This is a genomic window from Sphingopyxis sp. DBS4, from assembly GCF_024628865.1.
GTDB lineage: Bacteria > Pseudomonadota > Alphaproteobacteria > Sphingomonadales > Sphingomonadaceae > Sphingopyxis.
In genome coordinates this window covers 1,327,805-1,385,475 of record NZ_CP102384.1, presented here as the reverse complement: position 1 = coordinate 1,385,475, position 57,671 = coordinate 1,327,805, and the positions used below count along the sequence as shown (strand labels likewise).

Sequence of the window (57,671 nt, the reverse complement as noted above, 5' to 3'; positions counted from 1 at the left end):
CAAGATATTCCTGGACAGGCACTAAACCTTGAGCACCCATCTGCGCCGCTTCAGCCATGGAAGAATCGCACAGGACATAGCCGCCGCAATGATGGCGTAGAGCAGCGATGTGACCGACGCCGGCAATCCGATGCGGGCGAGGCCCTGATATGTCACCTCCCATATCGTCGCGCCGCCGGGCAGCTCGCGGACAATGATCGCAATCAGCAAGGTGTGCACGACATAGAGCGTCAGGGCGGCCTGACCGAGGGTTACGGTCCAAAGCGCAATCTTGGTCTCGCCAATGCTGGACCAAATCGATTTAAGCCATGCCCAGACCAGGATCCCGATGCCGCAAGTGACCAGTGCGAAACTGGCGGTCCACAAATTCTTGTTCAGCGGCAACGCAGGCGTCAACGCCAGTCCTGCGACCAGCAGGATCAAGCCAGCCAGCGCCAGCCGCGCGTTAGAAACCTTGTTACCTTTGACCCAGCGCATCACCGCCACGCCAATCAGGCCATTGGCCGCCGCGGGCAGCGTCGATAACACGCCTTCAGGATCCCAGCTTTCTCTCAAGACCCGCCCCGGGATAAGGTTTTGATCGAGCCATCCGCTGATCCCTTCGCCGGGTTCCATGCCGGGCGGCGCGCCGAGCGGGGTGCCCACGTTCAGCAGCATCCACGCGTGGAAAAGGAGCAGCGACACGGCGACAAGCATAGGCAGAAGGGCACTTCGCCTTACGAATATCACCGCGGCGCAAATCAGATAGACGATCGCGATACGCTGCAAGACGCCCGTCCACCGAATGAGATCCGGATCGAGCGTTGGCCTGATCAGCCAGCTCAGGGCGACGCCGATCATGAACAGCAGAACTGCCCTGCGGCCAATTGCGGTCCAGCGGAAAACACGCCCTGGCTTGTCGAGCGCCAGCGGCGCCGACAGCCCGACGATCAGCAGGAATATCGGAAATACCAGGTCGGCAAATGTCAGGCCGTTCCACTCCGCGTGCCGGAGCGGGGCGAAGGCGGCCGCTCCATCCCCCTGGACGTTCACCAATATCATCAACAGCACGTCGATGCCGCGAAAGCTGTCGAGCGATGGATCGCGATCGGTGGCAGCCTTGTTCACAAAAGCACGAACGGCCCGCGCAGTTCGCTCACAAATTCATACCGTTCGCCGCGATAGGCTGAACGGGTGAATTCCACGGGCCGTCCATCGGCTCTTCGCGTGAGCCGCTCGATCCGCAGGATTTCGGTATTTTCCGGAATGGACAACAGGCTGGCTTCGGTTGACCCTGCCAGCGCCGCGCGGATCTTCTGCTTGCCGGTTACCGGCCGGTTGCCGCGCTGGTCGAGCGCTAGATAAAGCGAATTGCCCAAATGTTTGATATCGGACAGCATTTCGGCAGGAACCACCGCATTCTCGATGGCCAACGGTTCGCCTCCCGCCATCCGAACACGGCTCAGCCGCGCCACATCAGCGCCATCCGGCAACTCCAGAATCCGCGCCTCCTCTTCGGTCGCCGAACCGACCACTTTCATGATCCAGATCGTGTCCGTCGCTTCACCGCGGGCTTCGGCATCTTCGCTGAAACTGCTCAGAAACGAGCCTGGAGCCTGAATGCGCGGCGTCACATAGGTTCCGGACCCTTGGCGTCTCGACAGCAACCCTTCTTCGATCAGCAACTCGATCGCCTTGCGCACCGTGACTCGCGACGCGCCCATGATCTTGCAAAGATCACGTTCGGAGGGCAGGGCTTCGCCTGCACCGATCAGGCCATCCTCGATCTGCTGCCGCAAGCGGTGGGCAAGCTTCATGTAGATCGGCGAATTGCTGTGTTCGCTGCTATCCGCCGAGACTAAATTCACGACGCGCTGCCGTTCACGGCTTCGACCGCATCGCGTAATATGCCGCCATGGTCGCGCAGCAGCGCCGCTGCCGCCGCCGGGTCTTTTCCCAAGGCGATCAGCACCGCCGTCTTGATATCATTACCGGCCAGATGCACGGCCTCGATGGCAACAGCCTCGCTGCAATTGCTCAAGGCTCTGACAATGCCGAATGCCCTGTTGAGCAGCTTTTCGTTGGAAATGACCATATCCACCATCAGCCCGCGATACACGCGGCCAAGCCGCAGCATGATTGCAGTGGACAGAAGGTTGAGGATGGCCTTTTGCGCCGTTCCCGCCTTCATTCGCGTTGATCCGGCAATGGCTTCGCTGCCTGTCGCAGCCAATAAATCATGCTGCGCTGCATGAAGCAGTTCGGTTCCTGCGTTGTTGGCGATGGCAATCGTCAGTGCACCCGCTTCCTTGGCGGCGGTCAACGCCGCGATGGTAAAGGGCGTACGGCCACTGGCCGCGACGCCGATCAAGACATCGTCAGCGTTGATAGCCGATTCCCTGATCCTGGACCTGGCATCGTCGGCGTCGTCTTCCGCGCCTTCGGCACTGTCCACCAGCGCGTCGATCCCGCCGGCCATCAAATATAGCAGGCGCTCGGCTGGCCATCCGAAGGTCGGCCCCAGTTCGACGCCATCCTGAACCGCAACCCGTCCCGAGGTTCCGGCGCCCACATAGACTAGTCGGCCGCCCTTCTGCAGCCGCACGGCCGCTGCCTCTGCGGCCGCGGCTATCTGCCGGGTCTGGCTCTTCAACGAGGCAATGGCCGACATTTGCCCTTCGAGCATGGCTTCAACGGCTTCGGTGGTCGGCCAGCTATCGATGTCCGCAAATCGCGGGTTGAGGCTTTCGGTGTTAGGCATGCGCAATACTCGGCGTGGCGGATTTCGGTTGAGAGCCCATCAGGCACACGACCGTCGCGATGGCACTCCCGACGCACAGCTGCCAAGGGAATGCGATTGTTTTCATCGCGGCGGGCAAGCCCAGCGTATCGACAACATATCCCTGAAAAGCGACGATAGTGAGAAAGCCTGCAATCAGCGCGGCGATGACAGAGGTCGACGATCCGCGCTTTGTGAACAAAGCCGTAAAATAAACCCCGAGCAATCCTGAATATGCGAAGGCCATGACTCCCAGCACGAATTCCAATAGCGGCAAACTGCTGTAGCGCTGCCAATAATAGCATAGGATCGACATCGCAAACAGCGACAGCCCCAGCAACACCGTCGTCACGCGCCCAGCAAAGATGAAGTGTTTTTCGCCATAGGCGCCGCGCCGTTCTTTCCACGGCCGGTAGAAATCGTTGATCAGCACCGCGGCCATCGAGATCAGCCCCGAATTTATCGCCGCCGCCGCAATGACGCCCACCGTCACCAGGCCCCGGAGTCCCGGCGGGATCTCGCTTAGTATGAAATGCATAAAGACCGTGATCTTCTCGCCCTGAAACGTCTGAACCACCTCATTTCCAGCGAAGCCCATCAGATCGGGCCGCTCGTAAAATATGTGCAGCAGGGAACCGATGATCAGAAACAGGAGAATGACCGGGATGGAGGCCCAAACCGACGCATAAAGGGCGCGGCTGCCATGTTTGGCGTTGTCGCAGGCGAGCAGGCGCTGCGTTGTGTCCTGGTCGAGACCCGAATTGCCAATATTCAGAAGCACGAGTCCGGTAACAGCAGCAAATATTGAGAAAGGCGCGGTCAAGTTGAAGGACCAGTCAATCACCTGCGTCTTGTCCCCAGACGGCGACATAGTCAGACTATCGACTATTTCCGGTAGCGGGACCGGTATCTTGATCAGCAGAAAGACCAGCACCATGACGGCCGCCCCGACATAGAGAACCACCTGCACCAGATCGCTCCATATAACGGAATTCAGTCCGCCCATGAAGGTGAAGGCGAGGCCGAATATGAGCAGCGTGAACGACGCAATCACGATGTGCTCGGGCTCGACATCGAGAAACATGATCATGGAGACGGCTATGGCCGCCAGATAAAGTCTGGCCCCACTCGCGAAAATCCGCCCCACAAGATACATCGCCCCCGCCGCCCGGCGTGCCCTTATGTCGAAACGCTGCTCGAGCAGTTCATAAACGGTTGTGGCGCCGATCGCATAAAATCTGGGAATGAGCACTTTGGCAACGAACCAAGCGGCGAGCAACGCGCCGATTGTGCTGGTAAGATAGGTGTAGTTGCCCCGAAAACTATTGTCAGGCACGCCAAGGAAGGTGGCGGCCGATTGGACGGTCGACAACACCGACACCGCCACCAGCCAGGTCGGCGCGTGATGGCTGGCGAGGAAATAATCGTCAGCATTCTGCATGTTGCGCCGGGTCGAAAAATAGCCGGCGGCCGCAAGTATGCCGACGTAACCAGCCAATATGCCCCAATCCAGCGCCGTGAACTGCAATGGCGTCATTCGCCAAATCTCCCCATTCTCGGCAGCGTAAATGCCAGCAAGGCGAATGTCATGATGAATGAAGGTTTCGGGGGAGGATCGGGGAAGAGCGAACCGATCGTTCGGTCCTCCCCCGATAGCTTATCTGCGGATGGTCAGCGAAAAGCCGAAGGTTCTGCCCAGCACGTCATAGGTGTCGGGGAATGTATTGAAGGCTCCCGGATTGACCGCAAGGGGCGGTTTTTTGGCAAAAATATTGTCGATGCCGAATGTGAGCGAAAGCCCTTCGATCGGTGGGCGAAGCGCGATGTTCAGATCGAAATAATCGAACGCAGCGATTTTGCCCACGCTGCCCGCCGTGCTGTCTTTGACCGATCCGATCCGTTTCCAGCCGAATTGAACGGTCAGCGGCTCGCTGTCCCAGGTGAAGGTGGCCCTGTGACGGTAATCGGGCACGACCAGCGTCACCAAATCAGATGAGCATGGCGCGCCATAACGGGCTTTGCAATCGACCGGTGTGAGCACCGCATTGCGCTGAATCGTGTAGTCGGTCACGAAGCTGCCTTGGTAGCCAAGGCTCCAATTGTCGCCCGGCAGGCCGAACGGGACATCGAAGTCATATTTGAAATCGACGTCGACACCTTCTTGCTTGATCGACGCTAGATTCCTGTCGTCGACGAACGCGTCCTTGATGAAACCTGTCACCGGATCGCGCGTGACCGCTGCGCATAATGGGTTGTCGGCGCGGGGGTCGGTTACATAACAGCTTGTGATCGCATCGATCGGCTGGATCTGGCCGACGGCATCACGGATGCTGATTTTGTACCAATCAACAGAGAGGCTGAGGCCGGGGATGAAACTCGGCGTGAATATCCCCCCCACGGTATAGGTCTTGCCTCGTTCCGCCGCGATATTCGCATTGCCGCCAAAGAAATAACCACCGGTAAGATTCGCCGGATTGTTCGCGTCATAGGCCGCGCGATACCCCTGCGCGGTACATTGCGTGATGGTCGCGGCACTCGTCGCGCCGACGCACGGATCGCCCGCATAACGCGGGAATAACCGGGGAACGGTACGCAGATTTGCGAAGGGGATCGAAAATACCGGGTTGGCAAACTCGCCGATATTGGCGTCGCGAATGACCGTCTGGCGGGTGGCCCGCAAGCGCAGATCATCGCTCACGGTCCAGTTGATGCCCAGCTTGTTGGTATCATAGCTGCGATCGGGCCCCACGGACTTTGCATACCAGGACTTCCGATAGGCACCTTCGATATTCAGTTGCTGGATCAGTGGAACGTTGGACAGCAACGGTACGACCAGTTCGCCGAACACCTCGTTGACCTTGACGAACGGCGGGATCGGTGGCGCGGATTCGGCGCCCTGATTGAACGACGTCCCCAGATCGGAGCCATAGGCAAAACGCCCGGTTTCTTTGCGGAACTCATAGCCGACGGTAAATCCGACCGGCCCCGCCCAACCGCCGAAAAAATCGCTCGTGTCGCCTGCAATATAGGCCGAAGCGACCTGCTGGGTGCGCTTGCGATCACCAAAGTCGAAATCGCGCAGGACGCTGGTGAAATCGCCGCCAGGGCCGAAAATATCGGTGGTGTTCACGAGACCCGCGAAACTCGCCTTCAGGCCGTCCCCTTTGACCGTGATCGACTCCTTGGACCTGCCATATTGATAATAGGCGTCCCAGCTGATGGCCGGCGTGATCTCGCCGCGCAATCCAATCTGGGCCTGGATATTATCCCGCTCGTTCTCGGCAAATGTCGGTCCCAGTTCGCCCAGCGAACGGCGGACATTGACGTTAGCAAAGCCGTTCACGAACGTGAGTTGCGCACGCGCTTGCGGATCGAGGAAGGGATTGGTCTCGGAAATCTGGACATTGACGCCTGCGGTGCCGGTCGTGGGCGGATTCTGGCCCGAGCGCGTGCCGCCTTGCGTTTCAACCTTTGAATACATGACCCGGCCGTAGGTTTCGACCCCGTCAAACAGCTCATATTTGAAGAAGGCATCGGCGTTGAAACGGCGGAGCGGCTGCGCAAGCAGAAACAGCGGCGTATAATCCGTAGATTGCGGTGTCAGCGTGAAAACGCCATTCGCATCATAGGAAAACGTACGCCCGCTTGCGACGTCGGTAAAATTGCCGCCGATCGGCAACGTGGCCGCGCCCTTTCTCGCAAAACGGCGGTTGCCGGCAAGCAGCGGGTCGCGATCGGTATATTCCACATAACCGACGATGCTGCCGCGATCGCCCAGCTTAATGCCGCCCATCAGATGGCCGCTCTTCTGCGATCCGCCACCGGCGACCGCGCGGTAGTTGATGTTTGCCTGCAGCCCTTCGAAATCGTCGTTGATGATGAAATTGACCACGCCTGCGACCGCATCGGCGCCGTAAACCGCTGCTGCACCGCCGGTAAGTACGTCAACGCGCTTCAGAAGCGGTGCTGGTATCGAATTGACATCGACGGCGTTGCGAAAGCTGAACGGCAGCGCCCGGGTCCCGTTGATCAGGACCAGCGTTCGGTTCTGCCCGAGATTACGCAGATCCAAGGTCTGGGCACCAAAGGCGTCGCTACCGACCGATGTCGAATTTACACCGCCGGCAAGTTGCGGGATCTTGACCGAAATGTCTTCTATGGTGACGGCGCGTTGCAGTTGGATCTGCTCACCCTCCAGCGTACTGATCGGGCTGGTGGACGACAGGCCGGCGCTTTTGATCCTGGATCCGGTAACGATGATCGCACCGTCATCCTCTGCCGCGACTGGCGCATCCTGCGCCAAAGCACTGGCCGGTGTCGTGGCCGCCGCCAGTCCAAGGACCGCGCAGCTGCCATAGAGTATTTTCGAACTTGTCCCTCTCATGCCCAAACCCCTTCCCATTACGGCTCTCGATCGAGTTGGCCACTTGTAATGCACTTGAAGGAAACCTGCAATACCATTTTAATACCAATATTGGCCGGTAGCGGCTTATCGGCGCCGGCAACAGGGGCCGAAACATCGACATCTCGTAGCGCATAGCCTCCTCAAGGCAGGCAAAGTCGCCTCAAGTCTCAATCGCGCAGTTGGTACGTAAGCGTGTCCTGAAGGCCGCAGCTACGCGGCCTGGGCGATCTGCTGCTGCTCGGACCGCCAGTTCCACGGCATGAGCTCGTCCCAGCGGGAGGCGGGCCAGCCTGAGGCGATCTTCTCAATGACGTCGGCGATATAGGCCTGCGGCTCGACCCCGTTGAGCTTGGCGGTCTCGATGACGGAGTAAATGGCGGCGGCGCGTTCGCCGCCAGCCTTCGACCCGGCGAACAGCCAGTTCTTGCGGCCGATGGCAATGGACCGGATCGCGCGCTCGGCGATATTGTTGTCGATCTCCGCGATGCCCTCGCCGATGTAGCGGGTCAGCGCATCCCAGCGCTTGCGGCCATAGGCGAGCGCCCTCGCCATCGCCGACTTGGGCGACAGGCGGCGCAGGGCGTTGTCGATCGCGCCGCGAAGCGCGTCGATCTGTGGCATTGCTTGCTCTTGCCGGTGTCGGCGCCGGACATCGGGCGGCTGACCGCGGACCTCCTCTTCGATCCGGTAAAGCCCGGCGATACGGTCAAGCAGGTCCGTGGTGAGCGGGGTCGGGCTCGTCTGGTGGCACTCGAAGATCTTGCGGCGGAAGTGCGCCCAGCAGGCGACCTCTTGGATGCGGCCCTCCTGGTAGAGCTTGTCATATCCGGCATAGCCGTCTGCCTGGAGAAGGCCGGTGAATGACCCCAGCTCGCTCTGCGGATGGATGCCGCTGCGATCGGGGGTGAACCGATACCAGGCGAGCGCCGGGGTTGCGGCGCCCGATGCGCGACCATCGACGACATAGGCCCAGAGCCGCGCCTGCGCGGTGCGGCCCTTGCCGGGCACGAGCATCGGCACCGGCGTGTCGTCGGTGTGGAGCTTGGCGGCCTTCAGTCCTTCCTCGCGGATGCGGCTCACGATGGGATCGAGCAGATGCGCGGCCTGGCCCGCCCAGCCGGCGAGGGTCGAACGATCGATGTCGATGCCCTGCGCCGCCATCATCTCTGCCTGGCGATAGAGGGGCAGATGGTGATCGAACTTGTTCACGACGACATGGGCGAGCGTCGCAAAGCTGGCCTTGCCGCGGGCGATCGCCTTCGCCGGCGCCGGTGCCTGGACGATCTTGTCGCAGGCGCGGCAGCTATACTTGGGCCGCACGGTGCGGATGACGCGCCACTGGACCGGTGCAATGTCGAGCTGCTCGTCGCTGTCGTCGCCCAGCGGGCGCAGCGCGCCGCCGCAATCGGGGCAGGTGCAGCTGCCGGCCTCGGGCTCGATCCGCCGTTCGGCGCGCGGCAGATGGTCGGGCAATGCGCGCACCGGTGAGGGTCGCTCGGCGGGTGCCCGCTCACTCGTTCGGCTGTCGGCGACCTCGGCTTCGCCTTCAAGCTCTTCGAGGGCAAGCTCGAGCTGCTCGATCTGGAGCGCGAGCTTCTCCGAGGACTGGCCGAAGGTCATGCGGCGAAGCTGCGCGAGCTGGTGGCGGAGGGTGTCGATCAGCGTATCGCGCGCCGCCAAAGCGGCTTCGAGCTCGGCGATCCGGGCGTCCTTGTCGATGCTGGAAGAGGCTGGTTCCGACACGCGGAACATCTAGCAAAAGTGGCTCCGCGATGCCAGTAAAACCCTCACTAATCCGCCACTTTTTACCCTGCGAGCAAGGGCGCCGCGGTGCGTTCGGGACGCCGCCAGTCAATGCCTTCGAGCAGCATCGAAAGCTGCGCCGCGGTGAGGCTGACCTTGCCCGCCTTGGTGATCGGCCAGACGAACCGGCCACGGTCCATGCGCTTCGAGAAGAGGCACAGGCCCTGGCCATCATACCAGAGCAGCTTGACCAGATCGCCGCGCTTGCCGCGGAACGCGAACAGCGCGCCCGAGTGCGGACTCTTCTCCAGCACCTGCTGCACTAGCACCGCGAGGCCGTCGAACCCCTTGCGCATATCGGTGGCGCCGCAGGCCAGATATATCCGTGTCGTCGGCGGTAACGGGATCATCGGGCAAGGACGGACATCACCCGTGCCAGCGCATCGGCATCGACCGCCGCGTCGACGGTGAGCCGCACGCCTGACGGCAGCTCGATCCCGATCTGGCCGCTGCCTGCCGTCGCCGGGGCCGGAACGGACACCTCCACCTCGGCGAACGAGGGTGCCGGCGTGCGCTTCGCTCCCGTCAGATCGCCAGCCAGGGCCTGTCGGCGCCACGTATAGAGCAGCCCGCTGCCGACCGCGTGCCGCTGGCACGTCGCCGAGACCGAGCCGTCGGGCCCGAACGCTTCGCGCAGGATCGCCAGCTTCTGATCTACCGACCAACGGCGACGCCCGCCCACGACCGCAATCCGACCGCTCATACGATCACTCATATGACCGGTCACAAGAGCACTCGCTCCCGACGCTCCGATATCCTCGCTCATCACCGCTCCTCGCAAAGAGCGGCTATCAGCATCCCGCAGCAGCTTCCCGCAAGGCGGCCTTCAGGACACGGTTACGTTGGTACTGACCCGAGGCCAGCACCAATTGATCAGAATAGAAAGTCGGGGATTTCGGCCAAGTGTATGCGGAGGGCTTGATTTTCTAACACCGATCGCTGCCGCTGGGGCGGGACGCCAGTCGTTCGGCCGTTGAACAGGATAGTGGCGCCATGGTTCGTGGGCCAGCCAGCGGTTCGTAGGAGATGAATCTCGCGTCGCTACGCCAGAATCAGCGCTCTATTGCGCCGATTTCTGCGAGCCAATTCTCGACAAGTGGCGGCCACGCTGCAACGACCGGGTGCTCCGATTTCCGCAAACCGAAGGCATGTCCACCCTTGGCGAATAGGTGGACTTCCGTTGGCACGCCTGCGCCGTCCAGAGCACGGGCATAGAGCGTGCTATTGCAGATATCGTCGACCGGATCGTCCCAAGCTTGGAGAAGGAAGGTCGGCGGCGTATTCTTCGTTACCCGTATCCCGGGATCCAGCGTGGCGTCCGAGCGACACAGATGACCGGGATAAAATGCAATGGCGAAGTCGGGACGGCTGCTTATGTTGTCGATCGCATCGATAGGTTTGTAGACCGGTTGGAAAATATTGCTGGTTTGCGCGACAAGATAGCCGCCCGCCGAGAAGCCCATAACACCAATTCTTTTCGGATCGATAGCTAACTCCTTTGCCTTCGCCCGTACCAGCCGGATCGTCCTTTGGGCGTCCTGAAGCGCGCGGAGAACCTTAGGTGTCACGGCACATTTGCATTCGCTATCCCAGTGATGATTGCTTTTAGGGACGCGATATTTGGACAAGATGCAGGTAATACCTTTCGAAGCTATCCAACCACATATCTCCGTGCCTTGCTTGGTGACGACGACGGCCTTGAACCCGCCACCCGGAAACACAATGATCGCGGCACCGGTGTTCCCTCCCTTCGGCGGAAAAATAGTCATCGTCGGCGAGGTAACGTCCCAAGCCGCCTCGGAAGTTCTTCCCTCGAGCGCGTCTGGCGTTTGGGCGATTTCGATCCTTTCGGATCGACGCGGTACGCCTTCCATATCGGGCGCGCCCTGTGGCCAGATCGGGATTTGCTTAAGACCCGCCGGGGGCTGCCAAACGCCGGAGATCCATCGATGATCCTTCTTTTGGTGGTTTGCTGGGGCGCTCGGCTGAGCCGACGCGGTTTGTGGCTTCCTCGTCGCGACGGAACCACCTACCAGACCCAATGTGCCAAAGATGAATGCAAGCAACAACGAGATTTTGCGCACCGCCAATTTCTCCGTCGTAACGAAACGCCGTCCAGTTGCTTGGCCGTATATAGCATGATTGTAACTAGGTGTTTAGTCCCTGCGTGTGATGGTGTGGTTTCAGATCTAAGATATCTGGCTTGGATTTCCAGAGCTCTTCGATGGATTCAAAGGGTGCTTTTAGGCGCAGGGACTTCAACTGCTTTGCGAAGTTATAGGTGACTAGCCAGTCGCGGACATGACGGCGCAGTTCGTTGTTGGACGTGTAATGGAAGGATATGACGGTGGCCACCTTGATGTGCGCACCGTCCGTTCGGTCTGGCCGTTGGTCCACGGATGATGGGGCTTGTGAGCCGGTCCTCAACGCCGTTCTGCTCGCAGGCACGTCCGAAGATATGGCCGATCCCTCCCATCGCACCGCCTTTGTCACGCTGAACGAGCTGCACGCCGTTGTCGGTGACGATCATGTGGATTCTGCAAGGAGCCGTCTTGATCAGCACGCGCAGGAAGGCTGTCGCGGCGAGCGTGGTCACCCGCCGTTAGATGCAGGCAAACACCAGCTTTGAAGTGCGGTCCACCGCCATATAGAGGAAGCCTTTGCTGCCTTCGTAGCGCAATTCCGCGATGTCGATGTGGAAGTAGCCGATCTCAGATTTTTTGAACTCCTTCGGCTTTTCACGATCCGCCTTCGGCAATCGGCTGATCCTGTATCGCTTCGCGTGCTGCGCGACCGGAACTTGCGATCGCTGAAGCTCGCCTCGAACAGCATGTGTGGTTTCGGCCTTGTCGTGTAGAACCTGTCCGATAGTTGGTTCCGCTGTGATGATGATATCTTACACCACCAAACACGGGAAATAAAAATCTAGCGTCAATCTAACTAACTGTTATAAATCCACCTAATTTCAGATCAGGTACTTAGGGTTTAAATAGCGCGAGCGTTCAACGTCCATTGCCGCTTTCCATTTTTTGCGGAGCTCAGAAATTCGCTCTGGTACCCGTTCACCCATCACTTCGGTGACCAGAAGGCGGTCGGTCCGAAAGTAGCGAAAAGCCTGCCGCAGCTCGCACCAGGCCGCCAGAATACGCCCAGCGTCCCGGTAACCGAGGAGAACAGGCCACACCACGCGTTGCGTCGTATGACCATCGTTGCCCCGATAAACGATGCTCAGTTTTCGCCGCGAGCGGATTGCAGCGCGTAACGCATTTGCGCTCGCGGTTTCCGGGCCAACCGCCACCGGGGCCACACTTGTGGTGGGATCGAGCACAAAAGCGCGCAGATGTTCCGGAACAACCGTCTCGATCTTCGCCAGCAGACTTAGGGCAGCAGCGGCCAACTCTGGCTCGCCGCGACTGGCAACCCAGTGGGCGCCAAGGACGAAGGCATCGATCTCGTTTTCGGTCAGCATTAGCGGCGGCATGTCGAAACCCCGTCCGAGCACATATCCGATCCCGGCCTCACCCGTAATCGGAACATTTCGGGCAGCAAGAGCCGCCACATCGCGATAGATCGTGCGTTTCGAGACTTCCAATTCGCGAGCGATAGCCTCGGCCGAAACAGGGCCATGCGCGCGGCGCAGAACCTGTATAATTTCGAATAGGCGAGGCGCGCGTCTCATAGTGGTTACATTGATCGTACCATGCTGACACCATGCTGTCAGCATGGCTGTGTTAGCGCCCAGGATAAGTTTAGCAGGAGATCGCAAATGGGCATTCGCAAGGCATTGATTGCCGCACTCGTCGCTACAGCTGGAATTGCATTACCCGCAGCCGCGCAGCCGCAAGCCGTTGATGCAAAACGCTTCGGAGTTTATGTGCTCGTCGCCGACGTTGATCGATCAGTTGCCTTCTACGAGCTCTTGTTCATGAAAGACCCGCAGGTGCGGACGCCCGCGCTTGTCGGGTTCGACGTTGCGGGTGGATTGTTCGGCATTGTGGATCGTGCCACCTTCGCTCCGGGAACGCCAGCGGGCGGTAGTGTGCGGCCATATATCCGCGTAGTCGACATAAATGCGGCGTTTGCGCACGTTAACACGTTGGCTCCAGGACGGATTGAAGATGGCCGGGTAACCACGGAAGGGCCGTTCAGCTTTTTCAGGTTTACTGACCCGGATGGAAATACACTGGAGTTTTTTTCGCTCACCGTCCCTCGGTAGCAATATGACGGTCAGCAATGGGACGGTCAATTGGTGGGAGCCGCCTCTCGAAATTGATTGATTCTCTAGCGATCTGCGAGTGCCGCTTCGTGAGCGTTGTCACGCATAGCCCTATCTTTCCCGGCCGAGTACCCAAAGAAAATTGCGATCCCGAGCAGGACGACAAAGGATGTCAAAAACTTGGCAAGTTTCCGTTCGACCGAGCGACTTTTTCCAGATTGTTCTGTCATTTGATGCACCTCGACGCGGTCACCTTGTAGCCCGAGAATCGGACGATTTCAAGATTCGTGCAGAGCCGCGCAACGGGCGCCCCTCAGGGAAATTATAGCATGGGGTTTGTCCAGAACGTTCGGGCGCCTGACTAGCCAGAGCTGCGCTCAGGGCATGATCGGTTACACTTATGATACCGCGGGCCGCCGGCTTACGATGAGCTAACCGGGAGGCGTCCTGACAGTCAACTACGACTATGACATCGTCGGCATATGAACAGGATGCGCGAGAATAGCGCGGCCAGCGGCGTCGTGATGCTCGCCGCTTGATGCTTACGATTCGTTCGGCCGCCGCGCGAACGTGTCGATCGGCATCGGCAGGGTACTGAGCTTTGTTATGACGCGGGCCAGTGGCTGCGATCAACCAGCGATCTCAGTCACGCGTCGACGACGCAAAACCTGGCCCAGACGTTCAGTTATAATCCGGTGAGCCACATCGCGAGCATTACGGGCAGCAACGCCGCCTAAGCTTAGGCGGCGCATTATAACGTCGGCCGTAGTTATGTCGCTGACGCTTCAATCGGACTATTGGGCGGCAACGCTTTAATTTGCCGACAGCCGGTTTTGGGCAGTCGTCCCGCGTCTGCTATGACTTGGATCAGGCGCAGACCTGACGTGTTCTCGGAAGCTCAAAGGTTCAAATGGCGACTTCCAGCGAGTTATAGTAAAGGTGTGCCCGAGAAGGCGGGGATGACGGAGGAATTTGGAGATTTCCTGATGCGAATCAATCGCGCAGGATCGCCATCGCGTCGATCGAGGCGGCGGGCGCGCTCGAAATCTGAAGCAGATAGCGGCCCGGTTCGACGTCGAACTCGACCATCTTGCGGATGCCCGAACAGTCCGGGCCGTGGCCGTGCGCGACCGATTTCACGAAAGCCCCGTCGCGGACGAGGTCGATCCACGCCCCCGCGCCGAGCGCGACGACCAGCCGCCCGGGCGTCTTGATCTCGATCGGCACCATGCCGCCATATTTGAAGGGGTCGGGCTTGCGTTCCGGGGGGGAGGCATAGCGCAGACTCTCGAACCTGTGCAGTTCCAGCCTCGTCCGCGCCGCGCCGAGCGACGGCCAACTCGCCTCACGCGGTTCGCCATAGGCATAGATGGTCTTGCTCGCCGCCGCGCGCGACCAGTCGGAAAGCTCGGGCGGGAGCACCGGGTTTGCGGGACAGGCCTGTACCGGTTTGGCCGGCGCGGCGGCAGCGCCCGCATTCGCCTCAAGGGCAAAAAGACCGGCGGCAAGGAATATTCCGAGTTTCATTCCATCACTCCTCCGCGTGGCCCGACCGAGCCTCGGCCCAGCTTAGCATGGCGTCGAGCGCGGGACATAATGCCTGTCCCCATTCGGTCACGCCATATTCGACCTTGGGCGGCACCTGATGGTGCACGATCCGGCGCACGATGCCGTCGCTTTCCATCTGGCGCAACTGCTGGATCAGCATCTTTTGCGATATGCCGGGAATTGCCCGTTCGAGGTCCGAAAAGCGCCTCAGAGGACCACCGAACAGATGAAACAGGATTACCAGCTTCCAGCGCCCTTCCAGCATCCGGAACGCCTGTTCGACACCATCGGCGGCTGTCATCGCCGTATGCCCTATCTTACTCATGGGTAAGTACCTTACTTTTTCGTGCGTTCTTGCGATTTTCACAGTTTAGAAACATCTTGGCGGCGAAGCAATCCAAGGAGCCCCCATGTCCATCGATCTGCCCCGCCCCATCGCTGCCTATTTCGCCGCCGACCGCGCTGACGCGGCCGCGGTCGCCGCATGCTTCACCGGCGAAGCCGTCGTCAAAGACGAAGGGAAAACGCATCGCGGCAAGAGCGAAATCATCGCGTGGAAGGCCGAAACCTCAAGGAAATACAGCTATACCAGCACACCCGTCGCGATGACCGAGGAGAATGGCAAGATCGTGGTTATATGCCATCTCGTGGGCAATTTTCCCGGTGGTGAAGTCGATCTGCGCCATATCTTCGCGATCGAGGATGGCAGGATCGCCTTCCTGCACATCACCATCTAGGTGACCTATTTTCTTCCAAACAGCCACTCGACATCGTCCATCGCGAGCTTGACCAAAGTTAACCCCATAAGAGGGGCCAGCTTTTCCGCCAAACTGAAGTGAGAACGACAGCTTTGGGGTGGGGAGCGGCCCCTTCCTAATTTTCGTCATTCCCGCGAAAGCGGGAACCCAGAGCGTGCGTCGGCTCCAACCCACTCTGGGTTCCCGCTTTCGCGGGAATGACGAGGATGAGAGATGCTGCGTGCGACTTTCAGTCTCTCGTCATCCCGGACTTGATCCGGAATCCATTCACGCGGCGCTGAGAGGAATGGACCCCGGATCAAGTCCGGGGTGACGAGATAAGCTATGGCCGCTCCCGGTCGTTAATAGTCATCAACCATGGCCGTCCGAGCTATCGACGGTAATCGATTATAATATCGATGCCTTAACCCATTCATTTTCGGCCGAACAGCCGCTCAACATCCGCCATTTGTAATTTTACCCACGTCGGACGACCATGGTTACACTGGCCCGAGTGCGGCGTCACCTCCATCTGCCGGAGCAGGGCATTCATCTCGGCGACATTCAGCGTCCGCCCCGCGCGCACCGAGCCGTGGCAGGCCATCGTCGCCGCGACCAGTTCGAGCTTTTCCGAAAGGCCGAGCGCGGCGTCGTAGCCCGCGAGGTCGTCGGCGATGTCGGTGACGAGCTTGTGGCAGTCGATCGCCCCCAGCATCGCCGGGGTCGCGCGCACCATCACCGCGGCGGGACCGAAGCGTTCGAGTTCGACGCCGAGCGCGGCAAGCTGCGGCGCCGCGGCTTCGAGTCGGTCGCACGCGGGCTCGTCGAGTTCGACGACCTCGGGCAGCAGCAGGCCCTGCGACGGCACCGCCTGCCCGCTCATCCCGCGCCGCAATTGTTCGAGCACGAGCCGTTCGTGCGCCGCGTGCTGGTCGACGATGACGAGACCGTCCTCGGCCTCCGCGACGATATAGGTTTTCGCGATCTGGCCACGCGCGATGCCGAGCGGGTGCTCGTCGGCCTCGGGCGGCGCCATTTCGGCGACCTCGGCGCGGCCCGCGAGCGGCGCAGATGCGCTCGCGAAGGGAACGAGCCGGTCATAGACGCGCGCGACCGCCTCGTTCGCCGGTGGCGTGTCGGTGCCGAAAAGATGCACTGCGGGCTCGGTGCGGCGGCCGAAGAGGAAGCCGGTCGCGGGCTCGGGCGGCGGCACCGGCTCCTGCTGCCACGCCGCCAGCGCTGCCTCGGCCGGGCGCTGGACGCTGCGGAAGCCGTGCTCGTCGAGCGCGCGGCGCAAGCCCCCGACGATCATGCCGCGGACAAGCTGCGGGTCGCGGAAGCGCACTTCGGTCTTCGCTGGGTGAACGTTGACGTCGACCTCGCTCGTCGGCACGTCGAGGAACAGCGCGACGACCGGATGGCGGTCGCGCGCGAGCAGGTCGGCATAGGCGCCGCGCAGCGCGCCGACGAGCAGCCGGTCCTTCACCGGGCGGCCGTTGACGAACAGATATTGATGATCGGCGATGCCGCGATTGTAGGTCGGCAGGCTGATCACGCCGCCTAGATGCACCTCGCCGCGGTCGAGATCGACGCCGATGCTGTTCGCGGCCAGCTCGCGCTGGGTCAGCGCCGCGACGCGCGCGAGCCGGTCCTGCCCGCCCTGGACGTCGAGGACACGGCGCCCGTCATGCTCGACGACGAACGCGATGTCGGGCCGCGCCATCGCAAGCCGCCGCACTACGTCGAGGCAGGCGGCATATTCGCTGCGGCCGCTGCGCAGAAACTTACGCCGCGCGGGGACGCGCGCGAACAGATCCTCGACGAGGACGCGGGTGCCCTTCGCCAGTGCCGCCGGCCCCTCCGCCGCAAGCGCGCCATTGTCGACGACACGCTTCCAGCCGTCGCCGCCCGCGACCCTGCTTTCGAGGGTCAGCCGCGCGACGCTGGCAATCGAAGGCAGCGCCTCGCCGCGGAATCCCAGCGTCGTCACATCCTCGATCGCATCGTCGGGGAGTTTCGACGTCGCATGGCGTTCGAGCGCGAGCGCCATGTCGGATGGAGTCATCCCGCAGCCGTCATCTTCGACCTCCAGCCGCGAAATCCCGCCCTCGACGATTCGCACCGAAATGCGAGTCGCGCGCGCGTCGATGGCGTTTTCAACCAGTTCTTTCAGCGCTGCGGCGGGTCTTTCGACCACTTCACCGGCTGCGATCCGATTTACGAGCGTTTCCGGCAGGCGACGTATTGACATGGGGCCTCTCGTAGCGCAGTCGGACGCAAATCGCGACCCACCCGCACAGCCCTGATCATTTTGTCCAGCCACCCCAAAAGGACGAGCCGGAATCTCCCCCTGATTGTAGCTGTCGCCGGCCCCGGGGCGCGCGGGTGAAATCACGACAGGGGCGTGTCCGTCAGGGACGCGGCTTCGATGACAGGAAGCAGTATCGATGTCCTTCTTTTCTCGCTGGCTTAAATTCAACTCCCAAGACATGGCAATCGACCTCGGCACCGCGAACACGGTCGTCTATGTGCGCGGCAAGGGCATCGTCCTCAACGAGCCTTCGGTGGTCGCGGTCGAGACGCTGAACGGCATCAAACGCGTGAAGGCGGTCGGCGACGACGCAAAGCTGATGATGGGCAAGACCCCCGACAGCATCGAGGCGATCCGCCCGCTGCGCGACGGCGTCATCGCCGACATCGACGTCGCCGAGCAGATGATCAAGCATTTCATCACCAAGGTCCATGGCGGCAAGCCCAACGCGTTCCGCAGCCCCGAAATCGTGATCTGCGTCCCCTCGGGCTCGACCAGCGTCGAACGCCGCGCGATCCGCGACGCTGCCTCGAACGCGGGCGCGAGCGAAGTGTGGCTGATCGAGGAACCGATGGCGGCCGCGATCGGCGCCGACATGCCGGTCACCGAACCGATCGGATCGATGGTCGTCGACATCGGCGGCGGCACGACCGAAGTCGCGGTGCTGTCGCTCCGCGGCCTCGCCTACACCACTTCGGTCCGCGCGGGCGGCGACAAGATGGACGAAGCGATCGTCTCCTATGTCCGCCGACACCATAATCTGCTGATCGGCGAAGCGACCGCCGAGCGGATCAAGAAGGATTTCGGGATCGCGCGCATCCCCGCCGACGGCGTCGGGCTGACGATCCACATCAAGGGCCGCGACCTCGTCAACGGGGTGCCCAAGGAAATCTCGATCAACCAGGCGCAGATCGCAGAGGCCTTGTCCGAACCGATCGGTACGATCGTCGAGGGCGTGCGCATCGCGCTCGAGAACACGGCGCCCGAACTCGCCGCCGACATCGTCGACCAGGGTATCGTCCTGACCGGCGGCGGCGCGCTGATCGCCGAGCTTGACGAACTGCTGCGCGACGCGACCGGCCTGCCGGTCACGGTGGCCGAGGATCCGCTGACCTGCGTCGCGATCGGCACCGGCCGCGCGATGGAGGATCCGGCCTTCCGCGGCGTGCTGCAGCAAGCCTGATCGTCTAGGCTCGCATCATGGTCCGCCCGGCACATCGGCGTCCGGGGCAATCCCGAAAGGCCCAGTACAGCCTGTTCGCTGCCTATGTCATTGCGGTGACGGGGGCGGTGGCGGGTTTGCTGCTGGCTGTGCTGTCGGTCGTCGATCCCGTGGGCTTTGCCCAGCTTCGCATCGCGAGCCAGGAAGTGACCGCGCCGATCGCGCGCGCCAGCCGTGCGGCGATCGGCTCGATCTCGGGGATCGACGACGCCGTGTCGGCCTATGTCCAGGCGGGGTCGCAGAACCGGCGGCTGCGCAAGGAGCTGGCCGCGACGCGCCGCCAGCTTGTCGCGACCAGTTCGCTCCAGGAGGAAAATCGCCAATTGAAGGCGCTGCTCCAATTGCAGCAGACCGACAAGGCGGCGATCGCCAACGGCTATCTCCTCACCTCGACCTCGACGAGCAGCAGGCGCATCGCGCTGCTCAGCATCGGTCGCAACGTCGGCATCGCGGCAGGGCAGCCGGTGCGCGGCGCCGACGGGCTCATCGGACGCGTGCTGAGTTCGGGCCCCTCGGTGTCGCAGGTGCTGCTGCTTACCGACGTCGACAATATCGTTCCCGTCCGCCGCGCGCGCGACGGACTGCCCGCGCTCGCCTATGGCCGCGGCAACGGCGATCTCGACATCCGCACGCTCAATATCGCGAACAATCCGTTCAAGCCCGGCGACATTCTGGTCACCTCGGGAACCGGCGGTCTTTATCCGCCGAACATCCCGGTCGCGATCGTCGCGCGCCGCCAGGATGACGGCGCGCTCGCTCGCCCGCTCGCCGACCCCGCGAAAGTCGATGCCGTGTCGGTGCTGCGCGCCTATACCCCCGACAATATCGAGGCGCAGGCGGTCCCCGCGCCCGCGCCCGCCCCCGCTCCTCCGTCCGCGAAAGCGCCATGAACCCGCGCGGACCGCGCCTCGGCGAACCGGCGTCGCTGTGGCGGATGCGGATCGTGCCGATCGCGACCGTGCTGTTCGCCTCGGCGCTGCCGCTGATGCTGCCGCTCGTCGCCAGTTCGCCGGTGCTGCCGCCGCTCGGACTGCTGTTCTTTTTGAGCTGGCAGCTGCTGCGCACCGAGATGTGGCCGGTGTGGATCGGCCTGCCGCTCGGCCTGTGGGACGATCTGTTCAGCGGCGCGCCGATCGGCACCGCGATCGGGCTGTGGACGATCGCGAGCATCGTGATCGCTTATATCTCGCAGCGCATCTATTGGCGCGGCTTTCTGCACGACTGGGCGATCGGCGCCTTGCTCGTCGCGGTCATTCAGTCAATCGCCGCGCTGATCACCCACCCCCACGCTGCGCCGGGGCATGTCCTCGGGCTCGTGGTGCCCCAAATCATCGTTTCGGTCCTGCTCATGCCGCTGTTTCTTCGTCTGACCGGCAAGTTTGACAATTTCCGTCTCAGGCGCAGATAAATCCCGCTCATGTTCGGCAAGAAAAGCCCGCCCATCACCGAAGCCTGGAGAGGCATCACCTTCACCCGCCGCGCGATCGTCGTCGGCGGCGCGCAGGCGGCGCTGTTCGGCACGCTCGCGGCGCGGATGGCCTATATTTCGATCATCGACAATGAGCGCTATGTTCTTGAATCGGAAAGCAATCGCGTCAATCTAACGCTCATCCCGCCGCGGCGCGGCTGGATCGTCGACCGGCAGGGCAAGGCGCTGGCGAACAATCGCGTCTCCTTGCGCGTCGACATCATTCCCGATCGCCTGCACAACAAGGATCTGGTACTCGGACAGCTCAAGACGCTGCTCCGCCTCGATGGCGACACGATGGAGCGGATCGAGCGCGACCTGAAAGCCGCGTCGGGATTTCAGCCGGTGGCGGTCGCGGAAGACGTCACGGAGCAGGATTATGCCTCGGTGCTTGTCCATCTGCCCGAACTGCCGGGCATCGCGCCGCAGCGCGGCTTTGCGCGCAACTATCCGACCGGCGCCGCGGTCGGCCATCTGATCGGATATGTCGGGGCGCCGACCGCAGAGGAATATGAGAAGGTCAAGGATCCGCTCTACATCACGCCCGGCTACAAGACGGGCAAGGACGGGCTCGAAAAATATTTTCAGGACATGCTGCGCGGCAAGCCCGGCGCCAAGCGCGTCGAGGTCACCGCGCGCGGCAAGGTAGTGCGCGAGCTCAGCACCCAGCCCGACACGCAGGGCAAGACCGTCCACCTGACGATCGACGCCGACCTGCAGGACTATGCCGCGCGGCGCCTGGGCCCCGAATCGGGCGCAGCGGTCGTCATCGACACGCTGACCGGCGATATCCTCGCCTTCGTCTCGATGCCCAGCTTCGATCCGAACAGCTTTTCGGACGGCATCAGCAATTCGGAATATAGCTGGCTGCGCGCCGACGATCACCAGCCGCTGATCAACAAGGCGACGCGCGGCCTCTATCCGCCCGGTTCGACGCTGAAGCCGATGGCCGCGATCGCCGCCATCGAGCATGGCATCGATCCCAGCGAGCGCCACACGTGCATCGGCGGCTACCGCCTCGGCAACCGTTTCTTCCGCTGCCTCGGCACGCACGGCAGCCTCGATATGCCGCACGCGATCATGAAAAGCTGCAACAGCTATTTCTACTGGGTCGCGGATCGGCTCGGTTATGATGCGATCGCCCCGACGGCGCGCCTGATGGGCCTCGGCGAGGAATTCCAGCTCGCGGGCAGCAACCAGCGCTTCGGCACCATCCCCGACAGCGCGTGGAAGATGAAGAAATACGGCCAGCCCTGGTCGGCGTCGGATTCGCTGAACGCGGTGATCGGTCAGGGCTATGTCAGCGTGAACCCGCTTCAGCTCGCGGTGATGGCGTCGCGCATCGCCTCGGGGCGCCGCCTCTATCCCCGCCTCGTCAACCGGCAGTTCAAGAACGACCCCCTGCCCTTCTCCGCCGAAGCGCTCGGGACCGCGCGCCTGGGCATGGACCTCGTCGTCAACGGGCCGGGCGGCACCGCCGGGCGCAGCCGCCTGCCGCTCGACGGAATCACCATGGCCGGCAAGACCGGCACCGCGCAGGTACGCGGGCTCAACACCGGCAATGGCAAGGGCGGGACGTGGAAGTTTCGCGACCACGGCCTGTTCATCGGCTTCGCGCCGGTCGGCGATCCGCGCTATGCGATATCGGTCATCATCGAGCATGGCATGGGCGGCAGCCGCGCCGCAGCCCCCGTCGCCAAGGACATTCTCACCTTTCTCTACGACCGCGAAAAGGCGATGGAAGCGCTCGATGCGTTCGAGACCGGCTGGGGCGGCACGATCAAGGAGCGCATGGATCGCAATTATGCGGCCTGGAAGGCCGGTATCGCCGCGCCCGATCCGGGGCTCGCGCAATGATCCCCGTCCCGCCCGCCATCCAGCGCATTCCGTGGAAGCTGATCGCGCTGCTCGGCTCGATCATCACTTTCGACCTGCTCGTCCTTTATTCGGCGGCGGGCGGAAACTGGTCGCCCTGGGCGTGGCAACAGGGGGTGCGTTTCCTCGTTTTCCTCGGCATCATGCTCGGCATCAGCCGGATGCCCCTCCGGATCTTCGAGGATTTCTCCTATCTGGGCTATCTTGGTGTCCTGCTGCTACTCCTCGCAGTGGAGCTTTTGGGCTTCGTCGGCGGCGGCAGCCAGCGGTGGCTCAACCTCGGCTTCATGAACCTTCAACCCTCGGAACTGATGAAGGTCGCGATCGTCCTCGCGCTTGCGCGCTTCTATGCCCAATTGCCACCGGGCAACACGCGCACCTTCACCGCGCTCTGGCCCGCGCTGGTCGCCATCGGGCTCCCCGCCGCGCTCGTCATGCTGCAGCCCGACCTCGGCACCGCGCTCGCGATCAGCATCGGCGGCGTGGTCGTGATGTTCGTCGCCGGGCTGCCTTTCTGGTGGTTCGGCAGCGCCGCCGGCGCGGGCGCCGCGGCGCTTCCGGTGCTTTTCTCGATGCTTCACGATTATCAGCAGAAGCGAATCCTGATCTTCCTCGACCCCGAGAGCGATCCCCTCGGCGCAGGCTATCATATCAGCCAATCGAAGATCGCGATCGGATCGGGCGGAATCGGCGGCAAGGGCTTCCTCAACGGGTCGCAGAGCCATCTCGACTATCTGCCCGAGGGGCATACCGACTTCATCTTCGCGACGATGGCCGAGGAATGGGGGCTGATCGGCGGGATCGGCCTGCTCTTCGCCTTTTTCCTGCTGATCCGCTGGGGCACGCGCGTCGCGCTGCGCGCCCGCACGCGCTTCGGCCAATTGACCGCCGCCGGCCTGACGATGACGATCTTCTTCTATATCGCGATCAACCTGTCGATGGTGATGGGCCTGGCGCCGGTCGTCGGCATTCCGCTGCCGCTCTTTTCCTATGGCGGATCGTCGATGCTGACGATCATGACCTGCATCGGCATCATCCTGGCGGTCGAGAACGACAGCAAGACGGGCAGCCGCCGCTTTCACTGAGGCGCGGCTCAGCTCTCGACGGTGAAATACGCCTCCAGCGCCGTTTCCGAACTGCCGCCGACGAACAGCGAGAAGCCGCCCGGTTCGACCACGGGCGCAAGACCGACATCGAGCAACGCGAAATCGGCGGCCGCGAGCGTGAAGCGGACTTGTTTGCGCTCACCGGGTGCGAGCGCGATGCGGGCGAAACGCTTGAGCGCCTTGACCGGGCGGGTCGTACTCGCGACCTCGTCGTGCAGATAAAGCTGGACCACCTCCTCGACCGCGAACCGGCCTTCGTTCGCGATCCGGAAGGCGACATCAAGCGCGGCGCCGGGCGCGACCCGTTCGGACGACAGGGTCAACGCCTCGTAACGGACAGGCGCATATGTCAGGCCGTGGCCGAAGGGATAGAGCGGGGTCCAGGGGGCGTCGACATATTTGGCGCTGTTGCGTTCGGTCTCGCTCGGCGGACGGCCGGTGCTGCGGTGGTCGTAGTGGATCGGAATCTGCCCGACGTGGCGCGGGAAGCTGATCGGCAGGCGGCCCGACGGGCTGACGTCGCCGAACAGCAGATCGGCGAGCGCGGGCCCCGCCTCGACCCCCGGATGCCAGGCCCAGAGGATCGCCGGCGCGCGGTCGGCGAGCGCGCCGATCGTCAGCGGGCGGCCCGCGAAAATCACCGTCGCCACCGGCTTGCCGAGCGCCAGGACCGCGTCGGCGAGCGCCTGCTGTTCGAGGTCGGTTTCGACGGCACGACGACCTGGACCGAGAAAGGGGTGATGCCAAAGGCGGAGGCTGACGCCTATTGGGCGAATAATTTCGGCTTCGGCATCATCCGCCAGGCGCTGAACGACGGTTTCCGGATCGAGCGGGCGCCCGACACCAACGTCGAGGGCCACCCGGTGCGGATGATCCGGATCATCGACCCGAACGGGACCCGGACGCTGTTCGGCATCGATCGCGACAGCCATTATATCCGCTACATGGGCTTCGCGACGCCGCGCGGGTTCCACGTGCGCACCTATGACGATTTCGTCATGCTCGACAATCCGCGCTGGTTGCAGGCGCGCGAGGTGTCCCTTTATTATGATGGTGTAAAAGCGAACACCGTCTATTGGAAGACTGTCTCCGTCAATGCGCCGATCGACGGCCAGATATTCAAAGCGCCGAAATCAGGACTCGCGCCATAATGGCGGCGGCGGTCGCAAGGGCGACCTGTCACGCTTTGTTGGGGAAGCCGTCAATCAGGAAGTGCTCTGCAAAACCGCCCGCGATATCCAGGCGTGCATGCGGGCGTTGAACCGGGCGATATCGAGAAATTGATCGACGGCGAACTCGAAGCCATGCGCGCATCGCTCTGGACCGACGACCGGCCGCGAACGAAGTGCGCGTCAACCGCGATACGAACACCCTACTCAGCAGGCGCCGTGGCAGAGACGCCCGCGACCTAGCGAGGTTGGATGGTACCGCAGCGAGTCCGTCGCACAATGCACAACTGCCCGATGGAGGATAGATGTGAAAAAATATCGGCGAGGACCATTGCCATCAGCGAATTGGCATGATAGCGGGCCGCTCTCTTCGCAGCACAAGGCTCCCCGGAGCCGCTGAGGAGACTGCCTGAAAACGGCAGTGGACGCATAGCTCAGTTGGTAGAGCAGCTGACTCTTAATCAGCGGGTCCTAGGTTCGAGCCCTAGTGCGTCCACCATTTTTTAGAGACTTAGGATAACACCCCGCTGTCCTTCCAGCAACGGAAGGACGGTACAGCCAGTGTTAGAGCGAGAGACCGCCGTCCACCACGAGCGTATGGCCGGTTACGTAGGATGCGAGCGGGGACGCGAGGAAGATCGCGGCGCCGGCCATATCCTCGGGCGTCCCCATTCGCCGCTGCGGGATCGCCGCCAGGCGGCCTGCCAGGCGATCGGGATGCTGCGTCGTGGCCTTGGTCAATTTCGTATCGACGAGCCCCGGCGCCAGGCCGTTGACGCGAATGCCGTCCGCGGCGAACGCTTGGCCGAGCGTCTTGGTCAAGCTGATCGCGCCCGCCTTGGACGCGGCATAAGCGGGGTTGCCGATATTTCCCCGCAAACCCGAAATCGAACTGACCACGACGATCGAACCACGGGTCTCGGATAGCTGGCCGCGAAATTTGCGCGCGCAATGCATCAGACTATCAAGGTTGACCGCCATGACCCGGTCCCACCCCTCGCGCTCGAACTCGCCGCGCTTGTAGACGACGACGCCCTGGCACAGCACAAGCACGTCGAGCCGGTCGAAGGGCGTCGCGGCGGCGTCGATCGCCGCCGGATCGCCGACATCGACGCAATCATAGCCGAGCCCGGCCAGATCGGAGCCGTCGGCAGGATCATAGTCGGACGCCGCAGCGCGGGTTCCCCACACATGCACCGCCCCGCCACGTTGACGAAAGCCGTGCGCAATGCCGTTTCCGATGCCGCTCGATCCGCCGACGACGAGAATGGTCTTTCCGGAAAAATCGGTATCGGCGATCATAGTTCCTCCCCGGTGGCCGCCTTTGCCTGATCGGCGGGACGAGCCCCGTCTGTCAAGCGAGCGTAAAACGGATGGGTAGGCGCTTGAGCCCGCCGACGTTGGTCGATGCGAGCCAGGCCGGGTCGCCCGCCAGCTCGACGGAGGCAACGCGGCGCAGCAATTCTTCGTAGAAGATGCGGATTTCCATCCGTGCCATATGCATGCCCAGGCACAGATGCGGGCCGTAGCCGAAGGCGATGTGCCGGTTCGCCGGGCGATCGATCCGGAACGCGAAAGGATCGTCGAATATCTCCTCGTCGCGATTGGCGCTGGGGTAACACATCATCAGGCTGTCACCGGCGCGAACGGCCTTGCCGCGCAGTTCATGATCGCGGGTCGCGGTGCGAAAGAAATGGCGGACGGGAGACACCCAGCGCACCATTTCGTCGACGGCGCCGGGCAGAAGCGAAAGATCGGCCCTTAGCTGTGCCTGCGCATCGGGGTTCTCGATCAAGGCCAGCAGGCCGCCCGCTGTGGTGGAACTGGTCGTATCGTGCCCGGCCGTCGCCACGAGAATATAATAGGAGACGCTTTCATGGTCCGCCATCGGCCGGCCGTCGATCTCTGCATGCGCGAACAATGTGGCGAGATCGTCCGAAGGATTGCGGCGGCGCTCGGCGGTCAGGTCGCGGAAATAGTCGGAGAAGACCTTCACCGTATCGGCCAGGCTCGCGGTCATCGTCCGCGCCGCCTGCACGTCGGGATCGTCCGACCCGAAGATTTCCTGCGTCAGTTGCAGGATCAACGGCTCGTCGCATCGCGGCACGCCGAGGATGCGCATGATGACCCGCACCGGAAAATAGGGCACGACGTCGGCGGCGAAATCGCAGGCTCCACCGCGGTCGGCCATATCATCGATCACCTCGGCCGCGAGCTGGCGGATATCGGCTTCGAGCGCCTTGATCCGCCCCGGCATAAACCACGCCTGCGTGAGCTTGCGATATTGCGCATGATCGGGCGCATCCATGAAGACGAGGCTACGCAGAAGCGCGGGATTGCCGCCGGTCGCCGCGCGGGCGCGCTCCTCATAGGCGAGGGTGCGCAGGAAAGTGCGCGGCGCATTCAGAAAGAGATCGGGCTGCCGTTCGACCTCCTGGATATCGGCGAATTTGGTGACCGCCCAGAAGGGGCGATAATCGGGATGTTCGACGCGGTGCACGGGATCGTCGCGGCGCAGCGCGGTGAACAATGTGTCCATCGCATCGGGATCGGCGTAGGTATGGGGGGACAGGATTGCATCGCCGGGGGTCGGCATCAGGCGACCCCCTCGAGAATATCGACGGTTCCGGCCGCTCCGTCGACGCACACCAGCATGCCGTCCTTGATCCGGTCGGTTGCGCCGTCGACCGACGCGACGCATGGAATTCCCAGCTCGCGCGAGACGATGCTGGCGTGGCTATTGAACAACCCGAACTCGGTCACCACCGCGCCGGCGACGAGGAACAGCGGCGTCCAACTGGGGTTGGTGTTCGTGGTGACGAGAATCTCGTCGGGTTCGAGCGCGCCGGGGTCGGAAGGGTCGAGGATGATCCGCGCCCGCCCCGTGACCTGGCCCGGCGAACAGGCGACACCCGTCAGCCGATCGCCATCGGCGGCGGCCGCGATGTCACGCACGCTTCGCTGCGGCCATTCGGCGATCGGCGGGCATTCGCCGTTGACGAAGAAGGGCGGCTCGATCTGATCCAGGGCGTGATAATCGGCCAGCCGCCGGCGCAGCGTGTCGGTGAAGGCGGCGGGGTCGCTCGCCCAAGCGTCGAGTTCATTCGACAGAAGCATATAGAATTGCCGCCGGTCGTCGAGCGCGCCTGCCGCAATGCCCTGCGCCGCCAGCGCTTCGCAGCCCATGCGGGCCTCGTGAACCAGGCGGACGCACATATTCTTCGACCGCTCGCGCGCGACGAACCATGTCGCGAGCGCCGTCGCGGCGGCGTCGATCTCATCGGCCTGACCGGGAAATTGCGCACGAATATCGGCGAGGCATTCGCGCCGCAGCGCCGCGTTGCGATTCAGCGCCGCCTCGGGATCGGCTTCGTCCCCCTGCTTCGCCATCGCGTCGATCAGCGCCAGCGCGGTTTGCGGCGCGGTTTCATAGGTATCGTAGATCAGGTCCCATTCGTTCGTCGCGCGCGCGCCATGCTCATAGAGGAAATGGCGGAAGAGGTCGTGGAATCGGAGGTCGGTTATGCGACCCAGCACGCCGTCGATGCCCGGCGCGAAAGCGGCCTTGAGCGCGGGTGAGCCGCGAACCAGGCGGCTGATCGTCCAAAGCCCGCGAGCGATATCGGCGGACTCGACATCGCCGATGCCGGTGCCCAGCCGCGCCACGTCCCCGGCCCGGCCGACGGCCGCCAGAAGCTCGGCAAGCTGGCCCATCGCGATCATGCCCGCCTGCCCGATCTGCACATGGATGCATCCGGCGCGGTCGAGGAGGGGCGTAATCGACCGCAGCCGCGCGATGATCTCGGCCGGTGAAATCGACGCGAGATCGGGGCGCTCCGCGCGCAACGCGATCGCCGCTTCGTGCAAAACGTCCAGGTCGGGGTGGACCTCGCCCGCCATGAAGCACCCGACATTCGCCGCGACCCGCGCGCCGCAGGCGGCATTCGCGTGCCAATCCTCGGCGATATGCGGCGGCATTCCCGGGCCGCTATCGAACATCGCCGCCATGCGCGCCGCGCCACCCGGCATCATTCGCTCCATCTCGACGAACATCACCGAGATGTTGAGATAGAAATAGCCGCCGAAGATGCCATAGACATCCTCGGGCCCGTCGAACTCGTCGGCGTCGAAACCGCCGAAATCGACATAGCCGCGCACCGTGCCCGGACCGAAGGCTTCGCGCCAGACATAGGACCAGCCGAGCGGCGATACCGGTGCGCCCATCACTTCGGCCGCGTTGGAACGCGTATAAATCGGGAAGCGCTTCGACGGCGTATCGTGCAGCAGCCAGGTGTCGACGGTCATGCAATCCTCTCCCCCGATCCAGTCGCCGGCATTTTGCCGGTCGGCGGGTCGGTTTCTTATGCGTCTTCGAGCAGGCGATCGAGATCGTCGGCCTGATGCTTTTCGAGCACCGCCGCCCATTCCAGGCACCCCATGCCGACACGATCGCCGATCCGCACCCGCGAGATCGCATTATTGTCATAGCGGCGGAAGCCCGACCCGGGCAGATATTTGGGTACGTGGACGTGGGTTTCGCCGGTCAGCACGACCGGCGTATCGAACCCGAACGTCAACTCCGATCGGTCGTAACTGAGCAGGCCCGGCTCGGGGGTGAAGCGCCCCCCGACCTTGTTGGTCAGGAACGCGCCGTCGCGGTTCACCAATATGCCGGTGCCGATCGCCGAACCGTCGGGCTGCGGAAAGCCGATCGCGTTGCAGAAGATATTGCCGTTATCGAGCGACGACGCCGTCCAGAACACCCCGGAGTCGAACCCGCGCTCGACGCGTTCTCCCCAGCTATGATCGCGCACGAACAACCCACTGGTCTTCACTGTCCGGCCGCCGACGCGCAGCGTGCCGTGCCAACGACCGCCCTGCTCATAATGCGCCTGCGCCGAATTGTGCGAATGCGACCCCGCCGCGCTCAGCGTCTCGGCCCATTCGGCCAGCGCGGCGTTGAAATCGGCAATAGGAAGATCGCTTTCCATGACGATATCGATCGCGCCGATCGTATCGCCGCGGGGCGCATGCGCGAGGAAGCCGTGCGGACCGATGCCGCCCGCACCCTGGATTTCGGCGCACAGCCGCCAGCGGCTCCACGGCACCTCCGGCTCGAACAGCAGTTCGGGGATTTCGTCGTTGATGCGGAGGGTGTCGCCGGTCGGCCGGTGCAGGATCGCCGACGAGGCGACGCCATCGACGAAAACGATGATATGCGCCTCATGGTCGCCCTTCGCTGGCCAGCGCTTGGTATGAACCAGAAAGCCGTGCCCTTCGTCGATGTTCCACGCCGCGAGCATCGTATTTTCCTGCCACCGTTCGGGCAGCGGATCAGGTGGCCTGTGAAAATATTCGTCCGCATCCGGCATGCGGTGCGGCGCCATCCGCTCGGTCGCGGTGAACTTCATCGCCCTCTCCTGTCTTGATCCGTTCGCGGGGCTCAGGCGAGCGCCGGTTCCTTGATATCCAGCCGGAACAGCCTGTGCGCGTTGCCGAACAGAATCTTGTCCTGCGCATCGTGGGGCAGATGAGCGACCATCTGCTCAGCCTCGGTCAGGCAATCGGGCCAGTCGCAGTCGAGATGCGGGTAGTCTGTTTCGAACATGATGTTGTCGATCCCGATGTGCTGCGTCATTTCCAGCCCGACCGGGTCGCGGAAATAGGAGACGTAGCAATTCTGCCGGAAGTAATGCGACGGCTTCTCGGGGAGCGCGCGCTGGTCGACGGTGGCGACGCCGTCGATGACGATATTCTCCCAGATGAAGTCGCAGCGGTCGAGCGTGTAGGGCACGAGGCCGAGCTGCGATTCCGCGAACGAGACGCGGAGATGCGGAAAGCGCACAAAGACGCCCGACCAGAGGAACTCCATCAGACAGTGCATGACATAATAGGAGGCGCCGACATGCGCGACCGCTGCCGGCGCATCGGGCGCGGCGAGCGTCATCGGCGAGGTGCCGATGTGGACCGAGAGCACCATGTCGGCATCGGCGACCGCCTCGAACAACCCGTCCCAATAGCGCGACGAGATCGACGGCAGACCGCTCCGATGCGGTGCCTCGGGAAAGGAGATGGTCTTGAAACCGAGCTTGGCGAGCCGATGAGCTTCGGCGACCGCGAGGTCGGCGTCCCAGAGCGGAACGATCCCCATCGGGATCAGCCGGCCGCCCGACCCCGCGCACCATTCCTCGATCACGAAGTCGTTATAGGCCTTGATGCATTCGAGCGCGAGCAGCTTGTCCGACGCGAAGCTGAATTGCTCGCCCGCGAACATGACGAACATGTTGGGATAATTGGCCGAGGCGAGGATACCGGCCTGATCCATGTCGGCGAGGCGCGCCGTGCCGTTGTAACAGCCTTCGCGAATCTCGTCGAAGGTGTTCGGCCCGAACTTCACCGACGAACGCGGGTAAAAGCCAGCCGCCGCCGCAATCTTGACGATCGGAACCTGCTTTCCGTCATAATGCCAGACATCGCCGAGCGCGCCGTCGGGTGTCTCGCGAAAGCGGAAATTGCCGCCGCCGGCATCGTAAGCGGTGCCGGTCATCCGCTTTACATAAGGGCCCTGATCCCGAAACCGCGCCGGCAGACGCGTCTGCCACAGATGCGCGGGCGCTTGCAGATGATCGTCCGGCGAAATCAGGCGCGGGGCACGGGACATCGATGAAATTCCTCTCTCGCTTTATAAGTAAGTAAATGCTTACATCTGGATTCGGGGAGCGTCAATCCTCTTGGCGCCAGGCCTGACTCCGCAAAGGTTGGCGGGATCGGGCGCCGAAACCGGTCGGATTTGCATTCGGGGGCGCCATCACGCTATTTGCCGTACTGCACGGACCGAAGATCGAGGGATGGTGGTGACCAAAGCGCAAGCCCGGCCGAAGAAAGCGACGAGCCGCATTTCATCTGCGGAACGCCGCGAATCGATCCTGGCGGCGGCGACCGAAGTGTTCATCCGCTGCGGTTATGCGGGCGCCCGGACCAAGGACATCGCGGTCGAAGCGAAGATCAACGAAGCGCTGATCTATCGCCACTTCGCATCGAAGGAGGAATTGTTCGACGCCGCGGTGATCGAGCCGCTCGAAAGCTGGCTCGAAACCTATAATCATGCGGGACGGTTGGTCGCGACTGCGGCCGATGCGGAAACCCAGCTCCAGCTCCTCGAACGCGGCGCGGAGCAATATCTGAGCCATATGGACGAGGTGTTTCCGCTGCTGGGCATCGCGCTGTTCGGCAGCGGCAGCTATGGCCCGGAATTCTATGCCAAGCGCATCGTTCCGCTGATCGAAGGCTGGGCGCGACGGACCGCGACCGCGATGCCGTCGGATGCCCCCGGCAGCAAGCTCGACCAGCATTTCCTGGCGATCGCCGGAATCGGGATCAGCTTTTTCGTCGCGGCCAACGCGCATTTTCGCGGCACCCGGCTCGATACCGCGGCAAGCGCCAAACAACTCGCGCAGATGATGCTACCGCTGTTCGAACATCGCGGCGACGGCACGGACAGAAAGCCCGATTGACTTATCCCGGCCTCCAGAAGTAAGTGTTTGCTTACATAAAAGCTGGTCAAGCAAGATCGGCCGGGAAGAGGAGACTGGCATGGCGGACTGCCCAGCGGCGCGCTCGACGGTGACGGATCGCCGGAGATGAGCGAAGCGATCGCCTTCATGTTCGATGCACCCCACGCGCTGTCGGACGCCCAACGCCTCGAACTGCTGGGCGGCAAGGGCAAGAGTCTTTCCGACATGACCCGCGCCATGGGGCTGCCGGTGCCGCCGGGCTTCACCTTGGGCACCGGCGCGTGCCGGCACTATCTGCGCTCGGGCTGGTCGCCCGCGTTCGACGAGGCGATCGAGACGCATCTCGCGCAGATCGAGACGATGCTGGGGCGACGCTTCGGCGATGCGGTCAATCCCCTGCTCCTCAGCGTCCGGTCGGGCGGCGCGGCATCGATGCCGGGGATGATGGACACGGTGCTCAACGTCGGGCTCAACGCCGATATCGTGCCGGGGCTCGCGGCGCGTAGCGGCGGCGACGAGGATTTCGCCCGCGATTGCCTGCACCGCCTCCACGAATCCTTCGTCAAATCAGTGGGTCACGCGCCACCCGATGCGCCGCGCGCGCAGTTGCGCGCGGCGATCGAGGCCGTGTTCCAGTCGTGGAACAGCGAGCGTGCCAAAGCCTATCGGCGGATCGAGGCAATCGCCGACGACGCCGGGACCGCGGTCAATATCCAGGCGATGGTCTTCGGCAATCGCGACGCGATGTCGGGGACGGGCGTGGTCTTCAGCCGCAATCCCTCCGACGGCGAACCGCAGATCTTCGGCGACATTCTGTTTCAGGCGCAGGGCGAGGACGTGGTATCGGGCGCCCACCAGACGATCGACATTGCCCAATTGCCGAGCCGGCTGCCCGACGCCGCCGCAGCGCTCGACCGCTGCCTCGACGCGATCGAGCGTCACTATCGCGATCTGGTCGATGTCGAATTCACCATCGAATCTGGAAAGCTGTGGATATTGCAGGCGCGCCCCGGCAAGCGATCGCCCGAAGCGGCGATCCGGATCGCGCACGACATGGCGCTCGACCCCGACTTTCCTCTGACACGGAGCGAAGCGTTGGACAGGGTCGGGCATCTGCTCGGCGCCGCAGCGCGTTCGCGGCGTATCGCCGGCGACGAAAGCGCCTTGGGCGCCGGCCTTGGTGCGTCGCCGGGCGTTGCTTCGGGAAAGCTGGTGACCTGCGCCGAGCGCGCCGTCAACCTTGTGGCGCAGGGCGAAGCGGTAATTCTCGCGCGCCCCGAAACCTCGCCCGAGGATATCGAAGGCATCGCCGCCGCCGCAGGGCTGCTGACCTCCCGCGGCGGGCTCGCCAGCCATGCGGCGGTGGTCGCGCGCGGCTGGGGCAAGCCTGCGGTGGTCGGCTGGAGCGCGATGCAATTCGTCGAAGGCGGCATTTCGGTGGAAGGAATGCGAATCGACGAGGGTGCGATCCTGTCGATCGACGGCGAGAGTGGCGAGATATTCGCCGGCGCGCTTGCCTGCGAGACGCATCTTACGCCCGAGGCCGTGGTGATGATGGGCTGGCGGGATGGCCCCGCGGACGGCGGCATCGGCGCCGTGCAGTCGGCGCTGTCCGACGATGAACTGGTCCTGCTCGTCGCGCTGAAGGGATTCTGTCCCCGCGATGCCGCGATCGAAATCGGGCGGCTGGACAGCGACGCGCTGGCGGCGAAGCTCTCCGGGCTGGATGAATTTCTCGATGCCTCCTCGCCCCGTTTCATCAAGGTGACCGACTCAGGCAAGGCACGCGGCGATCAGATGGTCGCGGCGCATCGGGATGCGATGGGACTTGACGCCGCGCGCGATCGCCTCGCTGCGTTTCACATACTCAACGACGATTTCAAGACGCTCGTCACCGGCTGGCAGATGCGGCCGTCAGACGGCGCCCCGGTCTTCAACAACCATAGCGACCCCGATTATGACGCCGCCATATTGGGCCGGATGTCCGGGCTGCACCGCGACACAATGGCGTGGCTGGAGGCGATCGAGCCGCGCGGGCCGCTCCCCTTTTTCCGCACCCGCCTTGAAGCGGCTTTCGCCCGGTTACAAGCGGGAGAAACCCCCTATCTCGCCTCCCCGAAAATCGATTCCTATCACAATATCTGGTTCGAATTGCACGAATATCTCATCCGCCTGGCGGGGATGACCCGCGCCGAAGCCGAGGGTCGTCAGGAAGCCGGTTGACAGGCGCAATCGCTCATGTAAGTAATTAATTACAGACAACACGCGCCCGAAGGTGCGGAGCCTGGGGAGAGAGACGATGCCGAGGCACGGGATCAGCGGATTTGCGATGGCCGCCGCGATGCTGGGAGGTGCCGCGCCGGCCCTCGCCCAGACGACGGCGGACAGCGCCAGCAAAACGACAGCGGGAAATGAGGACATTATCGTCACCGCGCAGCGCCGCGACGAAAGCCTGTCGCGCACGCCGGTCGCGGTCGATGTCGTCGGTATGCAGGAACTGGCCGAACAGAATGTGCGGTCGGAGGCCGACCTGCAATTCGCCGCGCCCGGCCTGTCGGTGCGCGCGGGCGCGACCTCGAACGAAGTGAACTTCTCGCTTCGCGGGCAATCGGTCGACCAGTTCACCGGCACCCGTCCCGGCGTCCTCCCCTATTTCAACGAAGTGCAGATCAGCAGCAACAGCGGCGGCGGCAGCGGCGCGACCTCCTTCTATGACTTGCAATCGGTCCAGGTGCTCAAGGGACCGCAGGGCACCTTGTTCGGCCGCAACGCGACGGGCGGCGCGGTGCTGTTCACCTCGGCCAAGCCGACCAATGAATTCGGGGGCTATCTCAGCGCGCGCTACGGCAATTACGACACGGTGCAGCTCGAAGGCGCGCTGAACCTGCCGATCGTCGACGACCGGCTGCTTGCGCGCGTCGCGGGCTTCTACAGCGACCAGACCGGATTCCAGCACAATCTCTACGACGGGTCGCGGCCCGGCTCGATCGAACGCTATGGCGTACGCGGCAGCCTGACCTGGCGCGGCGAGGGCGGCTTCGAGAATGATCTGGTCGTCGATTACTACAAGGCCGACGGAACCAGCACCCAGTCGGTCCTCTATGCGCTCGATCCGACGCAGCCCACCGCGGCGGCGGTGACTCTCTTCTATTCTCCCGGCCTCGATCTCGTCTTCGGCCCCGGTGCCTGGGACGGCTATCTCAGCCGGCACACCAACCCGACGATCCCCGCCGGCGGTCTCGCCGACTTCCTGGCGATCCAGAAAGCGCGCGGGCCATTCACGATCGCGACCAACGACGCCAATTTCTATCGCGCCGAAAATCTGATCGTCACCAACTCGACATCGGTCGATCTCAACGACACGACCAAGCTCAAGAACATCATCGGCTATGCGCATCTGAAGACCGATGTTCGCGGCGACACCGACGGTTCACCCTTCGGCGTCGCGGGCGACGGCGAAATCGACGAGGTCGGACGGCCCGGCGGCCATACGCGAACGACGATCCTGTCGGAGGAACTGCAACTTCTTGGCACGCTCGCCGCCGACAGGCTCACCTATGCCCTCGGCTTCTATCTATCGAGCGAGAAATCGAACGTGTTCCGCCAGGCGACCTTCCTCGACGTGTTCGGCGATCTCGGCCTGTCGCCGCTGTCGGTCAATTCGGACGTCGCCTATAACAACAGCTACGCCTTTTACGGCCAGGGCACCTATCAGCTCGGCGGCGGGTTCGGCGTGACGGCGGGCCTTCGCTACACCAGCGAAACCGTGCGCGGACGGACGCTGCCGATCGACAACAGCTATGCGACGCCGGCGCAAATTGCCAGCGGCGTGGCGGACAACGACCAGCGCAAGACGATCCGCAACCTGAGCTGGACCTTCGGATTGCAGAACCAGATCAGCGACGACGTCCTGCTCTATGCGGTTACGCGCCGCAGCTATCGCAATGGAGGTTTCAACGGCAGTTCGCCGCCGATCGTCGGCGACGCCACGGTGAACGGCAACAGCTATGGCACCGAAACCGTCACCGATGTCGAGGCCGGCGCCAAATTCCAGGGCCTTCTCGCCACGATGCCCGCGCGGTTCAACATCGCGCTCTACAATATGTGGATCAAGAACGGGCAGCGAAACGCCTTTGCCGACATCAACGGCCCCGCCTCTCTGGCCGTCAACGTCCCGCGCACCAAAGTCTATGGGTTCGAGCTCGACGGCGATCTGCGGCTGACCGACTGGCTGCGCATCGGCGGCAATCTCAACTATACCCACGCACGCTTCACCAACGGTCTGACCCCGGCGTTCGGCGGCACGATCCTGCTCGGCACGGTGCCCGATACTCCCGAATGGTCGGGCACCGTCTATGGCGAGATTTCGGCGCCGGTGTCGAGCCGCCTCACCGCATCGCTGCGCGGCGACCTCTATTCGCAGACCGGCACCTTCTACATCGCGTCGGGCAACCTTAACCCGACCGCGCATCTGCCCGGCTATTCGATCGCCAATTTCCGGATCGGCATCGAGGATGAAGCGGCCGGCTGGTCGCTGTCGGCCAACCTCAAGAACGCCTTCAACAAAGTCTATTATGTCGGCGGTATGCCGCTCGCGGCGCTGCTTCAGTTCAACTCGGCGCTTCCGGGCGCGCCGCGCACCTATTCGCTCGAAGCGCGCTATCGCTTCTGACCTTCGGGAACGGCGGGGTGGCCATTCCTCTGCCCCGCCTTTCCCGCACCGCCGTTGCGCGGCCCGATCGCGGCGAGTGCGGAGAGGTGCCGAAAGCCGCATCACCGGCACACCTCGACATCCCGTGCTTCCGCATCCGCTCGTCGCTTGCCTATCGGCAAGTCCTATGCATAGACACCGGGAATGCAGTCGACCAACTACCTTATCGCTCCCCTGCTCGAGGGCTTCGAATGGTTCGACGACGCGCTGCAACGCAGCCTCAAGGCCGCAGGCTGGGAGCCCGTCACGCGCGCCGAATCGATGGTCATTCTGCACGTCCTCGTCGGCACGCGGCGCCCGGCGGATATCGCCCGGGCGCTTCGCCTGTCGCGCCAGGCGGTGCACACGACGATCGGGAGCCTGGTCAAGGCGGGCTTCTTCGCGCTCGAACCCGATCCCGAGGACGGCCGGATCAAGATCGTGACGCTCGCCGAGCGCGGCGCGCAGATGCACGAAGATGCCAATGCGATCGTCGAACAGCTGGGCGCGCTGCTCGAACAGCGGATCGGCAAGCGCCGCGTGCGCGCGTTGCACGGCGCGTTCGAGGCCGATTGGGGCGAGCCGCCGGTCGTGACGATCAGGCGCTGAAGCGGCCGACAAGCTACCAACAGCGTGCCCTGTCAAGCGGCGGCTTCGACGCGCTGGGGTTCGTGGCGAACATCCTCGGGGCCGAACACCTTGGTGTTGGCGGCGAACTCCATCATGATGCCGTTGGGATCGGTGAAATAGACCGAGCGGATGAACACGCCGTCGTGCATCGTCATGCTCACCGTCGTCTCGCTGTCGTCGTGGTTCACGACCATCGGGATGACCTCGACCCCCGCCTCGACCAGCCGGCCGATCGCGGCCTCCAGTTCGTCCTCTTCCATGTGGAAGGCGAGATGGTTCATCGACCCGACCGCGGTCTTGTCGTCGCCGGGAAATTTCTTCACCGACGCGACGCCCGGCGCCGCGGGCGGCGCATCCTTCCACCAGAAGAAGGCGACCGCCGATCCGCCGCCGCAATCGAAGAAGAAATGCTGGCCGCCGGTCGGCAGCTCGACCGTCTTGACCAGCGGCATCTGCAGCACCTCGGTATAGAATTTGACCGTTTCAGCCATGTCGCGCGCCACGAGCGCGATGTGATTGATCCCCATTGTCTTCATTTGGTCTCTCCTGAAGCCGTCACGCGAAATCGGGCGCCTTCGCCCATTCGATCACGGCCGAATTGTCGAAATATTCCTCGAGCCGGGTGATGCGGTTGCCCGTCACCGCGCAGATCAGCGCCGCCGGAAGCTCAAGGCGCGCGCCGCCGTTGGCGATCGCGACCAGCAGATGCTGCTGGACGAAACCGCCGTCGAAGACATGGATCTTGCGGTCGGTGTAACGCCGCTCACGCGTGAGCGCGATGAACTGCGTCAGCGTCGCGACATTCGCCGCCCGGTCCTGCGCCTGGCGCGTATGGCCGTGCCAGATGACCACCGCGGGATCGTAGCAGGCCTCGACCGTGCTCGCGTCGCCCGCCTCGACCGCCCCGAAAAAGCGCTCGGCAACCGCCGCTATTTGCTCTGCCTCGGTCATCGGCGCTCCTCCATATGAGCCAGTTCGCGCGGCAGGTGCGCCGCCATGCGAAAGAACAGCCATCCCGCGACGACATAGAAGGAGCAGACCGTGACCAGCGCGGTCCGGAGCCCCTGAGCCGAAGCGACCGCACAGGCCGCGGTTGCCGTCGCTTCGCCGCAGCGCGCAGCATAATCGCCGGCGAAAGCCTGCGCCGCGAAGATGTCGCTGAACCAGCCGGCGGTTATCGGGCCCAGGGTCATGCCAAGCACGCTCATCGTCAGCGTCAGGATCGCGGTCGCCGATGCCCGCATGCGCGGCTCGACGAGGTTGCTGGTGACGGCAAAGGTCGGCCCGGTGAAAACGCCGGCGAAAAAGCCCGGCGGGGTCAGGAGCAGGATCGTCCAGAACCAGCTCGTCTGCGAAAAGCCGAGCATATAGGTCGCGGCCGCGAGGATCATGCAGATGGCGGGAAGCCAGCCATACCAGCGGATGTCGCGGCGCCCCAGCCGGTCGGCGACGATCCCGCCGAGCACGCTGCCGCTGCCGAGCGATACGCTGTTGATCACCGCGAAGGCGATCGCCGCCTCGGTATAGCCGACATCGAAATTGCGCACGAAGAAGGGATGCGCGAAGGTCATGCCGGCATAGCCGACGAAGCTCACCACCGTGCCCGCCAGCACGAGGTTGCGAAACGCGGGGCTTCCGGCAAGGCGCCGGAGCACGGCGCCGAGCGGCGGAGTGACGTCGGAGGCGATCCGGCCGTCGGAGAGGCCGCGCGCCGGCTCCTTGAGGGTCAGCCAAACGATCGCCGACAGCGCGATACCGGGAAGCCCGACCAGCAGGAACGCGGCCCGCCAGCCGTGGCTTTCGGCGACGATCGCGCCGCCGATCCCGCCGAGAATGATCCCGATCGGCATCGCGAGGCCGAGAATGCCGAAGACCGAAGCACGCTTTTCGGGCAGGAAATAGTCGCCCACCAGCGACTGCGAGGGCGCCCCCGATCCGGCTTCGCCGATACCGACGCCGATCCGCGCCAGCATCAGCCCGCCAAAACCGCTCGCGGCGGCGCACAACGCCGTCATCGCCGACCAGGCCGCCATCGAGACCGCGATAATGCGCACGCGGTTGTAGCGTTCGGCAAGGCGCGCGACCGGAATGGCGAGAACCCCATACAGGATCGCGAAGGCAGCACCGCCGAGCAGCCCGAGCTGCGTGTCGCTGAGGTGGAGATCGGTCTTGATCGCCTGCCCCACCGTATTGAGGATCGATCGGTCGATGAAGGCGATCGTCGATACCACCAGCAGCATGAAGACCGCGTAGCGCCGGTCGCGCGCGCCGATCGCGGCCCCCTGCCCCGCCCCGGCGCCGGTCCGGGAATCCGGCGGCGGCAGGTGGGTCTCCACGGGTCCGCCGCCCGATTCCAGCATCAGAATTTATAGCCCAGATCGACGCCGAAGGTGCGCGGCGGCGAATAGATGCGCAGGAAACCGAGCGGGCCAAGGCCGAAGGTGTTGTTGATGACCGTCTTGTCGAAGGCGTTCTTGACCCAGACACCGATCCGCCAGCCCTGCTCGCTCTGCAGTCCGAGCGTCGCATCGACCAGCACATTGCTCGGCCGCAACTGGACGTCGCTGGTCCGGTTGGCGGCGCCGCCGCTGGTATAGAGATCGTCCATATAGACCGCGTTGACCGATCCGTTCAGCTTTCCGATCCCGACATCGGCGTCATAGAAAAGCCCGAGGCTGCCCGACCATTTCGGCGCATAGGCGAACGGCAGATCGCTGTTGTCGGTCGGATTGTCGACGCCGTCGCTGGTGAGATCGGTGAAATTCTCCTTGAATCGCGCGTTGAGGTAGGCGGCGTTGGCGTTGATGCTGAACCCGCCGCCGAGGACCCATTGCAACTCGCTTTCGACGCCGTCGATACGCCCCTTGCCGGCGTTGGTGACGATCGATTCATAGACGCCGCCCGAGGTCAGCCCCTGCGTACCGACCTGCATGTCGGTGTAGGTCGACGAGAAGGCCGCGATGTTGAAGCGCACGCGGCGGTCGAACAATTCGGTCTTCAGCCCGCCCTCGAAGCTCGACACGGTTTCGGCATCATAGGGGCCCGCCGAGGTGAAGCTGGCCGCGCGGCCGTTGAAGCCGCCGCTACGGAACCCCTTCGACCAGGTCACATAGGCGAGGACATCGGGATCGACCTGATAGCTGATCCCCAATTTGGGCGAGAAATTGTCCCAATTGTCGCGATAGGTCATCGATGTCGGATAGAAGAGCGGCTGGTTGGTGAAGCGCTTCCTCTCATAGCTGTAGCGCCCGCCGGCGGTCAGCGTCAGCGCATCGGTGGCGTGGAAGTCGAGTTGGCCGAAGCCTGCCCAGGCGGTGTTGCTCTGGCTGGCGATCTGCGGGACCGTCGCGCCGCCGTAGATGAGCCCGCTCTGCGCATTGGTGATGTCATAGCTCTGATGCATGAAGAAAGCGCCGAGGACATAGTCGAGGCGCGACTTGCCGTCCGACGCAATCCGGATTTCCTGGCTGAACTGCTCGTGCTTCTGATCGCGCAACGCGGAGAAGAAGGGCAAGGCGCTCGCGTCATAGTCGCTCTGCACGCGATCCTTGAACTCGCGATAGCCGGTGACCGCGGTGATCTTTGCGCCGCCGATAGCCCAATCGAGGCTGAACGCCAGCCCCCAGGTATCGAGGTTCGCGAACAGCGGCGTATCCGAATAGATGGTATAGGGGTCGGTCGGGTCCGAATTGCCCGCGGGAACCGCGGGGGTCGGCGTCCCCGTATCGGGGCTGAAATTATAATAGACGTCGCCGGGAAGCGACGCGTTGCGGAACGCCGCGCCCGATCCGCGCTCGCGGTCGAAATCGGCGACGAGCGTCGCTTCGAGATTGTCGGACGGCCGCGCGACCAGCGTCAGGCGGCCCGACCAGACCTCGTTGTCGCCGACCTTTTCGCCGGTCGTCGCATTGTAGTTGTAGCCGTTGTAGGTCTTGTAGAGCATCGAGGCGCGCACCGCGAGATTGTCGCCCAGCGGCGTTTCGAGCGCCGCGCGAGCCTCGACCCGGCCGCGATCGCCGAAGGTCAATTGCCCCTCGCCCGCAAAGGTATCACCCGGCCGCTTGGTCCGCACGCTGACGACGCCGCCGATCGTGTTGCGGCCATAGAGCGTGCCCTGCGGGCCGCGCAGAATCTCGACCGATTCGATGTCGAAGAAATCCTGGAGCGCGCCGCTGTTGCGCGCCAGATAGACGCCGTTCATCTCGACCCCGACCGACGGCTCGAAGGTCGATTCGACGTCGGCGAAACCAAGGCCGCGAATGAAGAAGGCGCTGGCATAGGGATAGGCGCCCACCGGCGCGAGGACGACGTTCGGCACCTTGGAATTGAGGTCGGTCAGATTGAGGACCGACTGTGCCTCCAGGCTCGCGCTGTCGAACGCGGTCACCGAAGCCGGAACGTCCTGAAGATTCTGCTCGCGGCGCTGCGCCGTGACAATGATCTCGGCGACCTGATCCGCGGACCCGGCACTTTGCTCCGCCGGGGCGGTTTCGACCTGCGCCGACGCTCCGGTGGTGACGACGACAGCCAGCAACGACGCACAGCATGCAATGGAGCGCTTGCCCATATTCATCCCTCTCCCATGTCGTGCCGCCGATCTTCGTCGACGGTTGATTAGTAAGCTATCTATGAATCCAATCTTGTCAAATTAAATGACGACTTTTCGTGCCGACACGTCAATATAACTGACGATAAGGGATTGCCCAGAGACCCGGCGCGCGGCCAACCCTTCCGGTTCAGGCTTTCGGACAGACGGGGAATCGGCTAAACCAGTTGCAAAAGACAACCCGCAGACAGCGGCAATCGGGAAGAGGAACGGACATGGCTGATCACGATCTCGTTATCCGCGGCGGAACCGTCCACGACGGCCTGGGAAGCCCGCCGCGCATCGCCGACGTCGCCATCCGCGACGGGCTGATCGTCGCGGTCGGCGATGTGCCGGAGACGGGAAAGCGCGAGATCGACGCGCGGGGCAAGATCGTCACCCCCGGCTTCGTCGATATCCACACCCATTATGACGGCCAGGTCACCTGGGAGGAGCGGCTGATGCCCTCATCGGGCCATGGTGTCACGACGGTGGTGATGGGCAATTGCGGCGTCGGCTTCGCACCGTGCCGCCCGCACCAGCGCGAGATGCTCGTCAAGCTGATGGAGGGGGTCGAGGATATTCCCGAAGTGGTGATGGTCGATGGCCTCCCCTGGAATTGGGAGAGCTTTCCCGATTATCTCGACGCGCTGGACGAACGGCGGCTCGACATCGACATCGCCGCGCAGATCCCGCATTCGGCGCTGCGCATCTATGTCATGGGCGAGCGCGCGGCGCGGCGCGAGGCGCCCACGGCGGAGGATCTGGCAAAGATGCGCGCGCTCGTCGCCGAGGGGATCGAGGCCGGCGCGTTCGGCGTTACCACTTCGCGCAACATGATGCACCGCACGAAGGCGGGCGAACTCGCGCCAAGTCTCCATTCCGACATCGACGAGCTTTGCGCGCTGATGGACGGGCTGACCGACGCCGATGCCGGCGTGTTCCAGATCATCCCGGCGCCCGACGGCGATGCCGGGCAGGAATTCGACATACTCCGGACCGTGGCCGAACATGGCCGCCGTCCGCTCTCCTTCACGCTGCTCGACGTCGCGGGTCAGCCCGGCGGCGGCTGGCGACATATGCTCGAAGGGCTCGAACGCGCCGCCGCCGACGGCGTCGAAATGCGCGGACAAGTCGCGCCGCGGCCGGTCGGGATGTTCTTCGGGCTCGACCTCAGCCTGCACCTTTTTTCCTGCCATCCGAGCTATCGGGCAATCGCGCATCTGCCGCTCGCCGAGCGGGTCGCGCGGATGCGCGATCCGGATTTCCGCCGCCAGCTCCTGTCCGAACAGCCCGAAGACAGCAATCCGGTCACGCTGAACCTCGTCGCGGCCTTTCGCGCGACCTGCCCGTGGGGCGACACGCCGCAATATGAACCGGCACGCGAGGACCGCGTCGAATCGCTGGCCGCCGCCGCGGGACGATCGCTCGAAGATTACAGCTACGACCTGCTTCTCGGCGACGAAGGCCGCGCGGTCTTTTATCTGCCCGCGGCGAATTATTCGGGCGGCAATCTCGACAGCGTGCGCGAAATGCTGGGGCATCCGAACACCGTGATGGGGCTGGCCGACGGCGGCGCGCATTACGGGCTGATCTGCGACGCCAGCTTTCCCACCTATCTGCTCCAGCGCTGGGCGCGCGACGCGCGCGACGACCAGCGCCTGCCGCTGCCGCTGGCGATCGCCGAACTGACGAGCAAGGCGGCCGCGACCGTCGGCATGGCGGATCGCGGACGGATCGCCGAAGGCTGGAAGGCCGACATCAACGTCATCGACCTCGACGCGCTGCGGCTGCACGTCCCGCGCGTCGCCTATGACCTGCCCGCCGGGGGCAAGCGGATGCAGCAGGCGTCGGACGGTTATGTCGCGACGATCGTGTCGGGTGAGATCACATACCTGAACGGCGAGCATACCGGCGCACTGCCGGGACGGCTCGTACGGCGGTCCCTTGCGCGGCCGCTCGAACGCGCCGCCTGACGGGAACTCGATCGGGAGTGTTCGGCGCACCCATGTCGCGGGTTCAATCTTCCGCGGAGTCGCCGTCTTCGATAATTTCGAGGATATTGCCCGAAGGATCGGTGAAGAAAGCCTGGCCTTCCATGAATTCGCTGAACACCACCGGCACGCCAGCCGCCTCAAGCCGCGCGGCGACCTGCTTTACGCTGTCGACCGAAAAGGCGAGATGCGGCGCCATGGGCGTCCTGTCGAGAATGCGTTGCGGCGGAAGCTCGGCGTCGTCGACAGGCCGCAGCAAATGGATCTGTTTCGTCCCGATCCGAAGCCAGAGGCCGGGCTGCGGCTGCGGCATCCGCCACACTTCTTCCAGACCGAGCAGTCCGACGTAGAAATAGCGCGAAGCCTGCTCGTCGCGGATGGCGAGATTGACGTGAGACAATCGGGCGACAAGAGACGGGGAGGCATCATCGGCCATGGCGCAAGTTCCTTCGGGCCCGAATGGCGGGATCCACCCCTGATTGGCATTGCCGCAGGATCGATGCCACTAGTCTTTTGTCATGACGCCCATGTCCACGCGGCATGGCTCGATCATCGCGGCCGCCTTCATGCCGGACCTGCATGGCGGCGATGATCGATCGGACTTTGCGCGGCGCCGACGACCGAGGCTAAAGGCGCGGGCCGAATCCATTCCAGGAGGATATTCCGCCATGCCGTCGATCGAATCGGAAATCGATGTGCTCGAAACCCGGCGCGCCGAAGCCATTGTCGGGGCCGATCTCGCGCTGCTCGCGGCGATGGTCGACGAGCATTATATCCACGTAGATGCCGACGGCGCGCTGCGCGACAAGGCCGGCTATCTGGGGACCGTCTGTTCCCGGGCCGGACGCTATGTCGACTATCGGGTCACCGAAAATCACGTCAGGCTGATCGACGATCTCGCTGTCGTTCACGGTTGCTTCGAGAATCGATTCGAGGCCACCGACGGCACGACCCGGGACAAGTCCGGGCGCCATGTGCGGCTCTACAGCCTGCACGCCGACGGATGGCGCAATTTCTTTCACCAGAGCACTCTGATCGCCCCGGACGCCGGCTGATCAGGCGTGGAGAAGGGAAGATAATGTCCCGTTACCTGAAAGCCGCCATAGATCCCTTCCTCTTCGCGCTGATCGCGACCGTCGGGCTCGCAACGCTGCTGCCTGTGCATGGCGCGGGTGTCGGAGCATTCGACATGCTCACTGACGCCGCGATCATGCTGCTCTTCTTTCTGCAGGGCGCCAAGCTTTCGCGCCAGGCGCTGCTCTCGGGCGCTGGGGCATGGAAACTGCACCTTGCGGTTCTGGCCTCGACCTTTCTCCTCTTTCCGTTGCTCGGCCTCGGAATCAGCCTGTCCCGTCTGCTCGACCCGACGATGGCGGCGGGCTTGCTGTTCCTCACATTGCTGCCGTCGACGGTGCAGTCGTCGATTGCCTTCACATCGGTGGCACGCGGCAATGTCGCGGCGGCGGTATGCAGCGCCTCCTTCTCCAACCTGCTCGGCATCGCGTTGACCCCGCTGCTCGCCAGCCTGATGATGCGCGCCGGCGGCGTCACCATGTCGTGGGGCGGAGCACGCACGATCCTGTTCCAGCTCCTCTTGCCCTTCATTGCCGGACACCTGCTGCGGCCCAGGATCGGCGATTGGGTAACGGCGCACAAACAACTGGTGATGGCCTCCGACCGCGGCTCGATTTTGCTCGTGGTCTATACGGCCTTCAGTGCCGCAGTGATCGAAGGGCTGTGGCACAGCGTTGCGCCCGCGGAACTGCTGTTGCTCGCGGCCTGCTGTATCGGACTGCTCGTGTCGGTTTTGATCGCGACCTGGCTGCTCGGCCGACTCCTCAAGCTCGATCGGGCCGATGCCATCGTGCTGCAATTTTGCGGGTCGAAGAAAAGCCTCGTCTCCGGCGTGCCGCTGGCGGGCATTCTCTTTCCCGCGTCCCAGGTCGGTCTCGCGGTGCTGCCTTTGATGCTGTTTCATCAGATCCAGCTTTTTGCATGCGCGATCCTGGCCCGCTATTATGCGAGGCACGACGAACCGCAAGACGAGGTGGCCGAAGCCGGGCGACAATTGGCGGACGCCTGATTGTTGGCGGCCATTTTGACCTGCTTCGCGCAAAGGCTATCAGTGGAGCGGGCTGCGTCGGGCGAACGGTTATCCTTTACCCCGGCCTGATTGCCTGGGGAGACGCGCGCCATGGAACTGAGGCAAATTCGCTATTTCAAGGCGGTCGCCGATGCCATGAGCTTCGTACGCGGCGCCTATTATCTCAACGTCGCGCAGCCCGCGCTCAGCCGTTCGATCGCGAAGCTGGAGGATGAAATCGGCCAGGCCCTGTTCGTGCGGCACGCCAAGGGTGTGTCGCTGACCGACGCGGGCGAGCGCTTCTATCGGCGTGCGTCGGACATTCTCGAATCGGTTCGGCAACTGATCGACGAAATGGCCACCGAAGGCGGCGATTTTTCAGGAACGGTCGCGCTCGGCGCGCCACAGTCGATCCACATGAAATTGCTGCTTCCGGTCATGGCCGGTTTTCTCGCGCGCTATCCCGACTGCCGCGTCGACCTGGTGCAAGGGTCGAGTTCCTATCTGCGCGACCGCATCGCCGACGGCGACCTCGACGTCGCGCTGATCTCCAACACCGCCGAGGCAAGCGGCGTGATGATGATCCCGCTGGTCAGCGAAAGCTTCTGCCTCGTCTGCCCCAAGGATCGACGAGCGGATTTCGGCGCGGAGGTCGAGGTACCCGACCTCGTCGGCCTGCCGCTCATCATGGCCGGCTATCCGCAAAGCACGCTCGCTTATATGGAGGATGCCTTTCCCGAAGTCGTGCGCAAGCTCGTCGTGCGAAGCGAGGTCAACAGTTCCGCGCTCGTCGGCGACCTCGTCGAACGGGGTGCCGGCTATGGTATCGCCCCCAGTTGCGTGATGAGCCCCGGGCGTAGCGAGCGGCTCGACTTCGTGCCCATCGCGGGGCTCCGGGCCTCCTGGGCCATTGCGACCCACTGGAACCGGCAGGGGTTTCGGGCGATCCGCGAAATACAGGAGATGCTGCTCGCGCTCGTCGCCGAACTGATCGCGCAAAATGATTGGCCGACCGCCCGAAGCGCCGATAGCGAAGAGGAATGAGGCTTTCATCCCTGCATACCGCACAGGCATGGCATCGATGAAAAGACAGTCTTGGACAGCGTGCCGCATCGCTTCCTATGCATGCCCCCGAGGTGACGCCCGAAGCCGCTGCGGCGGCCCGTAACTGGAGGTTGCGCCATGGGACAGGCCATAGCAGACGCAGTCACATTATGTTTCGACGAGGCCGGGCAAGGCGAGCCCCTCGTCCTGCTGCACGGCAGCAACGCCGACCGCCGGCAATTCGGCAGCTTTCTGCCGCTGCTCGGTGACGGCATTCGCGCTCTTGCGCCCGACCAGCGCGATTCGCCCGACAGCCCGTGCGAACCGCGGCCCTATGCGATGGAAGATCACGCCCGCGATCTGGCCGCCTTCCTGACCAAGCGCGGGATCGAGCGAGCACATGTCTTCGGCGCTTCCTATGGCGGAGCGGTCGCGATGACGTTCGCGCTGCTTTTTCCGGATCGGGTTCAGAGCCTCATCCTCGGCGCAACGGCGTCGGAGCGCGCACGTTTCCATGCGCCCGATCTCAGCGCGATCCGCGATGACGATCCGGCGGCGGTGCGGCGCTTCATGCTCGCCGCGGTCGTTACACCCGATGCCATCGATGACGAGCCCGATCTGGTGGCCGAGCTCGATTCCATTCTCCTCATCCGCGAATCTGGCGCCTTTGCCCGCCGTGCCGCCGCGATCGACGGTCATGACGTGACCGATCGGTTGAATCGGATCACGGCACCGACGCTGGTCCTGTGCGGCGATCACGACCCTATCGCGCACGCCGACGAAGCGCGTCAGATGGCCGCCGCCATTCCCGGAGCGCGGTTCGAATTATTGCCCGAGAGCCGCCACGGCATCACGCTGCAATATCGCGAGCGCACCGCCCGCCTCATCCGCGACTTCGTGTTTGCCCACTCCCAAGGCGCGCGCGCGTGAGCCGGCCTACCGCTCGCAAGATATTGGTCTGCGGCGCGAGTATCGCCGGACCCGCCCTCGCCTATTGGCTCGACCATTATGGTTTCGAGGTCACATTGGTCGAGCGGGCCGAAACGGTTCGCAGCGGCGGTTATGCGATCGACATCCGCGGTTCCGCGATCGACGTCAGTGAGCGGATGGGCATGCTGTCCGCGCTCCGCGACGCGCATATCCGGACGCGCTGCTGGACCTTTCGCAACGCCCGCCGCGTCATCACGAGCCTGCGGCAGGAAGACATCACCGGCGGCGTCGCCGGGCGCGATGTCGAGGTGCCGCGCGGTGTGCTGGCGAACCTTCTCTATGATCTGACCCGCGACCGGATCGCCTATCGGTTCGGCGACTGCGTGACCGCGATCGATGACCAGGTCGACGGGATCGACGTCGGCTTTCGCAGCGGCCGACAGGAGCGTTACGACCTCGTCGTCGCCGCCGACGGTCTGCATTCGACGACGCGGGCGCTGGCTTTCGGCCCCGAAGCCCAGTTCGACAGCTATCTCGGCTCCTGCTTCGCCGGCTTTTCATTGCCCAATCGGCACGGTTTCGATCATGAGGCCGTCATCTACAACGCGCCCGGTCTGATGGCCTCTGTCTATGAGACCGGAGGCGAGCGCATGAACGGCCTCCTCGCCTATCGCCGTCCGAAACCCGCCTCCGCCGAATATGCCGATGTCGATGGCCTGCGCCGCGATCTGCGCGCCCGCTACGCCGGAGAGGGCTGGATCGTGCCCGAATTGCTGGACGATATGGAAGCGGCCGAAGATCTTTATTTCGACTCGATGCTGCAAATCCACATGCCGCGCTGGTGGAACGGGCGCGTCGCCGTGGTCGGCGACGCCGCCTATGGTCCGTCCTTCTTTTCGGGTCAGGGCACCAGCCTGGCGCTGGTCGGTGCCTATGTGCTCGCCGGCGAACTTGCCACCAAGACGCATCATGAAGACGCTTTCGCTGCCTATGACCGCACCGCACGCCGGTTCGTCGAGGACAATCAGGCCACGGCGCTGGGCGGCTCCGACATCATGGTCCCGGCAACCCGGACGAAAATCTGGACACGCAACCGCATGATGGACCTGTCGCCGATCCTGACCCGGCTCGGCTTGGTCGGGCGCAAGTCTCGCCAGCTCAACAGCGCATTGGAAATAGAGGATTACCCGGCGCCGGCGCCGACACCGGCCATGGCGTGATCTTTGGCGGCGAAGCCGTCGGAAGATCGCAGATTGAAACAAGCAAGGCCTGGCTGCGGGGATGGTCCCCGACGGCACGGAGGTGTGTTGCCCGCGGGCAGCTCCTTCCGGAAAGATACGAACCAAGGGATGGGGATGATTATGCAAAAGCGAACGATGATCCTGAAAGCCACCGCCGTCGCGGCTCTGCTGGCGCCGCATTTGGTCCAGGCCCAGGAGGCCGGCGACAAGGCCGCCAGCCAGAGCGATCGCGTCTATCCCGATGAAATCATCGTCCAGGCGCGCAAGCGCGACGAGCGGCTGATCGATATTCCCGAAACGATCAGCGCAATCACCGCCGATACGATCCGCAGCGCCGGCATTTCGTCGCTCAACGACGTCGGGCGGCAGACCCCGAACATCATCCTCAACCGGCGCCAGGACAATGAGCCCAATGTCGTGATCCGCGGCGTCGGCGCCTTCGGCAATACGCAGGGCGTCGGTTTCTACATCGACGACGTCCAGAATTTCACCGATCAATCGGCCGCCGTCGAAGATGTCGAGCGCATCGAAATCCTCAAGGGACCGCAGGGCACGCTTTATGGCGGCAGCAATATCGGCGGCGCGATCAAATATGTGCTGAAAAGGCCGACGGCCGATTATGGCGGCGAGGCTCGGGTCGAATATGGCACCTTCGATACCGTCAACGCCTTCGCCGCCGTCAACGCGCCGCTTGCCGATGACTTCGCCGCCCGCGTTTCGGGCTATTACAATCATATGGGAGGCTTTATCCGCAACACGCTGCTAGGCGGCCATCCCGACGCGAGCACCGAATGGGGCACGCGCATCGCCATCGGATGGCAGCCGTCGGACGCCGTCGATATCCAGCTCAGCTATCGCCATAACGAGCTCCACAACGGCGGTAACGTCTATGTGACCGCCGCCGAGACATCCTCTGGTGCCGACTATGTGCGCACGGCGGACTATAGCGAGGATGTGATGAACAAGCGCCGCGTCGACGGCATCATCGCCAACCTGTCCTGGGACATGGGGGCCGTCGAACTGACCAATATCACGTCGTGGACGCGGCGCAAGAACGACCTGCTCTGGGATCTCGATTACAGTTCGGCCGACGCCGTCACCGCCTTCACCGGCGATCGCAACACGTCGACCGTGTTCACTGAAGAGCTGCGGCTCACCTCAGCCGACGGGAGCCCCTTCGACTGGCTCGTCGGGGCCTATTATGCCTCCATCGACAATCGCGGTCTCACCAACGACGTCGACCTGCTCCTCGGCCCCGACGCCGATGGCCCCTTGTTCATCAAGGATTATAACAATGGCGACACGATCGAACGGCAATATGCGCTTTTCGGCACCGCCAACTATCGCATTGACGCCTTCCGGATCGGGGCCGGCTTGCGCGTGGCGCGAAGCCAGTTCACCGGCCGCGATTACAATGTTCCCATCTCGGTCGATGTCAACGACACGACGGTGCTTCCGAAACTCACCCTATCCTATGATATCGCCCCCGATGTCATGCTCTACGCCAATTATGCGATCGGCAGCGAACCGGGCCGCGTCAATGTGACCACCGGCACCGGCGGCGCCTATCGCTCCGAACGGGCGTCGAGCTATGAAGCCGGAATCAAGGGATCGGTGCTCGATCGCCGCCTCTCCTTCGAACTTGCCGGCTATTATATCGATTACAAGCGCCGCCAGTTCGAAACCCAATTCGTCAACGACGATGGCACGATCGCCGAAGAGGTCGCCAATATCGGCACGTCGGTGAGCTATGGAATCGAGGGTGGCCTTTCCTACCGGCCGATCGACGGGCTGACGCTCGCGGCATCGGGGGGCTGGCTGCACTCGCGCTGGGACGACGCGGCCGCGGTCTATAAATTCGTGCCGATCGATGGGCTGACCGTGCCGAATTCGCCGTCCTTCACCGCCAACGCCAGCATCGACTATCGCGTGCCTCTTTCCGGCGATCTGGAACTCGGGCTGCGCGGCGACTACAGCCATGTCGGCAAATTCTATTGGAACATCCAGAATACGTCGTTCCAGCCGGCCTATGATCTCGTCAACCTGCGCGTTTCGATCGGCGACCCCGAGGGCCGGTGGCAGATCGCCCTGCGCGGCGAAAATCTCTTCAACGAGAAATATTACAACGAGTTCACCGCCGACGTCTTCACCGTCGGCGAAGGGCTCGGGGCGCCGGGAACGCCGCGGCGGATTCTCGCGTCGTTGTCGTTCAAAATGTGATGCCGGTGACCGGCATCACTCCCTCCGGGTCCGCAGGCTGGCGCAGCGGCGCACGCTTTACGCTGTTCGTGCTGTTCTTTGCCTCGATCCTTGCCTTTCTCGACCGTCAGATGCTCAACATCCTGGTCGAACCGATCAAGCGCGACTTGCGCATCGGCGACCTTCAGTTCAGCCTGTTGCAGGGCATGGCATTTTCGGCGGTCTATTGCCTCGCCTCCTTTCCCGTCGCGATCCTCGCCGATCGCTTCAATCGCAAGGCGGTGATCCTCGTCAGCCTGCTGGTCTGGAATGCGATGACGCTCGTCTTCGGACTCTCGACCAGCTTCGGCATGCTGCTCGTCGCGCGCATGGGTCTCGCGATCGGGGAAGCCGGCCTCACCCCGGCCGCAATCTCGATCATCCGGCAAATCTATCCGCCCGAAAAGCAATCGGGAGCGGTCGCATGGATCGCGTTCAGCCTCTATGCCGGCGGCGGTCTCTCGATGCTCGTCGGCGGCCCGGCGCTCGATGCCCTCGCCGCCATGGACGCGCCGCCGCTTGGCCTCTCACCCTGGCGCATTCTGTTTCTCGGCAGCTTCGCGATCGGAGTCGTCGGGCTTGGCCTTGTCATGACGATGCGCGAGCCGAAACGGCCGGCCACGCCATCGACCCAGGCTTCCTTCCGCAATTTCCTGGCCTTCGTGTCCGAGCGCCGCGCACCCGTCGTCTGTTATCTCGCCGCAGGCATCGCGCTTAACGCGATCGTCTACGCCGTAATGTCGTGGGCCCCCGCTATGCTGATGCGCAATCATGGCTGGAGCACACAGCAGACCGGCCTTGCCTTCGGCGCTGTCTACATGATCGGCGGCGGCGCAGGAGCGCTGATCGCCGGCCGCGCCGTTCCCTGGCTTCGGTCGAGCGAACCCGCGGGATCGGTAGTCCGGCTGCTTCGCTTCGCCTGCGTCCTGATCGGTATCGCCTTGTTGTTCGCGGCACACGCGCCCGACGGCACCGTCACGATCGTCTTCCTCGCTTTCGCCATGCTTGGCGTCGGGGCACTCGTCGGCGTGGGGGTTTTCGGATTTCAGGCCCTTTTCCCCGCGATGTTCAGCGCACGGGCGGTGGCGGTCAATTTTCTCGTCTCGGGCACCCTCGGCGCCTCACTCGGTCCGAGCGGCGTTGCCCTTCTCAAGGGCTGGATGGGCGGCACTGATGCTGCGACTGGCCCGGCGCTCGGCTGGTTCGTCGCCGGCGCGGCATTCTGGGCGTTTCTTTGGCTCAGCGCATTCCTGCCCTTCCTGCGAACAGGACGGGTGGCCGGCCGCGACGAACCGATCGCGCACGGAAAGCCGATCAAGTCCGGATAGCGATCCGGCACCCCCTCCCCTGAACATGATGCATTCAAAGGACTGAAATTATGGCGGAATTTACCGCACGCCCCGAATTGTGCGGCACCGTGGGTGCTGTCGCCTCGACACACTGGATCGCGAGCGCGGTCGGGATGCGGCTTCTCGAGATGGGAGGCAATGCCTTCGATGCCGCCGTCGCCGCGGGCTTCACGCTCCAGATCGTCGAGCCGCACCTCAACGGCCCCGGCGGCGATGCACCGATCCTCGCTGCTCGCGCGGGCGATCCCGAACCCACGGTGATCTGCGGCCAGGGGCCTTCGCCGGCGGCCGCCACCATCGCGGCCTTCGCCGATCGCGGCCTCGACATGATCCCGGGCACCGGCTTGCTCGCCGCCTGCGTCCCCGGTGCTTTCGGGGCGTGGCTGGTGCTGCTTCGCGATTTCGGGACGGTGGCGCTGCGCGACGTCCTCGAACCCGCGATCCATTATGCGCGGACCGGTCATCCGGTGCTTGCGGGAGCAGTCGCCGCGATCGCGTCGGTCGAGCGGCTGTTCGCCGACGAATGGACCAGTTCGGCCCGGCTCTACCTGCCCGGCGGGGTGCCTCCGGCAGCGGGATCGCTGTTCGCGAACCCCCTGCTCGCCGATTTCTACGACCGGTTGCTCGCCCATGCCGAAGCCGCCGCCGGCGGCCGCGCGGCGCAGATCGAGGCGGCGCTCGCCTATTGGTATGAAGGTCCGGTGGCCGAAGCAATCGATGCGTTCATGCGCGGAACCGAAGCGATGGACACGAGCGGCCGGCGTCATCGCGGGCTGCTGTGCGCCGATGACATGGCGGGCTGGCGCCCTCCGATCGAACGTCCCATCGGCGTCGATCACGGCGAGCATCGCCTTTATAAATGCGGCGCGTGGAGCCAGGGACCGGCGTTGCTGCAAGCCGTGCAGATCGCCAAGGGCCTCGATATCGGCGCGATGCCGCTCGATTCGGCCGACTATGTTCATGCGGTGTGCGAGACGATCAAGCTGGCGATGGCCGATCGCGATGCCTGGTACGGCGAGGCGATGCCAGACGGTGCGCTGACGGCATTGCTCGGCGAAGCCTATGCGGCCGAGCGACGCACGCTGATCGGCGACACCGCCAGCCACGACCAGCGACCGGGGGCGCCTGCAGGCCTCGCGCCCCGCCTGCCACCGGCCTGCGGCGGCAGCCGTGGTGAAACGGCTGTCGGCGGCGGCGAACCCACGATGGCGAAGGAACTCGCGCTGCCGGTCGGCATCGACGCGCATCAGCGCGGAGATACCTGTCATGTTGATGTTGTCGATCGCTGGGGCAATATGGTTTCGGCAACCCCGTCCGGAGGCTGGCTGCAATCGAGCCCGGCGATCCCCGGACTGGGCTTCGCGCTCGGAACGCGCATGCAGATGTTCTGGCTTGCCGGAGGCCTGCCCGGCTCGCTCGCCCCTGGCGTGCGCCCACGCACGACGCTCACCCCGTCGCTCGCCTATCGGGGCGGGCGCCCCTACCTCGCTTTCGGGACTCCTGGCGGCGATCAGCAGGATCAATGGTCGCTGCAACTCTGGCTCGCGCATGTCGTGCACGGCCGCCCGCTCCAGGCCGCGATCGAGGCGCCCGCTTTTCACACCGAGCATATGTTCGCCAGCTTCTGGCCCCGCGAGGTTCACCCGGGGTCGCTCATCGTCGAAAGTCGCTTTCCGCAAACGACGGTCGATGAACTCCGACGACGCGGCCACGCGCTGACGGTCGGGGGTCCTTGGTCCGAAGGCCGGCTGTCCGCCTGCGCCCATGATTTCAAAGACGGTCGCGGCCTGTTGCGCGCCGCGGCGAACCCACGCGGCATGCAGGGTTATGCGATAGCGAGATAAACGCCGCTCTGCAGGTCAGATCGACTGTCCGGTCTTGGCCCAGTCGGCGAGGAAGCCTTCGATGCCCTTTTCGGTGAGGACATGCTTGAACAGCCCCTTGATGACCGACGGCGGCGCGGTCATCACGTCGGCGCCGATCTTCGCGGCCTCCAGGACATGGATGCCGTGGCGCACGCTCGCCACCAGGATTTCGGTGCCATAAGCATAATTGTCATAGATCAGCCGGATGTCGGCGATGAGCTGCATCCCGTCGAAGCCGTTGTCGTCGTGGCGGCCCACGAAGGGCGAGACGAAGGTCGCGCCCGCCTTTGCCGCCAGCAGCGCCTGCGTCGCCGAGAAGCAGAGGGTGACGTTGACCATCGTGCCGTCGCTGGTCAGCGCCTTGCACGTCTTGAGCCCGTCGATCGTCAGCGGCACCTTGATGCAGACATTGTCGGCGATCTTGCGGAGGATCTCCGCCTCCTTCATCATCGTTTCATGGTCGAGCGCGACGACCTCGGCCGACACCGGGCCGTCGACGATGGCGCAGATTTCCTTCGTCACTTCCTTGAAGTCTCGGCCCGACTTGGCGATCAGCGACGGGTTGGTCGTCACCCCGTCGAGCAGGCCCGTCGCGGCCAACTCCTGAATGTCGGCAATCTCGGCGGTGTCGGCGAAGAATTTCATGGGACCGTCTCCTGCAAGGCGGAATGAAAGGGCGTTTTTCCACCCGCAGCGGCGAACCCGAAACTCTCGAGCACATCCTTGCCGCAAAGTTTCACGATGGTCATAATATCTCTTGCCCTTGGTCCGGAATGCGGCTCGCGAGCAAATCGCGGGCGGCCTTCATCCCGCGTTCCACAGCGACATCGATCGACACTTGTCCGCCCATGAGTTGCGCGATCACCTCGCCTGCAAGCGTATCCCCGGCGCCCGTCGTATCGTGAGCCCGTATGGCATTGGCTGGCAAGACCCGCCGACCGTCGGAACCGTCGATCAGAACACCTGCACTGCCGAGCGTTTCGATGATGACCTGATTGTCAGGTCTGGATCCCTCGAACGCCGCTTCGATGAATTCCCGCTCGCTCGCATTGCAAAATATGAGGTTCGCGCGCTGTGCGAGACGGGCGCGGAGGTCGGACGGATAGGAGGGAAGATCAAGCTTTGCGATCCAACTGAGCGGAATTGCAGGCGAACAGATTTCAACAATCGCCCTCGTGGCTGCGGGCGGTCCCACCGCAACGCACATATGCTCGGCCTCACGAATGATTTCGACCTGCCTTTCGGACAGGCGTTCTCCATCGCCAGATCCGGTATCGAGAAGGCAGCCATAATCTCCATCCGGGCGATAGACCAGGATGCAGCGCGGCGTTTTGGTCGCTCGCTGGCGATCGATCGCATCGCAGCATATCTGTGACCTTTGACAGGCCCGCAGATAATGGCCGCCATCGCCATCATCCCCGACCCAGGTCAGCGCGAATGCACGGTGCCCGGCAGCCGCGATCCTGCGAGAGGCATAAAGAGCCGCCCCACCAGCCCTCGGCCATGCCCCCGATACGCCGAGCTCGCCGAAAACGGTTCCGGTGCCGTAAAAGGATTCGGCAAGCTGAACGACATAGTCGAGCGTCGCATAACCGGAAACAACGACCCTTTTGGGTTCCATAACCTCAAACTCCGCTGAGCAATTTAGGGCCGTGCGCGAACGCTCAGCGGGGCGTCGCCGAGATAGCGCGGCCGGACGGGATCGATAAGCGCAACATTGCGCCGACCGCCCCCGGAACCGCCGAACGCGCTCGCCCGCGAAAAGCCTTTCGTCCCCCGTTCACCATGGCCCCGTCCTTTCCATCCGAGGCTATAATGAAACGTTTCATTCTATCTGTCAAATATCGGCAAAACCCAGCGTTGTCGAAAATATCAGGCCGATTCGCGCGTGATCAGGTTGATCCCGAAAACGACCCGGCGGCTGCTTTCGTCCTCGCCTTCGATCCTGCGCAGCAGGGCGTCGACCGCTTCTGCCGCCATCTCGTCCACCGGCATCTCGATCGTGGTGAGAGCGGGGGTGCAATGCTCGGCCCACGGGATATCGTCAAAGCCGATGATCGCGCATTGCTGCGGGACCGCGATATCGGCTTTGCGCATATGTTTGAGGACGCCGATCGCGATCAGGTCGGCGCCACAGAACACCGCGTCGGCGGCGCGACTCTCGAGCGCTTCGATGACGCTTCCGCTCAACTCGGGCGAGAAGGCATTTTCGACGAAAAAGGCCAATGCTCCGGCCCGTTCGGCCACATCGCGGGCGGCTTCGCAGCGATCACGCATACTCTTCACGTCCATGGGGCCGGCAATCACGCCTATCCTCTCATGACCACGCGAAACAAGATATTCGGCTGCAAGGCGCCCCCCTTCCGCATAATCGGCCTGGACGCACTCAAACCCGGCCACCGTCCGGTCGATGACGATGATCGGCAAGTCCTTCGCCACGGCGCCGATGCTGTTTTCGTCGTTGACCGGAAACCACACGATGCCGTCGACGCCGCGATCGACCATCTGGCGGACGATCTCGGCCTCTTGCGCCTGATCACCCTCGCTGTCGGTAACGAAGACGCTATATCCATTGGCCCGCGCTCTTTGAACGATGGATTGGATCAGGCTGGGGAAAAATGGGTTGGTCATGTCCGGCACGACCACCCCGATCGCTCCGGTTTTTCCCGTTCGCGTTGCCCGCGCGGCAAGATTTTGCCGATAGCCGAGTTCCTCCGCAACCTTGAGAATATGGGCGCGCGTATCTTCGCCCAGCGAACCGGTGCGATTCACCGCATAGGAAGCACTGGCAAGCGATACGCCCGCCGTCTTAGCCACATCCTTCAATGTCGCCCGTTTCCTTGCCAACGATCTTTTCCCTTTCCACACCCGCGTTTTGCCGTTGTTTATC

General features: G+C 63.5%; 51 protein-coding genes, 1 tRNA gene and 1 pseudogene (2 of these 53 running past the window's edge). 25 read left to right on the top strand and 28 right to left on the bottom strand.

The features are described 5' to 3' along the window. Positions 1-25 carry the 3' portion of an FAD-binding oxidoreductase gene (locus NP825_RS06420; RefSeq protein WP_257549547.1) on the top strand. Its footprint begins 1,352 nt before the window's first position, so 25 of the gene's 1,377 nt are visible here — the last part of the coding sequence; its start codon lies off the left edge, out of view; the stop codon is at positions 23-25. On the opposite strand, the gene NP825_RS06415 is transcribed toward NP825_RS06420, so the two are convergent. The 11 genes and pseudogenes from NP825_RS06415 to NP825_RS06365 form a co-directional block, all read right to left on the bottom strand. Further along, positions 22-1,107: an acyltransferase family protein gene (locus NP825_RS06415; protein WP_257549545.1), complete on the bottom strand. Its 1,086-nt coding sequence runs from the start codon at positions 1,105-1,107 to the stop codon at positions 22-24. The genes NP825_RS06420 and NP825_RS06415 overlap by 4 nt on opposite strands. Further along, positions 1,104-1,847, bottom strand: coding sequence for a GntR family transcriptional regulator (locus NP825_RS06410; protein ID WP_257549543.1), 744 nt, complete (start codon positions 1,845-1,847; stop codon positions 1,104-1,106). Before NP825_RS06410 ends, NP825_RS06415 begins: the two co-directional genes overlap by 4 nt. Continuing rightward, a complete protein-coding gene (locus NP825_RS06405) occupies positions 1,844-2,740 on the bottom strand; it encodes an N-acetylmuramic acid 6-phosphate etherase (protein WP_257549541.1) in 897 nt (298 codons plus the stop codon). The genes NP825_RS06410 and NP825_RS06405 overlap by 4 nt, the downstream gene beginning before the upstream one ends. Next, on the bottom strand, positions 2,733-4,295 hold the full coding sequence (locus tag NP825_RS06400; protein WP_257549539.1) for a sodium:solute symporter: 1,563 nt from the start codon (positions 4,293-4,295) through the stop codon (positions 2,733-2,735). The genes NP825_RS06405 and NP825_RS06400 overlap by 8 nt, the downstream gene beginning before the upstream one ends. Positions 4,296-4,415: 120 nt before the next feature. Next, entirely contained in the window at positions 4,416-7,142 is a 2,727-nt protein-coding gene (locus NP825_RS06395) for a TonB-dependent receptor plug domain-containing protein (protein WP_257549537.1), read from the bottom strand. Between the two features lie 231 nt (positions 7,143-7,373). After that, complete coding sequence (locus NP825_RS06390) at positions 7,374-8,915, bottom strand: IS66 family transposase (RefSeq protein WP_257549535.1); 1,542 nt, start codon at positions 8,913-8,915, stop codon at positions 7,374-7,376. Between the two features lie 53 nt (positions 8,916-8,968). Beyond that, the gene (tnpB, locus tag NP825_RS06385; protein WP_006963110.1) at positions 8,969-9,316 is read right to left on the bottom strand and encodes an IS66 family insertion sequence element accessory protein TnpB; all 348 of its coding nucleotides are present in this window, start codon (positions 9,314-9,316) and stop codon (positions 8,969-8,971) included. After that, entirely contained in the window at positions 9,313-9,732 is a 420-nt protein-coding gene (locus NP825_RS06380) for a transposase (protein WP_082665348.1), read from the bottom strand. Before NP825_RS06380 ends, tnpB begins: the two co-directional genes overlap by 4 nt. 286 nt (positions 9,733-10,018) lie before the next feature. Then, positions 10,019-11,050, bottom strand: a complete 1,032-nt coding sequence (locus tag NP825_RS06375; protein WP_257551315.1) for an alpha/beta hydrolase — start codon at positions 11,048-11,050, stop codon at positions 10,019-10,021. A gap of 64 nt (positions 11,051-11,114) precedes the next feature. Beyond that, positions 11,115-11,835: pseudogene (locus NP825_RS06370) on the bottom strand (integrase core domain-containing protein). Between the two features lie 96 nt (positions 11,836-11,931). Then, complete coding sequence (locus tag NP825_RS06365) at positions 11,932-12,690, bottom strand: YafY family protein (RefSeq protein WP_257549530.1); 759 nt, start codon at positions 12,688-12,690, stop codon at positions 11,932-11,934. 42 nt (positions 12,691-12,732) lie between these two features. Between NP825_RS06365 and NP825_RS06360 the strand changes: the two genes are divergently transcribed. Further along, positions 12,733-13,182: a VOC family protein gene (locus tag NP825_RS06360; protein ID WP_257549527.1), complete on the top strand. Its 450-nt coding sequence runs from the start codon at positions 12,733-12,735 to the stop codon at positions 13,180-13,182. A 993-nt stretch (positions 13,183-14,175) separates the two neighbouring features. On the opposite strand, the gene NP825_RS06355 is transcribed toward NP825_RS06360, so the two are convergent. Together NP825_RS06355 and NP825_RS06350 are read right to left on the bottom strand one after the other, a co-directional pair. Further along, positions 14,176-14,709 carry a homogentisate 1,2-dioxygenase gene (locus NP825_RS06355; RefSeq protein ID WP_257549525.1) on the bottom strand — a complete coding sequence of 178 codons (534 nt, stop codon included), beginning with the start codon at positions 14,707-14,709 and terminating at the stop codon, positions 14,176-14,178. A 4-nt stretch (positions 14,710-14,713) separates the two neighbouring features. Next, on the bottom strand, positions 14,714-15,055 hold the full coding sequence (locus NP825_RS06350; RefSeq protein WP_257549523.1) for a helix-turn-helix domain-containing protein: 342 nt from the start codon (positions 15,053-15,055) through the stop codon (positions 14,714-14,716). 85 nt (positions 15,056-15,140) lie between these two features. Here NP825_RS06350 and NP825_RS06345 point away from each other — a divergent pair, with 85 nt between their 5' ends. Further along, entirely contained in the window at positions 15,141-15,467 is a 327-nt protein-coding gene (locus NP825_RS06345) for a nuclear transport factor 2 family protein (protein ID WP_257549521.1), read from the top strand. Between the two features lie 433 nt (positions 15,468-15,900). Here NP825_RS06345 and mutL read toward each other — a convergent pair whose 3' ends face one another. Continuing rightward, on the bottom strand, positions 15,901-17,718 hold the full coding sequence (gene mutL, locus NP825_RS06340) for a DNA mismatch repair endonuclease MutL (RefSeq protein WP_257549519.1): 1,818 nt from the start codon (positions 17,716-17,718) through the stop codon (positions 15,901-15,903). A 196-nt stretch (positions 17,719-17,914) separates the two neighbouring features. Here mutL and NP825_RS06335 point away from each other — a divergent pair, with 196 nt between their 5' ends. From NP825_RS06335 to rodA, 5 genes are read left to right on the top strand one after another with little or no spacing between them, the layout of a single operon-like run. Beyond that, a complete protein-coding gene (locus NP825_RS06335) occupies positions 17,915-18,961 on the top strand; it encodes a rod shape-determining protein (protein ID WP_093508848.1) in 1,047 nt (348 codons plus the stop codon). 17 nt (positions 18,962-18,978) lie between these two features. Next, on the top strand, positions 18,979-19,890 hold the full coding sequence (mreC, locus tag NP825_RS06330; protein ID WP_257549515.1) for a rod shape-determining protein MreC: 912 nt from the start codon (positions 18,979-18,981) through the stop codon (positions 19,888-19,890). Beyond that, complete coding sequence (locus tag NP825_RS06325; protein WP_257549513.1) at positions 19,887-20,408, top strand: rod shape-determining protein MreD; 522 nt, start codon at positions 19,887-19,889, stop codon at positions 20,406-20,408. The genes mreC and NP825_RS06325 overlap by 4 nt, the downstream gene beginning before the upstream one ends. Positions 20,409-20,417: 9 nt before the next feature. Next, positions 20,418-22,325 (top strand): penicillin-binding protein 2, encoded by a 1,908-nt coding sequence (gene mrdA, locus NP825_RS06320; RefSeq protein ID WP_257549510.1) that lies wholly within the window; start codon positions 20,418-20,420, stop codon positions 22,323-22,325. After that, complete coding sequence (gene rodA / locus NP825_RS06315) at positions 22,322-23,428, top strand: rod shape-determining protein RodA (protein ID WP_257549508.1); 1,107 nt, start codon at positions 22,322-22,324, stop codon at positions 23,426-23,428. Before mrdA ends, rodA begins: the two co-directional genes overlap by 4 nt. A gap of 8 nt (positions 23,429-23,436) precedes the next feature. Here rodA and NP825_RS06310 read toward each other — a convergent pair whose 3' ends face one another. Continuing rightward, positions 23,437-24,309 carry a glycoside hydrolase family 3 C-terminal domain-containing protein gene (locus NP825_RS06310; protein WP_257549506.1) on the bottom strand — a complete coding sequence of 291 codons (873 nt, stop codon included), beginning with the start codon at positions 24,307-24,309 and terminating at the stop codon, positions 23,437-23,439. On the opposite strand from NP825_RS06310, the gene NP825_RS06305 reads away from it, so the two are divergent. From NP825_RS06305 to NP825_RS06300, 3 genes are all read left to right on the top strand, one after another. Further along, positions 24,190-24,600: a hypothetical protein gene (locus NP825_RS06305; protein ID WP_257551593.1), complete on the top strand. Its 411-nt coding sequence runs from the start codon at positions 24,190-24,192 to the stop codon at positions 24,598-24,600. The two genes, NP825_RS06310 and NP825_RS06305, sit on opposite strands and share 120 nt — an antisense overlap. Next, positions 24,545-24,733 (top strand): ribbon-helix-helix domain-containing protein, encoded by a 189-nt coding sequence (locus NP825_RS23625; RefSeq protein WP_374046534.1) that lies wholly within the window; start codon positions 24,545-24,547, stop codon positions 24,731-24,733. The genes NP825_RS06305 and NP825_RS23625 overlap by 56 nt, the downstream gene beginning before the upstream one ends. 308 nt (positions 24,734-25,041) lie before the next feature. After that, positions 25,042-25,117: transfer RNA gene (locus tag NP825_RS06300), tRNA-Lys, on the top strand. A 65-nt stretch (positions 25,118-25,182) separates the two neighbouring features. Here NP825_RS06300 and NP825_RS06295 read toward each other — a convergent pair. The 5 genes from NP825_RS06295 to NP825_RS06275 are packed head-to-tail and all read right to left on the bottom strand — an operon-like array spanning position 25,183 to position 31,279. Beyond that, complete coding sequence (locus tag NP825_RS06295) at positions 25,183-25,920, bottom strand: SDR family NAD(P)-dependent oxidoreductase (protein ID WP_257549504.1); 738 nt, start codon at positions 25,918-25,920, stop codon at positions 25,183-25,185. Between the two features lie 52 nt (positions 25,921-25,972). Continuing rightward, positions 25,973-27,214 carry a cytochrome P450 gene (locus NP825_RS06290; RefSeq protein WP_257549502.1) on the bottom strand — a complete coding sequence of 414 codons (1,242 nt, stop codon included), beginning with the start codon at positions 27,212-27,214 and terminating at the stop codon, positions 25,973-25,975. Further along, positions 27,214-28,923: a PEP-utilizing enzyme gene (locus tag NP825_RS23555; RefSeq protein ID WP_306998647.1), complete on the bottom strand. Its 1,710-nt coding sequence runs from the start codon at positions 28,921-28,923 to the stop codon at positions 27,214-27,216. The genes NP825_RS06290 and NP825_RS23555 overlap by 1 nt, the downstream gene beginning before the upstream one ends. 56 nt (positions 28,924-28,979) lie before the next feature. Further along, complete coding sequence (locus NP825_RS06280; protein ID WP_257549492.1) at positions 28,980-30,029, bottom strand: hypothetical protein; 1,050 nt, start codon at positions 30,027-30,029, stop codon at positions 28,980-28,982. Positions 30,030-30,061: 32 nt separating this feature from the next. Further along, positions 30,062-31,279, bottom strand: coding sequence for an amidohydrolase family protein (locus tag NP825_RS06275; RefSeq protein WP_257549490.1), 1,218 nt, complete (start codon positions 31,277-31,279; stop codon positions 30,062-30,064). Between the two features lie 193 nt (positions 31,280-31,472). On the opposite strand from NP825_RS06275, the gene NP825_RS06270 reads away from it, so the two are divergent. The 4 genes from NP825_RS06270 (at position 31,473) to NP825_RS06255 (ending at position 37,431) form a co-directional block, all read left to right on the top strand. Next, positions 31,473-32,132, top strand: a complete 660-nt coding sequence (locus NP825_RS06270; RefSeq protein ID WP_257549488.1) for a TetR/AcrR family transcriptional regulator — start codon at positions 31,473-31,475, stop codon at positions 32,130-32,132. A 126-nt stretch (positions 32,133-32,258) separates the two neighbouring features. After that, positions 32,259-34,355, top strand: a complete 2,097-nt coding sequence (locus tag NP825_RS06265) for a PEP/pyruvate-binding domain-containing protein (protein ID WP_257549486.1) — start codon at positions 32,259-32,261, stop codon at positions 34,353-34,355. A 76-nt stretch (positions 34,356-34,431) separates the two neighbouring features. Continuing rightward, positions 34,432-36,804 (top strand): TonB-dependent receptor, encoded by a 2,373-nt coding sequence (locus NP825_RS06260; protein ID WP_257549474.1) that lies wholly within the window; start codon positions 34,432-34,434, stop codon positions 36,802-36,804. A 183-nt stretch (positions 36,805-36,987) separates the two neighbouring features. Then, complete coding sequence (locus NP825_RS06255) at positions 36,988-37,431, top strand: MarR family winged helix-turn-helix transcriptional regulator (RefSeq protein ID WP_257549472.1); 444 nt, start codon at positions 36,988-36,990, stop codon at positions 37,429-37,431. Positions 37,432-37,463: 32 nt separating this feature from the next. Here NP825_RS06255 and NP825_RS06250 read toward each other — a convergent pair whose 3' ends face one another. The 4 genes from NP825_RS06250 to NP825_RS06235 are packed head-to-tail and all read right to left on the bottom strand — an operon-like array spanning position 37,464 to position 41,986. Next, positions 37,464-37,988, bottom strand: coding sequence for a VOC family protein (locus NP825_RS06250; protein ID WP_257549470.1), 525 nt, complete (start codon positions 37,986-37,988; stop codon positions 37,464-37,466). Positions 37,989-38,007: 19 nt separating this feature from the next. Then, on the bottom strand, positions 38,008-38,403 hold the full coding sequence (locus NP825_RS06245; protein WP_257549468.1) for a nuclear transport factor 2 family protein: 396 nt from the start codon (positions 38,401-38,403) through the stop codon (positions 38,008-38,010). Further along, complete coding sequence (locus NP825_RS06240) at positions 38,400-39,812, bottom strand: MFS transporter (protein ID WP_257549465.1); 1,413 nt, start codon at positions 39,810-39,812, stop codon at positions 38,400-38,402. Before NP825_RS06240 ends, NP825_RS06245 begins: the two co-directional genes overlap by 4 nt. Beyond that, positions 39,812-41,986 carry a TonB-dependent receptor gene (locus NP825_RS06235; RefSeq protein ID WP_257549463.1) on the bottom strand — a complete coding sequence of 725 codons (2,175 nt, stop codon included), beginning with the start codon at positions 41,984-41,986 and terminating at the stop codon, positions 39,812-39,814. The genes NP825_RS06240 and NP825_RS06235 overlap by 1 nt, the downstream gene beginning before the upstream one ends. A gap of 287 nt (positions 41,987-42,273) precedes the next feature. Here NP825_RS06235 and NP825_RS06230 point away from each other — a divergent pair, with 287 nt between their 5' ends. After that, positions 42,274-44,013, top strand: coding sequence for an amidohydrolase family protein (locus NP825_RS06230; RefSeq protein ID WP_257549461.1), 1,740 nt, complete (start codon positions 42,274-42,276; stop codon positions 44,011-44,013). 43 nt (positions 44,014-44,056) lie between these two features. Here NP825_RS06230 and NP825_RS06225 read toward each other — a convergent pair whose 3' ends face one another. Continuing rightward, positions 44,057-44,467: a VOC family protein gene (locus NP825_RS06225; RefSeq protein WP_257549459.1), complete on the bottom strand. Its 411-nt coding sequence runs from the start codon at positions 44,465-44,467 to the stop codon at positions 44,057-44,059. Positions 44,468-44,699: 232 nt separating this feature from the next. Between NP825_RS06225 and NP825_RS06220 the strand changes: the two genes are divergently transcribed. From NP825_RS06220 to NP825_RS06185, 8 genes are all read left to right on the top strand, one after another. Further along, entirely contained in the window at positions 44,700-45,086 is a 387-nt protein-coding gene (locus tag NP825_RS06220; RefSeq protein WP_257549457.1) for a nuclear transport factor 2 family protein, read from the top strand. A gap of 23 nt (positions 45,087-45,109) precedes the next feature. Further along, the gene (locus NP825_RS06215; RefSeq protein ID WP_257551313.1) at positions 45,110-46,114 is read left to right on the top strand and encodes a bile acid:sodium symporter family protein; all 1,005 of its coding nucleotides are present in this window, start codon (positions 45,110-45,112) and stop codon (positions 46,112-46,114) included. A 111-nt stretch (positions 46,115-46,225) separates the two neighbouring features. After that, positions 46,226-47,158, top strand: coding sequence for a LysR family transcriptional regulator (locus NP825_RS06210; RefSeq protein WP_257549455.1), 933 nt, complete (start codon positions 46,226-46,228; stop codon positions 47,156-47,158). 138 nt (positions 47,159-47,296) lie between these two features. Continuing rightward, complete coding sequence (locus NP825_RS06205; RefSeq protein ID WP_257549453.1) at positions 47,297-48,088, top strand: alpha/beta fold hydrolase; 792 nt, start codon at positions 47,297-47,299, stop codon at positions 48,086-48,088. Beyond that, positions 48,085-49,308 carry an FAD-dependent monooxygenase gene (locus NP825_RS06200; RefSeq protein ID WP_257549451.1) on the top strand — a complete coding sequence of 408 codons (1,224 nt, stop codon included), beginning with the start codon at positions 48,085-48,087 and terminating at the stop codon, positions 49,306-49,308. Before NP825_RS06205 ends, NP825_RS06200 begins: the two co-directional genes overlap by 4 nt. Positions 49,309-49,464: 156 nt before the next feature. Continuing rightward, positions 49,465-51,549, top strand: a complete 2,085-nt coding sequence (locus NP825_RS06195; RefSeq protein WP_257549448.1) for a TonB-dependent receptor — start codon at positions 49,465-49,467, stop codon at positions 51,547-51,549. A gap of 5 nt (positions 51,550-51,554) precedes the next feature. Then, positions 51,555-52,895, top strand: coding sequence for an MFS transporter (locus NP825_RS06190; RefSeq protein WP_257549446.1), 1,341 nt, complete (start codon positions 51,555-51,557; stop codon positions 52,893-52,895). A 50-nt stretch (positions 52,896-52,945) separates the two neighbouring features. Further along, positions 52,946-54,760, top strand: coding sequence for a gamma-glutamyltransferase family protein (locus NP825_RS06185; RefSeq protein WP_257549444.1), 1,815 nt, complete (start codon positions 52,946-52,948; stop codon positions 54,758-54,760). A gap of 15 nt (positions 54,761-54,775) precedes the next feature. On the opposite strand, the gene fsa is transcribed toward NP825_RS06185, so the two are convergent. From fsa to NP825_RS06170, 3 genes are all read right to left on the bottom strand, one after another. Continuing rightward, the gene (gene fsa, locus NP825_RS06180) at positions 54,776-55,426 is read right to left on the bottom strand and encodes a fructose-6-phosphate aldolase (protein ID WP_257549442.1); all 651 of its coding nucleotides are present in this window, start codon (positions 55,424-55,426) and stop codon (positions 54,776-54,778) included. 100 nt (positions 55,427-55,526) lie between these two features. Beyond that, the gene (locus NP825_RS06175; RefSeq protein WP_257549440.1) at positions 55,527-56,402 is read right to left on the bottom strand and encodes a carbohydrate kinase family protein; all 876 of its coding nucleotides are present in this window, start codon (positions 56,400-56,402) and stop codon (positions 55,527-55,529) included. Positions 56,403-56,653: 251 nt separating this feature from the next. Beyond that, on the bottom strand, positions 56,654-57,649 hold the full coding sequence (locus NP825_RS06170) for a LacI family DNA-binding transcriptional regulator (protein ID WP_257549438.1): 996 nt from the start codon (positions 57,647-57,649) through the stop codon (positions 56,654-56,656). A 7-nt stretch (positions 57,650-57,656) separates the two neighbouring features. On the opposite strand from NP825_RS06170, the gene NP825_RS06165 reads away from it, so the two are divergent. Continuing rightward, positions 57,657-57,671: the 5' portion of a ribokinase gene (locus NP825_RS06165; RefSeq protein ID WP_257549436.1), read on the top strand. The gene runs 966 nt beyond the window's last position; the window shows 15 of its 981 coding nt (coding positions 1-15); its start codon is at positions 57,657-57,659; its stop codon lies off the right edge, out of view.

Coding starts and splice junctions, on each gene's coding strand:
- NP825_RS06390 (WP_257549535.1), bottom strand. CDS start 8,915: ATGTTCCGCGTGTCGGAACCAGCCTCTTCCAGCATCGACAAGGACGCC.
- NP825_RS23625 (WP_374046534.1), top strand. CDS start 24,545: ATGCGCCGATCGACGGCCAGATATTCAAAGCGCCGAAATCAGGACTCG.
- NP825_RS06380 (WP_082665348.1), bottom strand. CDS start 9,732: ATGAGCGAGGATATCGGAGCGTCGGGAGCGAGTGCTCTTGTGACCGGT.
- mrdA (WP_257549510.1), top strand. CDS start 20,418: ATGTTCGGCAAGAAAAGCCCGCCCATCACCGAAGCCTGGAGAGGCATC.
- NP825_RS06215 (WP_257551313.1), top strand. CDS start 45,110: ATGTCCCGTTACCTGAAAGCCGCCATAGATCCCTTCCTCTTCGCGCTG.
- NP825_RS06305 (WP_257551593.1), top strand. CDS start 24,190: ATGCCAAAGGCGGAGGCTGACGCCTATTGGGCGAATAATTTCGGCTTC.
- NP825_RS06220 (WP_257549457.1), top strand. CDS start 44,700: ATGCCGTCGATCGAATCGGAAATCGATGTGCTCGAAACCCGGCGCGCC.
- NP825_RS06325 (WP_257549513.1), top strand. CDS start 19,887: ATGAACCCGCGCGGACCGCGCCTCGGCGAACCGGCGTCGCTGTGGCGG.
- NP825_RS06345 (WP_257549521.1), top strand. CDS start 15,141: ATGTCCATCGATCTGCCCCGCCCCATCGCTGCCTATTTCGCCGCCGAC.
- tnpB (WP_006963110.1), bottom strand. CDS start 9,316: ATGATCCCGTTACCGCCGACGACACGGATATATCTGGCCTGCGGCGCC.
- NP825_RS23555 (WP_306998647.1), bottom strand. CDS start 28,923: ATGACCGTCGACACCTGGCTGCTGCACGATACGCCGTCGAAGCGCTTC.
- NP825_RS06290 (WP_257549502.1), bottom strand. CDS start 27,214: ATGCCGACCCCCGGCGATGCAATCCTGTCCCCCCATACCTACGCCGAT.
- mreC (WP_257549515.1), top strand. CDS start 18,979: ATGGTCCGCCCGGCACATCGGCGTCCGGGGCAATCCCGAAAGGCCCAG.
- NP825_RS06295 (WP_257549504.1), bottom strand. CDS start 25,920: ATGATCGCCGATACCGATTTTTCCGGAAAGACCATTCTCGTCGTCGGC.
- NP825_RS06355 (WP_257549525.1), bottom strand. CDS start 14,709: ATGAAACTCGGAATATTCCTTGCCGCCGGTCTTTTTGCCCTTGAGGCG.
- NP825_RS06205 (WP_257549453.1), top strand. CDS start 47,297: ATGGGACAGGCCATAGCAGACGCAGTCACATTATGTTTCGACGAGGCC.
- NP825_RS06175 (WP_257549440.1), bottom strand. CDS start 56,402: ATGGAACCCAAAAGGGTCGTTGTTTCCGGTTATGCGACGCTCGACTAT.
- NP825_RS06240 (WP_257549465.1), bottom strand. CDS start 39,812: ATGCTGGAATCGGGCGGCGGACCCGTGGAGACCCACCTGCCGCCGCCG.
- NP825_RS06210 (WP_257549455.1), top strand. CDS start 46,226: ATGGAACTGAGGCAAATTCGCTATTTCAAGGCGGTCGCCGATGCCATG.
- NP825_RS06230 (WP_257549461.1), top strand. CDS start 42,274: ATGGCTGATCACGATCTCGTTATCCGCGGCGGAACCGTCCACGACGGC.
- NP825_RS06360 (WP_257549527.1), top strand. CDS start 12,733: ATGGGCATTCGCAAGGCATTGATTGCCGCACTCGTCGCTACAGCTGGA.
- NP825_RS06280 (WP_257549492.1), bottom strand. CDS start 30,029: ATGAAGTTCACCGCGACCGAGCGGATGGCGCCGCACCGCATGCCGGAT.
- NP825_RS06260 (WP_257549474.1), top strand. CDS start 34,432: ATGCCGAGGCACGGGATCAGCGGATTTGCGATGGCCGCCGCGATGCTG.
- NP825_RS06185 (WP_257549444.1), top strand. CDS start 52,946: ATGGCGGAATTTACCGCACGCCCCGAATTGTGCGGCACCGTGGGTGCT.
- NP825_RS06195 (WP_257549448.1), top strand. CDS start 49,465: ATGATCCTGAAAGCCACCGCCGTCGCGGCTCTGCTGGCGCCGCATTTG.
- NP825_RS06250 (WP_257549470.1), bottom strand. CDS start 37,988: ATGAAGACAATGGGGATCAATCACATCGCGCTCGTGGCGCGCGACATG.
- NP825_RS06275 (WP_257549490.1), bottom strand. CDS start 31,279: ATGTCCCGTGCCCCGCGCCTGATTTCGCCGGACGATCATCTGCAAGCG.
- NP825_RS06265 (WP_257549486.1), top strand. CDS start 32,259: ATGAGCGAAGCGATCGCCTTCATGTTCGATGCACCCCACGCGCTGTCG.
- NP825_RS06335 (WP_093508848.1), top strand. CDS start 17,915: ATGTCCTTCTTTTCTCGCTGGCTTAAATTCAACTCCCAAGACATGGCA.
- NP825_RS06350 (WP_257549523.1), bottom strand. CDS start 15,055: ATGAGTAAGATAGGGCATACGGCGATGACAGCCGCCGATGGTGTCGAA.
- NP825_RS06400 (WP_257549539.1), bottom strand. CDS start 4,295: ATGACGCCATTGCAGTTCACGGCGCTGGATTGGGGCATATTGGCTGGT.
- NP825_RS06245 (WP_257549468.1), bottom strand. CDS start 38,403: ATGACCGAGGCAGAGCAAATAGCGGCGGTTGCCGAGCGCTTTTTCGGG.
- mutL (WP_257549519.1), bottom strand. CDS start 17,718: ATGTCAATACGTCGCCTGCCGGAAACGCTCGTAAATCGGATCGCAGCC.
- rodA (WP_257549508.1), top strand. CDS start 22,322: ATGATCCCCGTCCCGCCCGCCATCCAGCGCATTCCGTGGAAGCTGATC.
- NP825_RS06255 (WP_257549472.1), top strand. CDS start 36,988: ATGCAGTCGACCAACTACCTTATCGCTCCCCTGCTCGAGGGCTTCGAA.
- fsa (WP_257549442.1), bottom strand. CDS start 55,426: ATGAAATTCTTCGCCGACACCGCCGAGATTGCCGACATTCAGGAGTTG.
- NP825_RS06395 (WP_257549537.1), bottom strand. CDS start 7,142: ATGAGAGGGACAAGTTCGAAAATACTCTATGGCAGCTGCGCGGTCCTT.
- NP825_RS06365 (WP_257549530.1), bottom strand. CDS start 12,690: ATGCTGACAGCATGGTGTCAGCATGGTACGATCAATGTAACCACTATG.
- NP825_RS06405 (WP_257549541.1), bottom strand. CDS start 2,740: ATGCCTAACACCGAAAGCCTCAACCCGCGATTTGCGGACATCGATAGC.
- NP825_RS06225 (WP_257549459.1), bottom strand. CDS start 44,467: ATGGCCGATGATGCCTCCCCGTCTCTTGTCGCCCGATTGTCTCACGTC.